This is a genomic window from Thiocapsa imhoffii (genome assembly GCF_016583985.1).
Taxonomy (GTDB): Bacteria; Pseudomonadota; Gammaproteobacteria; order Chromatiales; family Chromatiaceae; genus Thiocapsa; species Thiocapsa imhoffii.
Genome location: NZ_NRSD01000010.1, coordinates 54984 through 111289, shown reverse-complemented (window position 1 = coordinate 111289; position 56306 = coordinate 54984). Strand labels below are relative to the sequence as shown.

Below are 56306 nucleotides of genomic sequence, written 5' to 3'. Positions count from 1 at the left end.
GATACTGATTCCGCATCCCGCTACTGGACCCGACCATGATCGAGGCTGAAAGCCTTCCTCAATCGCCATGGCATCAGCGACGGTAAGGCCGCGCGGATGATGTTTCTCTCCGACAGCCGACCGGTCTGGCGGGTGAGCGGGCGGCAGCTCAGCGGGTCAAGCGTGCGTGAGGAGCGGATCTGCACGTGACGTGAACACACTGTCGAATCCCGGCATATCGGCTAGATCGTCACACACATTGACCGCCCCACCACAAGCTTGCACCGCCGACACCCCGTGCCCGAGCTGGGCAGACTGCACGCCATCATCACGGATCGACTCGAGGCGTCGCTGTCCCATGAAGGCCAACCCAACCCAAGCACAGACCCTCGTCATTCTGGCCAATTCCTGCAAGCACAACGGTCGTTGTCTGGCTGGCAAGCGGCTGACCAACGGCCACGTCGGGGGCTGGGTTCGTCCCGTCAGCGCCCAACCCACCGGCGCGCTCACGCTCACGGACCAGACGCTCACCGACGGCACCACACCCGCCCTGCTCGACCTGGTGAAGGTCCCGCTGCGCCACCCGGCCCCGTGCGACTTCCAGTCGGAGAATCACCTCATCCACCCCCAGCGCGACTGGACCCGGGTGGGTCGGCTGAACGCGGCGGGGCTGTCCCACCTGGTCGACCCGGACGCGACCCTGTGGATCAACGGCTTCTCGTCGTTCCGCGGGTGCAACGACCGCGTGCCCCAAAATCGTCTGGCGGACCTGGACCACTCGCTGATCTTGATCGGCCCGGTGAGCGTCGCACTGCATGTGGCCTCGGGTCAGCTGCGCGCCCGCTTCATCCACCAGGACGTCACCTACGATCTGGCCGTGACCGACCCCGACCTCAAGGCCGCCTGTGCCGGGCGCCCGGATGGCGTGGCCGCGTCGCACCCCGACAGCTTCGTGTGCGTGAGCCTGGCCTATTGCCCGGATGAGCTTCACGACGCGGAGTCTAAACCATGACCCTCTATACCATTGGCTTCACCCAAAAGAACGCCGAGCGCTTCTTCGGCCTGCTCATGGACCACGGCGTCCAGCGCGTGCTGGACGTGCGCCTCAACAACCGCTCGCAGTTAGCGGGCTTCGCCAAGCGCGACGATCTGCGCTTCTTCCTCCAGGCCCTCGGCGGCATCGGCTATCAGGAGGTGCCGCAGCTCGCCCCCACGGCGCACCTGCTCGATGACTACAAGAAACAGGGTGGCGATTGGGGCGTCTATGAACGTCAGTTCCGTGCGCTGCTCAACGAGCGGCAGGTCAGCACGACCCTTGACCCCGCGCTGTTCGACGGGGCTTGTCTGCTGTGCAGCGAAGCCAGTCCGCGCCACTGTCACCGGCGCCTGGTGGCCGAGCATCTCCAGGCACACTGGGAAGGGATCAGGATCCAGCATCTGGAATGACCTCGAGGAGACTGGCGAGACGGCGAAGTGATCACCGTCTCGCCACGACATCGCAGCGCCGCACGACGTTACGGACCACTCAGGTGCGCTGAATGGTGATCTGCTCGGGTTTGAGTGGCAGGAACACCGTGACCCGCTCGCCGTCCTTGGCGGTGACGATCTGATATCGCTCAGCCGCACGCGCACCGAGCACCGTCTCCAGCTTGCCGTTGATCCGCGACTTGTGCGGCTCGAAGTATTTGGCGCAGCGGATGGTGATGGCCTTGCGCTCGGTGATCGCCTTCTCGATGCGCTCATAGGCGCCGCTCATGGTGTTGAGCACTTGACCGGCCAGGGCCAGGAACTCCTCGGCCAGAGCTTGGGCGGACCAGTCAGTGGCCCGCTCGCCACGGACGGCACGCTCCGCGAGCCACAGCAGGATCAGAAACTCCGTCTCGCTCAGTCCCAGCCCTTCATCATCAGCCCACGCCTCACGGCGGGTCACGTCCAACACCAACCCCGGCGCTTGCAGCCCGCGATTGGCCGTGGCCACCACGCGGGTGAAGCTCGCCTGGCCGGTGCGCAGTCGTTCGGGCAGACCGTCGCGCAGCATCACGAACGGGATATCCGCCAGATCCACGCGCGCGTTGCGGGCATCGACCGTGATCTCCTTCTCACCCCGGCGACTGTGGATCGGATGCTCGTAGGGGGTCGGATAGTAGAAGTCGCGGTTGGTCTCGAAGGGGTCGGAAACCAGCACATGCGAGAGCCGATCCTGGGGACGCCCATAGAGCGAGAGCGCATAGCCGAGGTAGTAACCCATGGTCTTGCGCCCCCCGGCGATCGAGACATGAAGCTCGCTGGCGGGGTCCGCGGTCAACTGTCGCAGGGTCTCGGTGATGACATCCGCCGCCAGAGTGTTATCGCCCTGGGTGCGGATGTCGTCGAGCGGCCGGCCCTCGGCATCCCGCAGCACATGGATGTGCTCAGGGGTGAAGGCAATCGACGGCAGGGCATAGTCCTCGCACAGCCGATGGAACCAGCGCTCGCCGGCCAACAGGTTCAGTCGGGCATTGTTCGCCCCAGTGGCGGTGGTGATCAGGTGGATTTCGTGCGGAATCCAGGTATCCGCGCCCCGGCAAGCCAAGGCATAGAGCGTCTCGGTGACGATCTGCGGGGTTAGACCGGTGACGGCCAGGAGGATACGACGGGGGGTGGGTGAGAGCATGCGTGATGTCCTTGAGGGAGGTCCAGTCGGGAGCGGAGGCATGGTGCGCGGAAACGCGCCGACTCACCGGGTCTGCAAGCTTGCAGGCCGGGTTCGGCGGGACGCTGAACCCATTCAGCCTCGGCCCGCAAGCCACTCGAGCACCCATTCGCGTAAATGAGCCAGCTCATCGGGACCGATCAAGCGGACGCCCGCTTGCCTGGACCGTTCGATCAACACATCCGTGGGCTTGCGGGCGGAGAGCAACCAGGTCGCACCAAACAATCCCCGTGCATCCTGACTCAAACTATCGATCTTGTAGACGATCTCGTTCTCGTTGGTGGAACTGATCCGCGGCGTCTTGCATTCGATGAACAATAGCTGATTGATGTGGCAAGCCAGGACATCGAATTCGTTGATGGTCTTGCGCGTGTCGGCCCAGACGCCCTCGACACCAAGCCGCGTATCAAAGGCACCGGCATCCTTGACGGTGTGCCAGGCGTATTCCTCCAGCCAGCCACCACGCACGAAGCGCGCGGCCTCGACACTGGCGAAGGTGACCTCCGGCGAGCCATCCTGCCAGGTGATCAGCCCCGCGTTCACCAGCTCGCCCAGCGCCTGAGCCCAGATCCCGAAGGGAACGGTCTCGAAGGCTTGGTCTGGCGCGACCAGCCGGTCTTCGTAGGTGCCCGGAATGTTGTCCAGCGCCCGGTCGACCAGGCGGTTCATCGCGCCCACGAAATTTTGCAGATAGGGATCGGCGATATGCTTGCCGAAAAACTTGCAGGTGGCCTTACGCTGACTCACGGCCTCACGCCAGCTGTCCTCATCGGACGCCGCTCGACGGAACCGAAACCCCTGGGCCGCCAAATACAAAGGCACATCGAGCACGTTGCCCATCGGTGTCGGTTCAGGCAGCGACGCCTGCGCGTTGGGCAGATACTCGATACGCCGATGGGCCGTGTCGGTGTAGAGGATATGACTGGCAATCCCGCGAAACGCTTCGACGAATCCGAACGACATCAGCTTGGTGCCGCCAGTGGCATTGAGGACAATGTCAGCGTCCGCCTGCTCCTCAATGAGCTGATCGGCCAGCGTATCGGCATACGCCTTGATCTCGCGCAAACCGGAATCGGGTGCGTCCAAGCACAGCTTCACCCCGATGCCCTTCTCCTTGAGCAGCTTTTCAAGACGCCGTTCGAGACGACGCGCGGCCATCTCAGGGGTAACCATCAGAAGCACCCGATCCGGCCGCTCCATGAGGATGGGGATCAGATTGGCAAGGATCTGAGCCGAAACCAGCGCAATGTGTATCTTCATGGTGGTCATCTTGCTGCGGCACCCAATGGCTCTTCGGCAATCGCAATGATCACGATGCCCCTGGCCTCCGATTGCCGTCGTTGCAAACTTGCGCCGGCACGCAGCGCGCGCGACTGCCTGGGAGGCATCGCACAGGATCAACCCACAGACGCCAGCGGCCAATGATCGAGGTCATTCGAGGGGAGAATCCACGAGCACGACACCGGGAGCGAGCGCCTGTCATGCGGACGTGATCCAGGCGTTGTGCGCCGTGGCGCCAGATGAACCGCTCGAGCGGGTACCCGTTGTCGCAACTCGAGGCACCCTTGGTCTGGCCGACGCTGCTCGCCGGTCGCCACCGTCATGGACCCGATCAGGTCGACAGTCGCTGAATGCGATATTCCTCGACGCGCGCCCCGCAAGCCCGCATCTGCTCGGCGGAGAGTTCCACCCCACGCCAGGCGGCCGGCAGATCGAGTGAGAGGTTCAGATAACGCGCCCCGCGCGCGCAAACCTCGGCCGCGAGGTTCACCGGCAACGAGCCGATGAGGATGTCCCCGGGTTCGATGATCGCCGGATCAAGGTGATCGATCACCGCATCGACGGTGAGGCCTTCCTCCGCAGCCCAGTCGCGGGCACCGGGATGGCGGGAAACAAAGTAGGTCGTCATGGTCGTCAGAGCTCCTTCAATTCGGTAGGACGAGGCATCGATCGGCCCTTGGTCGAGGCCGCGCCCAGATGGCTAGGCACCAATCCCCGAGCGGCACGCCACCGACACCTGGTGCAGTGTGCCGGAAGACAACACCCCACAGCACCCCTCAGCGCCGTCACAAGCTTGCCATCGCCGACGCAATGCCCCCTGTACGGTTTAATCACCGGGTCGCTGACACGGTCATTGCTTGGAAGATCAACCCGGGAGACACCTCAATGAATGCAAAAGCCCTGCTGACCGCCGTGACCGCCACGCTCGGCTCCACCGGAGCCGGAACCCTCACCATCGCCACGATCCCCACGGCGGTGACCACCACCGTCCCGGCCGGCGGTCTGGCCGGCTTGCTCGGCTTCACCACCACCACGACCACGATCGTGGCCGCACCCGTGGTGGTGCCGGTGGCGTCGGTGGTGGCCGTGGGCGCCTTGTTGACCTACGGCGCGATCCTCGCGATCAAGCAAGCGTGGGCCGACTCACCACCCTCACACCCGCCGACCAGAGCTTATCCGCTGACCGGCGGGGTGGTGAGCGTCCGTCGGTGATCGCGCACCACGGATCACTCAGCGTCGCCCTCCGCCAGCCAAGCGGGGACCGTCTGCGTCAAGGTGCGAAGTGGAACGGGTGCGCCGAGGAGTGGGCGGTTGCTGCGCAGCAACGCCGCGGAACGTCCAGGCGTGGTGCCGATGCTGATGGTCAGAGCGGACGTGCACGCCCCCAACGCCGCGTAGTAATCGATTGTCCAGTCCGCTTTCAGGATGACCGCGAAACCCTGGCGCTCCATCTCCGCGACATAGGCGTCGACCGACGCCACGCGCGCGCCGTCGCACTCGAATGCCGTGTCCATGCGCCCTGAACCGTCGGGATCGATGCGGTGGTGCTGCAGAATGGCCATCGCATGATGGTCGTAGCTGTTGCGCGCCAACTTATGCACGTACTCGAAGGCCGTAAATGCCGGCGATCCATCGCCGAGCCTGAATGCGGGTCAGATCCTGATGCCTTCGCGACGGACGATCGGAGAGTTGGTGAATGATCCGGTCATGCAGGACCGGATCGAGGCTGTGCATGGAAATATTGAAGCGAATGCGACCGGGATCATCCTGCAACACGTCCAGGAACTCTTGTCGCAAGGCCAGCCCGTTGCTGACGACCTTGATATCCGGTCGGTAATCGATCCGCCGCATATAATTCAGGTAAGACACCATCTGCTTCCATTTCAGCAGTGGTTCACCGCCCGTGAAGGTGACATCGTTGTAGCCGAGCGCCTTCAGTTGATCGAGCACACGGAAGACCTGCTGCTCGTGAGCATCCTGGCGAACGCGCGCCATCTCCAGACCTTCTTCGTGACAGAAGAAGCACCTGTAGTTGCATTTCTCGGTCATGGAGAACCGCACCGCGCGGCGTGTCGGGATGGTTTTGGTGAAGCAGCCCGGAGCGCCCTCATGGTAGCTTAGGCGCATCAGACGGTCGCGTTGTGGAGGGGATAAACCCTTTGCCTGCAACGCGATGGCGCGGATCGGTCGCGGCCCCTGGCTCAAATCGTATTCCAAGGCGACGAGCTCCGGCAGTGGGTCTTCCCCCTCAACGAGGAATAAACAAACCTCGGCTACCGTGACCGACCAATCAATCGTCAGCTGCATCACCACCTCTCAACACGCATCCCCCCAGGCGAAAACCGAGTCCCATGCACTCTGGCGAATGGCCTGACTGCTCCAGCCGCATGCTCCACCGTGCGCGTACGGCCATGACAGTCCGTTATGCACGGGAATGAAGACGCCGTCGGCACTGGTCTTGATCGGCTCGGCGAGGGCGCCGCCACACTCTGACCATCAGTTTGCGACCCAGGGCGTGACGATACACCGCTGACCGCGCGTGCAGGATAGCGCTCGCCTGGTCGATCACCGCGAGGAATGCGGTGTGACATCCCTGTCTCCCTGGCCCTCCGGCCCCCACCGCGAGCCATCATCATGAGGTCATGGCCCCCGCTTGCCTGGCTTCACAAGCTTGCGAGAGCCCGCTGTGAAATCGCTGGGTGCGCCGATTGGCATCAAGGATCTCAACGGTATCGCCATCGAGGACACGCACGACCTGGCCCGAGAGGCGATCGGCGTTGGCGAGAGACAAGAACAGCAGGGAGAGGAGAGCAAAAACGAGGATCGAGCGAAGCAGCGAAACCGGCACGAGGCACCCCGGACAACGAATATGGGTGCCTTTTAGGGTAGACGGTCAGGCGGGTGAGCGTGCGGAGGATCAGTGGGGCATGCGTGCGCCAGGAGCGAATTTGCACGTGATGTGAACACCTCGCCGAATCCGGCATGTCGGCTAGACAATCACGCAAACAAATTGTGACCGGTGGCCCGCATCAGCGAGGCTTTCGTGGCCCGACTCATGTCCCAGCTGCCCAGCACCTGCTGCCGGATCTCCTCCGCCAGCGCGCTCCCTCCGGGTTCCCGGACCAGCAACGTTGGCTGTCCTCTGCTGCGCAGGTACTCAGCCGCCTCCACCGCCTGCGTACTTTTGCCACTGCCGTCGATTCCCTCGAGGACGATCAGTTTTCCGGTCCGCATCATCGCCCCCCCCTGACTCTCGGCGTGGCTTTCGGCGTGAACCCCATCATTTCCACCTCCTTCTGCGACCACCCGTTCTCCTGCATGGAGTGGTAAAGCTGCGAGCGAATCAGCGGCAGGTTCGGCTTGTAACCCGGGCGCATTTTCTTGGGGAGATCCTTCCTGACATTCTCCACCACGATCTCGGTCAGCTGATCGCCGTACCCCCGGTAGATCACCCGCGTCGCCCAGTCTTTCATGTTCCCAGTGAACGGGATCTCAGCCGGAACGAACGCATCGTGTTGCTTACGCATCTTCTCTTCCTCTCGCAAAAGCCCCAAGACCTACAAGCGGGTCTCAGTGCAAATGTTCCAGCTGATCGATCGCCAGCGCCGTATAAGCGGCCAAGCGGTCATCGTGTGTCATCAAGGTCTCCATGCGGCAGATTCTCCAACCGTTTCCTCATCTGTCGGACTCCTGCAAGCTTGCAAGCCGATACCCCCCAACCCAAAGGCCGTGCCCTGACCAACATGCGTCCACTGGCCAAACCAGAGCGCCGGCCACAGATCCGCAAGCGCGGGCCGACTCACCGCCCTCTCACCCACCGACCAGAGCTTATCCGCTGAGTGGCTTCCGGGTGGGTGAGTTGCTCCCCGAGCAAATCCCGCACTGCGTCCAGCCGGTCGTCATCGGGATAGAGCGCCTTGAGCTTTTGGGTGATCAGTAACTCCAGGAACTGGACCCGAGCGCTACCAAACTGCGCCGCATCGCTCAGAATCCGTTCCAGAATCGAGGACACGCATCACCTTGCTCGAGAGGCATGGCTGGGCGCGGTCGCCCAGCGCCCGGAAGCGTTCAATCAATGGGATGATACTTATCACGCATCCCGCCACTGGACCCGACCATGATCACGGTCGAATATATCGTCAAAGACCGCCGTGGGAGTCGAACGCTTGCGCACTGCTGACAAGAAGGCCGCCGATGCCGATGACCGGATTCTGGAAAACGCCGAGCATCTGGCACGCCATGCCCGCACGGTGGAACTGATCCTCAAGGGCAAGCCGGTGGAGTGGAACGCTGCCCCGGCCCCTGCGGAGGAGCCAGCCGCGCCCCTGACGGTGGTGCGGACCTGAGACCTAGCCCGGAGTCGTCGCATGTGCGGTCGTTATGTCCAGTTCACCACGCCCGAGGTCCTGGCGCAGGTCTTCACGGCCACCGTTGAGATCAGCGAACACCATCCTCGCTACAACGCCGCGCCACTGCAGTGGTTACCGGTCATCCGCCAACGCCCGAGCGGCGAGCGGGTCATCCATGCGCTGCGCTGGGGTCTGCTCCCGAGTTGGGCGAAAGACGAGACGATCGCCAGCCGTCTGATCAACGCTCGCGCCGAGACCCTGGCCGAGAAACCCTCGTTCCGCACGGCCTACCGCAAGCGTCGCTGTATCGTTCCGGCCGACGGGTTTTACGAATGGGCGAAGCGTCCCGAGGGGAAGCAGCCGTTCTACATCCATGCCTCCGACGGCATCCTTCTGGCCTTTGCTGGTCTCTGGGAACGCTGGACACGAACCGAAGACGACGAGATCATCGACAGCTTCACCATCGTCACCACCGCGGCCAACGGACGGGTTCGGCCGCTCCATGAACGAATGCCGGTGATTCTCGCCCCCGAAGCGGTGGCCCGCTGGCTCGATCCGGCGGGTACGCCCGAGACCACGAGCAACCTGCTCGGCCCCTGTCCGGACGAGCGGCTCGCGCTCCACCCAGTCACGCGGGCGGTCGGAAACGTGCGCAACGAGGGGCCGGAGCTGATTGCGGCGATCGCCGAAGCGGGCTTGCCCATCGGGTGATGCGGAACATGCCCGACACCCGCACGGCCGGCCACCCCAAGCGGGAGCAACGACTCATTTGCAAGACGACGGCTGGCCCGCGGAAACAGGAACAGCAATATGGAAAGCAGCATCTGGGTTTGGCTTATCCTCGGCGCGTTCCTCGCGCTCGCGATCCTCAAAGCCTTTGCCGAGCGCCAGGCTTACGCGGTCGCCAAGGCGGCCTATCGAGACGCCCTCGAGGCCCTGGCCGCCGACCCCACCAACACCACCCTGCGCCAAGCGGCCCTCCAGCGAGGCCGTGACCTTGCCGCCGCCGTCCAGCAGGACAACGACCGGCACACGAAACCGCGCCGGCCCCCACTCGACGAGATGGCCATCCGCAACGACCTCGACGCCATCTACACGGGTGTTTCAAGCACCCCTGTCAGCCTCGCCAACGAACTCACCGCGCTCGCCACACTGCACCGCGAGGGCATCCTCTCCGACGCGGAACTTGCGCGACTCAAGCAACGGCTCACCGGCGCACCTTCCGGGGTCCAGGACCTGATCCAGCTGCTGCGCGGCTTGAAGGCGCTGGAGCGCGAAGGCGTGCTCAGCGAGGGTGAGTTCAACCTGAAGAAATGGGATCTGCTCGCAAAGCGGTTGCCGCTGGAGCGCTAAGGGATCGCCCAAAGCACCTTGGCTAAGAGACGGTCCAGAGTGCAATCAGTGCCCTGTGCGTTGTCCCCCCGAGAAGCGCCATCGCGACCAGGATTCACCCGTCCGCTTCGGCATCAACGCAAAACGGCGCCCGTTGGCGCCGTCTTCATCCCACTGGGACAGGTCTCTGATTCGAACAGTTTCCCAAAAATTTGGGAAACACGGATTTCGCTGTCTTAATCCCCTTTAGAACGGGTCTCTGATTCGAACCTTCGGCTCGCGAAAGTTCGCGTTTTGTGTTCGGCTGTCACGGCTCTCACGAGATTGAGCTTACACCCCTGTTTGGAACGGTTCAAGACTAGCAGAATCAACGGCCTGGGACAGCCAAACGCCGTGCTGCCCGTGCCACGCCTCACAGCGGCCAAGCGGGTCTGAGATCAAAACGAATGCACGACATGGGCGACCACGCCCCAGACCACCAGGTCCATCTCGCCGCGGAGCTCCAGCGGCGCAAAGTCGGAGTGTTCCGGCACCAGCCAGACCCGACCACCGGCGATCTTCAGCCGCTTCAGGGTCAGCTCACCATCAACCGCGGCCACCACGATCGACCCCGACTTCGCATTGAGCGCACGGTCCACGATGACCAGATCACCGTCATGGATACCGGCGCCGATCATGGAATCGCCCTTCACCCGCAGGAAGAAGGTCGCTGCTGGATGGCGGATCAACTGCTCGTTCAGATCGATGGTCCCTTCGAGCTCATCATCCGCTGGTGAGGGAAAGCCGGCCGGGATGCGCGACTGGAAGAGCGGGAGCGGGCAGGGCGGTGGATCGCGCGTGCAGGCGTGCATGATCATCGGCATGCCGGACGCACCGGATCAAACCGCGCTGGGCTTACGGCACGGACGACAACATCGGATCGAGACATGAGGGATGACCTGAGCTGTATAAAAGTATAGTTATGATAGCGCATGCGCAGGTTATCGGACCAAGCCGAGACGTCCGGGCTTTAGGGGTCGCGATGCAGGTGACCTTGACGATAGGTGATCCGACCCGCGACCTCCTTGATCAGTGAACTTCGGGGCATCGGCACCAGTGCCACATCCGGCCCCAGAAACCGGGAGAGACAACCGTGGGTGTCGAGGTTCTCCTTGGCGCGCTGTGCGGCAAGCTCGATCACCACGAAGCCGCCTGGGTATATCCGCACTGCGTGACCTGATGCGCGTGTTGTCGGCCGCGGCGGCGGTGCAGCCGGACCCGCAACGCGCCATCTTCCTGGTCAAGAACGAACCCATTCCCGCGTTCCGTCACAAGACCCTGTTGCAACTGGTACAGGAAGGCCGGACCGCGGATGCGATCGGCTACCTGGAGTCCATCGGCACCGGGTTCGTCGGTTGATCCTCTGCGATCTGCCCCCCGGCAGCACGTTATTCCGGGCGCTTAGCCCGCAGTGGGCCAGCCGGCCAACCAGCGGCGCAGGCGCTGCAACCCGAGGCGGGCGCTTCAACCGAGAAGGCGTCGAGGCGCTGTACCTGTCGTTGGATGAGGTGACCGCCGTCCTTCAGGGCGGCGAGGATGTCAATGCGCGGCGGTCGACGCCGATGGACCCTCTCCCGAACTCCAGGCGTTGAAGAGCGAGTTGCGGATCGATCGGCTCTTGCTCGACCTCGATCCCCTCATCAAAGGGACCCTTAAGGGTGCTGAACGGGTCCGGGATCTGGTCCAGGATCGACGCTGCTTCTCCTCTGGGCAGCAAGGCGACTCGACACGCTTCGATCTGGTTCATCTGATCGCGACCGCGCTGCACTGGATGACGAAAGGAGCTCAGCGGGAGCTGGTAACGACGCTCGACCTGCCCGATGAGTTGATGGTGGAGGGCCATCCCGGTCATATTCATCAGGTGCTCATGAACCTGGTGCAAAACGCCTTGGATGCCATGCAGACGACCCCGGAGCCACCCCGATTGTCGGTCAAGGCTGGTCGCAACGGCGGGGTCGCCTGGCTGACTATCCGCGACAACGGACCGGGGATCGCGAAGGCGGCGACCCCGGAGCGTCTGCGCAGGAATGCCGTAGCGGACCAAATCTTGGTTCCGCCGACCATCCGCCCCGCCAAGTTGCAAGGAGGGACGATCCGAACAGACGGGGAGGAAGTGAAGAGACGGGTAGGGGGAGGGCGTTGATCCCCAAAACGACACACGGGGCCAGTTGGCCCCGTGTGCTGGTGCGCGTGCGCTCAGCGGCGCACGGCTGAGCGATCAGGATCCGCCGAGGATGGCGTAGGGCACCAGGGGTACCAGACAGATGGCCACGGCGGTCCAGAAGGCCCAACGGTTCCGTTTCTGCAAGACTTCATCGCTCATGGGAACACCTCATTCGGTCATTGGTTGAAGGAGTCAGAGCTGCTGACGAGTCGGATCTGCAGCCTGCAACCGCCCCTTTCAACGAATCCTACAAACACCACGTGGGAAATACTCAGTAAAATACTTGGTCTTTTTTCCTGATCCGCACGGCAGGCGCCATGAGGCCCAGCACGACACCGGCTCTTGTGGGTCATCGCCCAACCCGCTCGGAGGTCACGAATGCGGCAGGGCATGGTTTCGACGGGGTCACCGCGCCGCGTCCGGGGGAAGACTTGACGGAGGTCAAGCAGGTTGGCGTCGGCGCGGAACTCTGGGTGTTATGCTCAAAGGCATTGTGAACAGGATGTCGATGGCCGAACCCGCCGGGTGTGGGGTGTCGATCGCGGAGCCGAACACGATTTTAGGACCGAAATGGAGAGGCGATGAGGAAACCGGATCGTACAAGACTCCTGGAAGCGCGGCTGCTGGTTGGCTACCTCGGTGAGCGTGCGCAGTGCAATTGGTGGGAAACGGCTTTCCACGAACCCAGCAGTCGGCCGTTCCTCGGGCCGGTCTTCATCAAGACGGCTGGTCTCGCGCGCTACCATGGGGTCTGCGAGGCCGCGCGTCGTCTGCATGACGAGCATCTAAACGTCGACGGTTTCCATCTGTTCCGCTTGCCCGAAGAGATCGAGCAGGATCTCCATGGCCTGATGCAGGGCGACGTTGGCGAAACCATCAGCGCGTGTTTGACGCAGAGCCGCGAGGCGGCATTGGACGCCTTGAGCCGTCTTGCCATCGCCGGGCGCCCGGCGAGTGACGGACCGACCAGGGTTGGGACCATCGCGGAGCTTGCATCCGAACGGACCTTAGGACTGATTGCGGAGGTCTATCGGTCGGCCTTCAGCCAAGGCATCCGCGCCTATCCTTACTTGACCCCTTGAACGGATCGGATGAGGTGGTCGAACAGCGCCGTTACACGACCCAGCTGGCCGCGGGTGGTGGGGTCATCGAAGAGACGAAGTCACTGCTCGAACTCTGGTCGCCGGGCATGCGTTCAGGCGAGCTGTACAGCATCGCGCTAGCGTCCGGCCGCTTTCCGACGATGAGCGCCAGACGGTTGCGCAATCTCGTCGCTGAGTGCTTCGCCCCGCGTTACCTCATCGCCGAGGGTGCGCCGGCGAGGCAGCTGAAGGCACTCGCCAGCACCTGGCCGAATGTTGACCTATCGCAGCTCTTTCTGATCTACAGCAGCCGGGCCAACCTGATCCTCGCGGATTTCATCCGTGAGCTCTATTGGCCCAGTTACGAAAGTGGCGCAACGACCTTGAGCAATCCACACGCTCGCGTCTTTGTCGAACGCGCGATCGACGACGGCAAGACCATCAAGCGCTGGTCGGACAAGACGGTGGAGCGGATCGCCGGCTACCTCACCGCATGCTGCGCCGATTTCGGCCTGCTCGAAGCTGGACGGCGCTCCACCCGCCGGTTCCTGCCCTATCGCATCACACCACCCGTTGCGGCCTACCTCGCATACGATCTGCACCTGGCCGGTGTCGGCGACAACGCCCTGCTCTCGCATCCGGATTGGGCGCTTTTCGGGCTGACCCGCGAGGAGGTCCTCGACCGGCTCAAGCGGCTCGCCCGTCACGGGCTGATGATCGTCCAGTCAGCGGGCGAGGTGGTGCGGATCAGTTGGACGCATCCCACGCTGGAGACCCTTTGCGATGTCCTCACTGAAGGCTGACTTCGACGAGCTGCGCGAGCGGATCCGCCATGGCCGGGAGATCGGGCATGGTGGCTTCGAGCCGATCTACTACCTGGTCTTTCCGCCCACACAGATCCTCGCGGTGAAGCGCCAAACACCGGCCTGGGTCGCCAAGTTGCAACAGGATGGATGGCAGGTGTACCGCTACTCGCTCGCCGAGGCGATCTGGACCTTGCTGAAGGCCGACCCCTTGTGGGGGCTCTGCCTGGCGCAGGATCAGCTCGCCCCGCTCGACTGGGCGCGCACTTCGGAGTCGATCGCCGACATCCTGACCCGCGAGGACGGTCTGTTGCAGCATCTAGAGAGCATGCTCGACCGGCTGGACGGTCAACCGAATGCCCTCCTGTTGGTCACGGATCTGGAAGCCTTGCATCAGTACCTGCGCATCGGTGCCATCGAAAGCAAACTCCAGGGGCGGCTGAGTGTGCCCATGATCTTCCTTTACCCTGGGATCCGTACAGGCAAGACGAGCCTGAAGTTCCTTGGCTTCTACCCGCCAGATGGGAATTACCGTTCCGTCCATGTCGGCGGATGAACGCAGAGCAGACCCCTATGGAACACCACGCGACCATCCGCAGCCTGTTCGACCCTGCGAGGGCCATCGACCGCACCATCGAGAAGGTCATCACCTACGACGTCTCGCAGGCGGCACGGCTGAAGACTGAGATCTCGGAATACATCGTCACCGAGAGCATCGAGACCCAGCTCCTCAAGCTGCTCGAAGCCATCTCCGCGGCGATCGATGGAGGCGATGTCGAGAACGCCGAGGTGCTGATCGAGATCGCGGTCTGGCTCTCCGGGTTTTATGGCTCGGGCAAGAGCTCTTTCAGACCGACTATCTGGCCGAGGCATTCCACCATCAGTTCAAGCACAGCAATCGGTACGAGGAGGTCGGCAAGCGCATCCGTCTGGGTCAGGCGATCGAGGGACGCGACGAGAAAGGCATCAAAAAGACCGTCTGTGCCTTCTTGAAGATCCTGCATCCGAATGGGGCCCCGACCGACGGCGAATTCGAGGACTATGTCGCCTACGCGATCGAGTGCCGCCGGCGCGTCAAGGAACAGATGAACAAACGCAAGCCGGACGACGAGTTCGCGCTCATCAACCTGTCCTACTTCAACGCGGACGGTGGGGAAATCGTCGTCTTCTGCCCGGAATCCAAGGATGCACTCGCGACCCAGCAGCCTGCGCGCCGGCGTCTGGGCGGCCTCGGCGCGAAGGCCGGGGCCACACAGGATCTGCCGACCCCGCTTGACCCACCGGGCGTGAAACCGACGCCGATCGCACCCGAGGCGCCCTCCGCGCAATCATCGGAGCCAGCGGCGACCGTTGGCCCCAAGGAACAGCATTACACCATCACCTACGGCGCGATCGGCTACAGTTACGAGTCGATCCTGGGACCCTATCTGGAGGGCGCCAAGGCGGTCGTCATCGAAGATCCCTACATCCGTCTTCCGCACCAGATCACCAATGTCGTGCGCGTTTGCGAGACCCTCCTCAAGCCCGGCACGGTCAAGCAGATCCTGCTGATCACCGGCTACGACCATGAGACCCAACTCGCGGACATCACCGACAAGCTGGAAGACCTCAAGCAAAGCCTGCTTGAACTGGACGTGGTGCTTGAGGTCAAGCTCAACCCCAACCTGCACGACCGCGAGATCCGCATCGACAACGGCTGGACCATCAAGATCGGGCGCGGACTGGATTTCTATCAGAAACCCGAAAGCTGGTATGGCGTCGGCGCGACCGATCTGAGCCTGCGCAAGTGTCTCGAGACCAAGGTGGATATCTTTCGCGTCTGAAGCGGCAGAGAGCGCCGGACCACTAGAGGACGTGTCCGCAGCCCGTGAGTCGCACCGTTTTCACCAACATCACCCTGAGGAACCACAATGCCTTCACTGTTCGACCCGATCCAGATGGGCGATCTCGCCCTGCCGAACCGCATCGTCATGGCGCCGCTGACGCGCAACCGAGCCGTCGGTCTGAAGCCAAACGAGTTGACGGTCACCTACTACCGGCAGCGTGCAACCGCCGGTCTGATCATCACCGAGGCGACCCAAATCAGCCCCATGGGCCAGGGTTATCTGGATACTCCCGGCATCTACAGCGCCGAGCAGGTGGCCGCCTGGCGCCAGGTCACGGATGCGGTGCACGCCGCGGGTGGGCTGATCTTCATGCAACTCTGGCACGTCGGACGCATCTCCCATACCTCCCTGTTGCCCGAGGGCGAGGTCCCCGTCTCGTCGACGAACCGCCGGCCCAATGCCATGACGTTTGCGCCCGAGGGATTCGTCGAGGTCTCTCAACCGCGCGCGCTGCGCGATGAGGAAATCCCCGGGCTGATCCAAGACTACCGGTGCGCCGCCAACCACGCACGCGCCGCCGGGTTCGACGGGGTCGAGGTCCACGCCGCCAACAACTATCTGCTCGAACAGTTCCTGCGCGACAGCGTCAACGACCGCGCAGGCCCCTATGGCGGCAGCATCGCCAACCGCGTGCGTCTCGTCGTCGATGTCATGACGGCCGTGGCCGACGAGATCGGCGCCGGGCGCACCGGTATCCGCATCAGCCCGATGACCACGTTCAACGACACCCCGCGCGACAGCGATCCACAAGCGCTTTTCAACCATCTCGTCGATCAACTGGCCCCGCTCGGACTGGCCTATGTGCACGTCATTCAAGGTGAAACCGGCGGACCCCGCGAACCCGAGGACGCCGAGCGCCCGTTCGACTACGGTGCCCTGCAAGATCGCTGCCAGGGCTGTTGGATGATCAATAACGGCTACGGCAAGGACGACGCGGAACAGGTCCTCACGCAGGGTCGGGCCGACCTCGTGGCCTTCGGTCGCCCCTTTATCAGCAACCCCGATCTGGTCCGCCGATTGCGCGAGAATGCACCGCTCAATGCGCTGCAGGAAGACACGTTGTACGGGGGCGGTGCGGAGGGTTATACCGACTACCCTGCGTTGAGCGATCTCTAGGCTGATCCTGGAAGCCTACACCCCCGCGCAGCTGCACGATTGCGCCGACAGGGCCTGCATGTCCTCGAAGGTATCGGCGATGCCGGATGGAACCCTACAGTGTCGAGATCGAGGCACGCCGCAAGGCGGCTTGTCAGTCCGCTGCTGGCGAATGTGTTCCTGCACGATGCGCTTCAACCCCGGTCAGGAGTCGCGACAGCATCCGCGCCCGCTCGGCACAGGACAGATAGAGGTTCGCCACCAAACCCTGTCGCTGGATCGCGTTTGGGTGGAAGGCATGGAAGGTGAGCGTGTCCTCCTCGTAGCCAAAGCTGCCGAATCCATAGCCCATCGGCGCCCTGCCCAGGGCGCGGGCGTTGAGCTCGAGCGCTAGACGCCACCCCGCCTCGGGCGCGGTCAGGGTGACGGGGAAGCGTTGCCGCAGCGCCAGACCCTGGCCGTACCAGGGATGGGGCTGGTCCGTTGCCACCTCGCAGAGCGAGACACTGTCGGCTCCATGGGGGAACTCCACGGTGAACCCCCGGGCATCCCCGAAGCCCTTCAGGGCGGGGGAGCGGTTCAGGTCGGTCTCGGCGAGACGTGCCAGCTCCTCGCCCGCCCAACGCGAGGGTGCCTGGCCCTCGGCATCGATCACCACCAGGGCCTCGGCGACGCGCGCGTCCGCCTCCGCGCGGAATCCACGCACCGGATGGGGCGTGTGGGCGGGAACCGCGCTCAGCGCCTCGGCCATAGCCGTCGCACCCCACCAGGCATCGCGCAGTTGCAGCACGGCGGCCATGCCAATCAGGCGCTGCATCCACGGCTCGATGTCGTCGTACACCCGCACCAGCGAGCAGAGATCCAACGTCCGGCGGTCCGGATCGTAGACCGGTCCGGCCATCCCGGCGGTGCGCAGTGCCACCGCTTGGAGCACCTCCAGCGCCTCGGCGTCGAGGTCCAGGTCGCCCAGCAGTGCGGTGCGCACCTGCACCAGATCTGCCATCACGCCGTCGGGACCGATCTCCTGACCGATGACCTCCAGCGTCTGCGCCTGCTGGTGCGGCCACCAACGGTAGCCGTTCGGGGTCTCCTCGAGCCAGTCCGCGTCGATCTGCAACAGTGTCGTGCGCAGCCACTGTAGGATTCTCTGTCCGGTGCTCATGCCGGTGCTCCCTCCGCATACTGAGGCAGGCAGACTAACCCCGCGCCCTCACGCTTGGCCAGCGCGCGACCCCAGCAACGCGAGGGTCGCTCCAACCTCAGCTCGGTCCAGATCAGATCGAGGCGCACGGGCACGGGTGCGTCAGCGACTGGGATCGCCGCGCTTAATAACGGCCAGTGAGCTTCATAATGAGCTTGTGCAGACCGTGGACGGACACACCCGGATCGAGATACATCACTGCGCAGCTCCCAGTGCGCAGGTTGATCCCATGCGTCTCGGCTACCGCCAGCGCCTCCGGGGTCTCATGTCTCTGATGGACCCAGACATCACGAATCCCGAGCGCGGCGGCGGCGCTGACCCAGTCGTGGACCTCGGCCTTGGGCGTCTCAATGATCAGGCCCTCGACCGGCCCAGGCAACGCCGCGAGATCAGGATAGGCAGGATCACCGTCGATGCGATCGGTGCTCGGATCGATGGCATGGACCGTCTTGCCCAGCGCCTTGAGGCGGCGGTAGCTGAGGAGCGGGAAGGGCTTAACCTGGGAGCGGCCAACCACCGCAAAGCGGTCGAGGGCGAAGAAGGTTTCATGGTTCGATAACATGATGCGCGGCGTGCCTGGTGAAGAAAGATCCTAATCATCCACGCGGATGATCGTCGACTGCCGCGCATCATGACGCTGGAACAGGGGCGCGTCGAGTCTGGTCCCTCCGCTAGGGTGCCGGGAAACCGCTCGGGCGCTTATCGCCGTGCAGATCGAAGGGGAGGGGTCTCTCAGGTCGAATGGTCATCGATGCCGCAATCCGCCGGAAGTCTTGACGGCGGTTAAGCGGGTTGGCGTGGGATCGGCGTCGGGGCGTGACTCAGAGTGCCATGCTCAGGTGTGTCGGTTGGATGCATAAAAATCTGATTATTATAAGAAAGACGTGAGAACGCTGCCGCTGACGAAGCCCTCGATTTCCCACTCAACGTGTACAAAGCCCCCTCGTCCCGCATATTCGGCGGAACTCCCAAGCGCTTCCTCGGTCCTCGTGAATGGGTTGCATGTCTCAACCCGCTCGCCGCAACAAGAGGTGCCGGTCTTCAGGCGTTTGGTCCCCAAGGCCACCTTGAGATCAGCAATGACGCGGTCAATGCGCGCCACGTTGGTAACAAAGAGGGCATTCTCGACCCGCTCCATCTTCTCCCCCAGCGTTTGGCTCAAGTGCTTTCAGCCGGCCCCGTCGTCCTCGGCCAGGCTGTCACCCAGCACACTCGATGGTGTGATGACCTTCCAGGGTCAGCCTCCGATTCCGTGCTTGCCGTCAGACAATTGACTGCCTGAACAGGTCGGCAGAATCAAGCGTCAGCGTTTCACGTTACGCCAATGCCGAGAAAACCACGCTCCCTAGATCATCCTTGCGGGGGAAATCGAGATGACGATGGACCAGGCCTTGATCTTCAGTATCCTGACAATGGATCAAGCCTTGATCTTGAGTATCTTGGTGGGAACGATTGGCTTGTTCCTATGGGGCCGATTGCGACATGACGTGGTTGCGCTCATCGCTCTGATGGCATGTGTATTCGCTGGTCTAATCGATGGCAACCAGGCCTTCAAAGGCTTTTCACAGCCAGCGGTGATTACGGTTGCGGCGGTGCTGATTCTCAGCTACGGACTGCAAACCACCGGTGCCGTGGAGTCAATGGCGCAGAAAGTCCTGCCCCAGCGAGACAGCACCTTGGCCAGCATTGGCGCCTTGACTTTGATTGGTGCGTTCCTCTCGGCGTTTATGAATAACGTCGGCGCCATGGCGTTGCTGATGCCAATTGCCATGCAGATCGCGGTGCGCCAGGGCATACCCCCCGGCAAGGCACTGATGCCATTGGCTTTCGGCACCATTCTCGGCGGTATGACAACCCTGATCGGGACCCCGCCCAATTTGATTGTTGCCGACTTCCGCGAAGATCAGACTGGGTTTGGCTTCAGCATGTTCGAGTTCACTCCAGTGGGGCTGCCGGTGGCGGTGGTTGGGATCATCTTCGCCGTACTCGCCGGGCGCTGGCTGGTGCCCAACCGGAACAAACAGGGCGCCGACAGCTTCGATACCGGTACCTACCTAATCGAAGTGAGCATTGAAGAGAATGCCAAGGCCGTCGGCAAAACCCTGCGAGAAGTCGAGCAACTGCTGGATGACAGTGATGCCCAGATTGTCGGCATGGCACGCAATGATGACCGAGTGACCCCGCCTGACCCGGTCAGAATCCTCAGGGCTGGAGACATTCTGGTGGTCGAAGCAGATCCGGAAGCGCTGGGCGGCGCTTTGACCCGTCTCGGACTGAGGTTGGCGGAAACCGTGCCGCCGCTGCCCTCCCCGAGCAACAACGAAGAAGGTGAACACGCCCGAGCAGATGAACAGCGCAAGCAGTCAGTCAGCCTGGCAGAGCCGCTATCCAGCGCAATAGCTGAATCCAATCAGAGTAAGCGCCGCACTGATCAAGAGCCTGTCAAGATCAAGGATCAGACCGAGCAGGATAAGCAGGAAGAAACAGGGGAGCGTGAACAGCCGAAGAACAACAGCCTCGACGATGAGATCGTCATCCAGGAACTTGTGGTCCAGCCCGGTTCGCTGCTGCAGGGCCGGAGCGCCGCTGATTTACACATCCGCATGCGATTTCGGATTAACCTGTTGGCGATTTCCCGGGAGGGTCATCGGTCAACCAAGCGGCTGCGCTCGACTCATCTGAACGCAGGTGACGTCTTGCTGCTGCAAGGTACATCAGAGGCGATCGGCAATTTCGTATCCGCATACCGCTGCATTCCCCTGGCGCAGCGTGCGATTTTGATTCCGGACAAGCGCAAGGCGGTCACCGCGGTCGCGATCATGGTGGGCTCGGTTGTGCTTGCCTCCACCGGAATATTACCCGCCGCGTTGGCCTTCACGCTTGGGGTTCTTGGCTACATGCTGACGCGTGTGATCCCGCTGCGCCGAATCTACGAGGCCGTGGACTGGCCGATCATCGTACTGCTGGGAGCATTGAAGCCGTTGGCAGTGGCTATGGCCGATACCGGGGCTGCCGATCTACTGGCCAGAACACTGCTAGATGATGTCGCGCGGAATAATGCGGTGATCGGACTGGCACTGGTTCTGATCATCACCATGACGCTATCTGATTTCATGAACAACGCCGCCACGGCAACCGTCATGTGCCCGATCGCGTTAAGTATCGCCAGCCAATTGGGGGTTAACCCGGACAGCTTTTTGATGGCGGTTGCCATCGGCGCCTCCTGCGCCTTTCTGACGCCCATCGGCCATCAGAACAATACGCTGATCCTGGGACCCGGCGGATTCCGCTTCGGCGATTACTGGCGGCTTGGTTTACCGCTGGAATTGCTGGTCGTCGCCGTCAGCGTTCCGTTGCTGCTCGTGGTATGGCCGCTCTAAGCGGCCTCATCACCTCGCTGGGCGAATGCTCATTGCCCCACGAACAGCGTGCGCTGGCTGGTGTCCACATCCCAGTCGATGGGGCCAGCCAGCCTATCAACCACCGCGGGGACTGTCACCGGGGACCGTCAGCGCACCCGCTGCCCGGCTTGCAAGCCGCTCCACTCAACGCGGTCCCAACTCCGACCACCTCCGCCACCGGCACCGACCGCCCCCACACCGACTGTGCCCAGGCCCGTACCGTCTTAGCCTCGATCTCCCCGGCCTCGAGGAGTCGCTGCCAGCGCGTCGCACCACGCCCCGCCAGCCGACCCCACCACTCCAGCACCACCTGACGCACGCCGACCCCAACGGGCCAGGATGCTGGAAACCAGCCGAGCGCCAAGGTCCGGCAGCCCAAGCGATCCACCGCATCCGCCACCACCGCCACGCCCACGACCTCGAATCCCGGCAGATGGGTCACGTAGTAGGTCTCGGTGTCGATGAACAGACTGCCCGGCTCGGCCCAATCAATCTCGAACAGCCGGCGCGGCCACAGGGTCAGCGCATCCGGTTCAGGGTCGAGTTCCGCCGCTTCACCCGCGTCCGCCCACGTATCACGACGCTCCGGCAGCGTCGCCAACAGCCGTTCCGCGACCGCCACCCGCAATGCCCGCTCATCCGGGGTCAGCGCCGGTTCACCGGCCAAGGCCAAGCGCCCCTGCACGGCGTCATTCGGGCTTGCCCAGACCAGCGATCGTAAGGGCGCGGGGCGCTCCCACTCCAACCAGTCGCACAACACCGCGAGGGTCTGATCGCCATACCACTGTCGCAATATCTCCAGGGTCACGTCCGTCGGGGTCGAGGCATCACGGTCGTTCATCAGGCATCTCCATGTGTCCTGGTCGAGGATTCCAGAGCATACCGACCGCACTGGCTCACAGAGTGAGCCTGTGGACGTGCGTGGACGAAAAAAGGAAGACGAAAGAGGGGGGCGATCCGAACAGACGGGGGAGAAGTGAAGGGAAGGGTAGTGGGGGGACGGTGATCCCTAAAACGACACACGGGGCCAGTCAGCCCCGTGTGGTGGTGCGTGTGCGCTCAGCGGCGCACGTCTGAGCGATCAGGACCCACCGAGGATGGCGTAGGGCACGAGTGGCACCAGACAGATGGCCACGGCGGTCCAGAAGGCCCAACGGTTCCGTTTCTGCAAGACTTCATCGCTCATGGGAACGCCTCATTCGGTCATTGGTTGAAGGAGTCAGAGCAACTGACGAATTGGAACTGAAGCCTGCAACCACCCCTTTCAACGAATCCTACAAACACCACGTGGGAAATACTCAGTAAAATACTTGGTCTTTTCCTGAAAAGCACAGCCCGTGCCAAGAGGCCCGGCACAACACTGGATCTTGGGGTCGGTCGCCCGACCCGATCGGAGGACACGACTGCGGCAGGGCATGGGTTCAACAGGGTCACACGTACTGATCCGGACGAACTCTTGACCGAGGTCAAGCGGGTTGGTGTGGGGTCGGCGTCGGAGCATGACGCTGGTGCTATGCTCAGAGGCATCGTGAACAGGATGGCGATGACCAAGCCCGCAGGATCGGGTTGTTGAGCGTGACGCGGTCAACATGGCTTGGAGCGCAGGTGGCGCGCGTGTCGCCTAATCAGTAGCACCGGGCGTAGCGCCTGGCAGGCCACCGGTACCCGGCAGACCGACGCGACCTGACATGAACAACCGATCGCCTATGTCGCGCAGTATGACGCAGCGGGATCGACTCCCATCGCGGACGCCGATCCCTCAGTGACAAGACGCAGGGACGACACCACGGATGACTCTGAAAGAAGCCGAGATCGAGCAAAAACTGATCGACAAGCTCCTGGCGCTGAAATACACCGATCGCCCCGACATCCGCGACAAGACCACGCTCGAGCAGAACTTCCGCCAGAAGTTCAAAGCCCTCAATCGCGTTCCGCTCACCGATTCCGAGTTCGCCCGCCTGCGCGATGAGATCATCAGCGCCAATGTCTTTCAGGCCGCCAAGCGCTTGCGCGAATACGGCTACCTCCAGCGCGAGGACGGAACCCCGCTGCATTTCATGCTGGTCAACCTCAAGGACTGGTGCAAGAACGACTTCGAGTTCATCTACCAACTGCGCATCAACACCGACAACAGCCACCATCGCTACGACGTGATCCTGCCGCTGGCGCAGATCGAGCTAAAAACCCTCATCGTGACGATGAATCAGGCACAACTGATCGAGAAATTTCAGGCACGACCACCAGACAAGCAAGTTGAGGTTTATCATTTCGTTGATCATCTACACGAGATGAATGCTACTGTGAATGATCCAAACAGCGTCGATAACGAATGGATAGCCGCTGAATTTAGCGATATGAGTCTGCATCAGGCGTTGCGCGGTATGGAAGATGAACAGCCGCCTTACACCGTCGATGATCTCAAGGAGCGCTCTCAATGAACGAGCCGACGAGAGGATTGGTGCCGAGGTTGCGGTTTCATGAATTTCGGGAGGCGGGGGAGTGGGAGCTGCGTCAACTCTCAGATATGCTATCACAGCATTACAAGAAAAGCGATGGCGCAGAAACAGTATTTTCCGTATCCGTAGATAAAGGTCTCGTGAATCAAATAGAATATCTAGGCCGAAAAATTTCGGCATCTTCGACCGATCACTACAACCAGGTTTTGCCAGATGATGTTATATACAAAAAAAGCCCTAAGGGCGAATTTTCTTTCGCGGTTTTAAAGCAAAGAAAACTTGCTTTCCTTGTAATCGTTTCGCCACTGTATGGCGTTTTCTCACCAGAAACTATCGGGCTTTGAACGATGCTCGATGCATTATTTGAATCACCAGAAAACACTCAGCTTTATCTTGAACCACTGATACAGAAAGGTGCTAAGAATACAATCAAAATTAAGAACGCCAAGTTCCTTTCTGGTACTTTTCCGCTTCCCACATATGAAGACGAACAACAAAAGATCGCCGCCTGCCTCTCCTCCCTCGACGCGCTGATCGCCGTTCAGGCGGACAAGCTTGCCGCCCCCAAGCCCCATGAAAAAGGGCTGATGCAGCAGCCCTTCCCCAGCCCGGAGGCGGTTACCGCATGACCCAAGAACAGCTCAACCAACTCGGCAAAACCCTCTGGAGCATCGACGACGACCTGCACGGCGCAATGAACGCCGAAGACCCCCTCGACTACATGCTGTCGTTCCTGTTCCTGCGCGACCTCTCCGACAACTACGAGGCCGCCGTGCAAAAGGAGCTCGGGCCGAACTACCTCACAGTGTCCAGCGAAGACTGCCGCGCACCGCTGTCCGTCTGGTACGCTGACAACGTCGCCGATGTGCCGGAATTGGAGAAACAGATACGCTGCAAGGTTCATGACGTCATCCACCCCGATTATCTCTGGAGCAGCATCTACGAGCGCGCACGCACCCAGGACGCCGAGCTGCGGCAAACCCTGGAATGCGGCTTTCAGTACATCGAGAACGAATCCTTCGCCAGCAGCTGCCAGAGTCTTTTTTCCGAGATCAACCTCAGCTTCGAAAAGCACGGACCCACACCCGCCGAGCGCAACAAAACGCTCTGCATCATCATCGCCAAGATTGCCGAGGGCATCGCGCAATTCTCCACCGCCAGGGACATGCTTGGTAACACCTACAAATACCTGATCGGACAATTTGCCGCAGGCGCGGGCAAGAAGAACGTGGAGTTCTACACCCCGCAAACCCTCTCGACCATTCTCTCCCGCATTGTCACGCTCGACAGCCAAGAACCGGTCACCGGGCAGAAGACACGACTGCGCTGCGTGCTGGATTTCGCCTGCGGTTCGGCCTCACTGCTGCTGAACGTGCGCCAACAGATCGGGCTGCGCGGCATTGGCATGTTCGACGGTCAAGAAAAGAGCATCACCACCTACAACCTCGCGCGCATGAACATGCTGCTGCACGGATTGAAGGACAGCGAGTTCGAGATCTACCACGGCGACACCCTCACCAACGACTGGGCCACGACTCAACGAGATGAACCCGGCCAAGAAGCTCAAATGCGTCGCCGTCGTGGCCAATCCGCCCTTCAGCTATTGGTGGGAGCCGAGCGAGGGACTGGGCGAGGACTTCCGCTTCAAGAACCATGGACTCGCGCCCAAGTCCGCCGCCAACTCCGCCTTTCTACTGCACGAGTTCCTCTAACTCAGCGGCGAAGGCACCATGGCCATCTGCCCCACGGCGTGCTCTTCCGTAGCTGCGTCGAGAGCCGCATACGCACCAAACTGCTCAAAGACGGCCACATCGACACCGTCATCGGCCTTCCGTCCAATCTCTTCTTCTCGATCGGTATTCCGGTTTGCATCCTGGTGCTGAAGAAATACAAAAAACCCGATGACGTGCGCTTCATCAACGCCGCCAAGCATTTTGAGAAACGGAAGCGGCAGAGAGTCCTCAAGCTCGAGCACATCGACAAGATCGTCGAGACCTACCAATTCTGAACAGAAGAGAGCTGCTATGCTATGCCGCGTTACGATGGCGGAGATCGAGAAGAACGACTACAACCTGAACATCTCCCACTAAGTCAGCACCGAAGCACAGGAAGAGGACATTGACCTCGCCGCCGTGAAGGTACGAGTGGCCAAGATCGACCAGTATATTGACGACATGGCGGCGCAGCACAACGCCTATCTAAAAGAGTTGGGTTTGCCGTCGGTATAACTAACCGATCGATTACCAGGCAGAAATGATGTCAGGGCCAAATGCGACAATACAGAGCTGCCATGACGTCTAGGGTCGAGATTGCCAACGCTGATGTGCTGATGTCGGTACCAGAACTGCAGATCTATTCTATAATGAATGTAAGTAAGCGGTTGTCAGGAAAAAGAAAAAATTTTTCGATAAAACCTGCGTCAGCTATTTTGAATGGGTAATGCCAATCATTTGCGAGCTGTTCTATCTGAATTGGGTGATGCAGGTCACGTACTAGAAGATTTCGAAAATAACTCAAGCAGCGATTGTTATGTCATCTGTATGTTGATGTTAATGGAGTAAGATATGAAAGAATACGATAGACTCAATGATGCCATCAGTAACATTATTGAAGAAACACGTCAGGCAAGTGTTAAAGATAACCTCAAAGTATTTGCCGAAAGTGGCCGCCTCGACAAATTCGAAGAACAATTCGAAGATTTCAAGCAGGATGTCCAACGTGCAGCGGAAGACTGCGATCGTGCAATTACAAGCCCAATCTATGTCGGAGTAGTTGGCCACTATTCTCACGGCAAATCCAGTCTATTAAATGCGATGTTGTTCCCTCAAACACACAAAGAGCTGTTACCTACTGGAGAAAGCATTGTAACAGCAATGTGTACGCTTGTTGGGTTTAAAAATGATCGCCAGGGTCATGAATTTCGAGAAATTAAACACGATGGTATTGAAATACGTATATCACCCGAGGAATACCGAAGCAAGGTTTCTGGTAAAAAGAGCGGGACACTCCAGAATGTGCATCATTTCAGCATTAGGCTCAATACCTCCGAGCTCAATCCGGGAGTTTTTCAATCGATGGCAGAAAAAAATATTGAGTTGCTTGACACTCCCGGTCTCGGTGGTCCTTATTGGAAAGATGAGCATGCACTTCAAAGCTGGATTAAAGAATTCATGCTGCTGATTGTTTCAGTAAAATCGGATGCGATTAATAAGCGAGTTGCAGATACAGTAAACCCTTTTCTTAAGCATTGCACAAGACCGATAATTCCTGTCGTTACGTTTTGGGATCTCTGGCATCAATCGGAAGCTTACAAAGGCATTAATTCAGAAGAGGATGCGCGCGAAGCGGCTAAGTCTAATTTGATACGATATTTTCCGGCCATGTCTGATGCAGTCGAGGACGGGAGAGTTATATTCGTTTCAGCAAAGAACTATCGAGATAAAATTAGCGTTTCTGAATCACCCAACTCGCCAAAAGAATTTTTTACTGAAGAATGGAATATCGATAGCGTTAGGAGTAGTCTTACAAACTATGTGGCTAATAAGGTTAGTATCCTACGATCAATACGCAATGAGCAATCAGACCTTGATATACACCGTAAGAGGAATGTCATCGATAGCTGCAGGAGCTTATGTTCCACATACGTTGGTCTTAATGCAGCCTTAAGAGCGGAGCTTGAGGCATCTAGGCCTAGAGCTGCCTACGAAGAAGATCTTGATGAGGCGTTCGAAAAATTAAGAGACGAAATAAATCGGGAATATGAACGCATTCTTGATCGCATAGCCCAAAAAGTAGAGGATCGTGTTGGAACCATATCTGTCAATGGGAACTTAAGTCAACAACTGAATGAGATTTCGAAAGATATCAAAGCTGATGCGGAGAATATTATTAAAGACAGCTTGCCAGAACGACTCAGCCGAACACTTGATCGCGGTGTGATACGCACGATCTCGCGATATCTTGATAATGATGGGCTACTTACAAAGGCAAAAAGCAAGCGGCTACAAGTAAAAATTAAAGAGATATGTCATGATCTTGTTGATGACTTAAGCAAGCCAAAGATGCAGAATCCGTTCGTTGCTCCTCAAGGAGTAACTGATTGGGCAAAAAATATGAGCTCAGCACTTTTTGATGGAATGAAAACCTTATTTACTGCAAATCTTCCGCTCGGCTTGATGATACTTGGAGCTATTTTTGTTCTTCCACCAATGATAGGTACATTAAATGGTATTCCGTTTGTAGGGGAAAAACTCGCTGGGGCTGTCATCTTTATACAGGTTCTTGTTTTTGCTGCCGGCGCGTTAACTTTGATAGCAGTGAGTTGGGGGAATATGAAGCGCGCAAGAGAGAAAACTGCAATAGAAGTAAAAGAAAAAGCACGCAAGCAAAATCGTCGCAGCGACATTCATGATCGGATTATCCCAGACATCCTGACAAGACAAAAAGATTTCGAAGATCAAATTCGAGATACTTTAGCAGAAGCAATCGATCCACTTATTCGATCCGGGGATGACATGTCAGAAGAAATAGATCGGCTATTTTCTGATATAGGCACACAGGTAAGAATAATTGAGAAAGAGTGCAGCGCTCTAGCGAGAGGTGTCCGATAATGAGGCAGCTAAAGGGACTTCCGGCACATTACAATAGCGCAGCAGCTGTTTTAACAAAGACTTTACCGAGGCCAACGCTGAGTGATGATTCACTCATGAAATTACTTCATGCTTTGGAATCACTCGAAAAAGGGACTCTAGCTCAGGCTCTAGAGCCCTTGCGAAAATTTATATTCTCCGTTGAAAGTCTACTAGCGAGCGAATATGGGCAACTTGTCAGTCGTGCTGACACTAGCCTAAGAGATTTGTGGCTACCAATTTTGCTTCTTGGAAATGAATGGTCTAAATGTGCGGAATCATTGATAGGAATACCTATTAGTTCTTGGGGGCAAGTCGACTGTGTTTCCTCAATCATACTGACACCCGTCACACAACGCGAATACCCGAGTTTGCGAATAAGGCTTCACAATGAAATTGAGGGCATAAAACGTGACGACTACAAAGTATTTGAGAATACGATAAAGATCCCGTTTGCTCTTCGTACAACTTACAAAACTAGTGACGCAAGAATTGGCTTTATCGACCAGAAAAGTCGAGTTATTGATGCAGGAAGCGAAGACGCAGAGCAAATGCTGCATGGAAGTCTTCCAACATGGCTCTCATTGTTACTTAAATGGGATGCAGTCGACCAGATTGCATTAAATTATAAGTATGAGCCTGGGGAAGATATTTGCAAATATATCACCTCGATTGTTGCCGTCCCTGCATGCCCTGGAAGTGTCCGTTCTTCGGCAAAAGAGGCTGAAAAATTTTTGAATAATTGCTTTAGCTCGCTTGGTGTGGCTGACTTACGCGCAAGTATTCCATCGTCTGTATTAGTGATTCAAACTAACACTGGCGAGGAATGGTATCAGCTACTTGAAATATTGGTAGATAGAATTGCTGAATTTCTTGAAAAAGAGTGTGGATTTCTTTTAGATGAGCAGAGCCATATTTCAACTGAAAATGACTCCATGACTTATCAAGAGGTGGTCAAAAGACGCATCATATTTCCTGCAAATTCTGATCTACGACCTGGCGAGTTCGGTAGGCTTTCTCAATTTTTTGAGTTTAGCAATGATGAAGAGAAGGGTCGAGTTAAAGATTCCTTTGCATGGTTACAAGATAGTGATCTGCCAGAGTTACTTAAGCAACGGATAGGGAGCATCAACTATCTATTATGCGTTTCAGAGTCACTTAAAGACCGATGTCAAAGGCTTATAAACCCGGAGGGCGTCAATGATTTGGTAGATGGCTTGAACAAGAGTGAAAATCAGAAAGAACTTGAGGAAAATCAAGAGGTATTAACAGCAAAAAAAGAGCCATGGTCTTTAAATAAGCAAAAACCTCGCGATATACTCGACATTTTGAGCGATAAACTCTTTGACTTGCTTGGTCAGGATAGCCTTGATGTCCTCGAAACAGACATTGAAAAAATTCCACCCTACGGCGCCAATTTAGACCAACGGACTGCATCTAAGACGAGTGATTCGTTAAGCATGATGACAATGCTTGCATCTTTTGTTTTTCGGGCAATGCTTGAGGTTTTTTATCGGAACCTCGATCTTGGGCAAAGTGTGATTCAGCTTTTTTCTGAACATGGAATTTATTCACCTAATGAAACGGGTTTTCATAGCATATCCGATGGTGGTGATGATGACGGGATATTTGGAGCTTTAGCATTCTTGCTCCGTATCGCAGTTCATAATGAAGATTATGAGGCAAGAAAAACAGCTCTAGCTGGAGCGTTGTATGTCTTTGATGTAAATGGTGTCTTGCCAGAAAAAGGGCCAGATGGAATATGCGATGACGAATATTGTTTGGCTAGTACAATTCTAGCTCTTGAAGAGCATGGACTAAATGCACCAGAATCAATGGGAAACTGGGCATTTGATTACAATGCTAATGTTGATAATTTACTAAGTTCGGAGAAACAGAAGAAAATTCACAGTGTACTTGAGAAATATTTATTATTTTTGAATACAAAAGAATAGAGTTGTTACGGGCTCTCCCGGATCTCAGGGGGTCATGTTATCATATAAATCAGTTACTTGATGGCGGTGCTCCGCTAAAATGTCATTCGAGCGCTTTTTATGATGACTTTCGATCAGGACACGATTCAGGACCTTTTAAATCTTCCTGACATCGCGATTGACCGGGTGGTTTTAGGTGAACGCAAGATGTTGAGGATTGACGTTCGTAGTACCTTTGGTTCCGAGGAAGGAACGCAATGTCACCGTTGTGGCAAGTCGATTGATCATGCTTATGGTTTGGGCAATGAGTTCGAACTTCGACATTTGCCGCTAATCGAATACTGAGTGCTGTTAATTTTACGCCCGAAGCGCGATCAATTTCGCTCCTGTGAGGGACACCCAACGACAAGTCAAACCCCTCATGGTATACACCATGCACCTCAGTCACGAAAGCTTACGAACAACAGATGCTTATGGAACTGATCAACAGCACACTTGAAGATGTGAGCCGGAAACAGGCCATTGGCGTTGATGTGTTACAAAGCATCCTTGATCGTCAGATGAGTGCCACCATCGATTGGAATCCAATTCAAAATCTCGAAGTGGTCGGGATCGATGAGATTGTACTGAAGAAAGGACATCGCGATGTTGTTGTTGTGGTCAGTGCCTACATCAACAGCATACTGCAGGTCATCGGACTGCTCAGCGAGCGCACCAAAGCCGCAGTCAAGGGAATTTTTTAACAGTATTCCCAAGCGGTTACGACGTACCGTCAAGGTCATCTGCACGGATCTCTATGCCGGTTTCATCGGGGCTGCGAAAGCCGTTTTCGGCAAACGTTTGCTCATTTGTGCAGATCGTTTTCATATTGCTCGTCTGTATCGAGAGAGTTTTGAAAACTTACGAAAACGGGAATGGAAGCGGTTACAGCGGACGCTCACGAAATCGACATTGGATCAGTTCAAAAACGTGCATTGGCTCTTGCGCCATCGCCGCGCGGATCTCACCGACGATGAGCGTCGTATCCTCAATCGTTTTTTTGTTCATTCACCCCAAATCAAAAACGCTCACGGTGCGTGCGAAGCGCTCACAATGATTGATGAAAGCCCTCTCTCAACAGGACAAGGAAAACGTCAAATTCGTCGCTGGATGCGACAGGTCTCGAATCGCGGTATCAGGTGTTTCGATCGCTTTCTTGGGACGCTTAGAACTCATTTCGCTGAGATCACTCATTATTTTGTCAACCGTCAGACGAGCGGGTTTGTAGAAGGTCTCAACAATCAATTGAAAGTCCTCAAATAACGCTGTTACGGCATCACCAACCTCGCCCATCTGTATCAAAGAGCGTGCTTGGATCTCAACGGATACGCTCGCTTCGGCGCGGAGCCAATATGAATCAATGCGTTAGAGTTTTCGTGTTCAGCGACTTTTCGTAGTTGATGTGTACGTCAAATCTAGGGGTAAAAATGGTTTTTAAATCGTTTTTACATTCCCCTGAAATCCGGGAGAGCCTTGTTACGAATGTCTAGATGTTGAAATCTATGAATTTTTTTAGTTCCAAAGACCACCAGCAATGCTGAAAAAGTGATCTATTCTTGAGGATGACTGGTTCTGAATCCGGTGGGTAAGGCAGTTAAATGATTCCATTCCAGCGATCGCATGCTCGACGAGGACACGGATACTTGAGTGATGACGATTCGCTCTTTGTTGAATCTTGGTCAAGCGCGGATGTCGATTCAGTTTTGACCACTCTGGCCTTTTATGTGGTAATCGAATGTCGGCTCCATGTCCATCATCAGTTGTTGCGCCAAGAAAGCCGAAGTGATCGAGAAGATGATGCCGCCAAATGCCCGCACGGTGGTTGATGTGCACCGGGTGACGGGGAGCTCGGAGCCTACACTGTTTGCCTGGCTGCGCGAGTACTAGAATCGGGGGCATGTGGTGTCGGCGGATCCGGCGAACCCGGAATCCTGGAGTGGTCGGGACAAGCTTGCAGTGGTGATCGAGACCGCCGCACTGAATGAGCAGGCGCGATCGGAGCGGGGCCGGCGCAAGGGTCTGTATCCCGAGCAGATCGAGCGCTGGAAGGAGGCCGCCATGGCCGGCAGCGCCGATCCCAAAAAGCTGACCCGGGACGAGCGCGCGGCTTGGCAGCATGAGCAGACGCAGCGCGTGCGCGACCTGGAGTACGCGCTGCGCCGCAAGGAGAACGCACTGGACGAGGCGGCGGCCTTGCTGGTGTTGAAAAAACAGCCCAGGCGATCGGGGGGGACGACGAAGACGCATGAGCACGCCCGCGACCCGTACCTTGGTTCAGGTCCTGATCGACGAGGCGGTGGCGGCCGAGGCCCGCGCCCGGGTCGCGCGCTTCGTCCACTGGGACAAGAAGGAACATCGCCACAGCATGATCCGTTTCGTCACCCCCCGGCCAGTTTCATCGTGTGGAAGACATCGCGATCCTAGCGCACCGGCAGCGGGTCGACGTAGAGGCCCAACGGATGCATCCGAACCGCTGGTCGCGGCATACGCGCAACTGGACGCCGATAGATCATGTCTGGCTCAACCCACCCAAGCAATATGCCAAAAAACCAGGCTCGACACTCGCTCAGGCCGCATGAAAAACCGGACAACTTTGTTGACAAATATCGCAACCGCGTTGGCCACAATCAGCTCCCCGGTGTTAACCCATACCGTCAGTGTTCGACTGGCCGGTGACGATGAGATCTTTCTCTACATCACCCCAGGTGCTGTGTGAATCGACACTTCGGATACTCTGAACATCCCCAGAAGCGCTCGCCGCTCCTTGACCCATTCTTCACAGTGCGTAGTACCAGTGGGTTCCCGCACGTCGGGCAACGTCGCTTCGCATGCGGATTGGCGCGCGTCTTGAGGTGAGCGACATGCGACCTGTGAGTCTGACGGGTCGGCGCTAGCCGCCGATCTGCAAGCCGCTGCGCAAGATCCTCGACCGCGTCCGCGCTCAACACGGGCTCGTGAAAGGATCGGATGTAGCGCACAAAGCCTTCGCCTGTGGTGACGTTCGCCGGCATCGGCGTCTTGAAGGTGCTCGCGCCGACGAAGACCACCACTGAGTGGATCATCGCGTCCGGCATCTCGAGCGCTGCCGCAAGGGCTTTGACATGCTTGTAGTTCTGGCGCAGCGGATTCTGAAACTTGCTGGTGTGTCGATAGATCTTCTGCGTCCACTGGGCCTGCCGCTCACCGCCGAAGATCCAACCGCGCAGGTTCTTCGTCTCGATCACGAAAAGACCGTAAGGCGATACTAGGACATGATCGATCTGAGTGGTTCCGTCCGGAGTCGGTAGCGTGAGGTCATGCAGGGCGCGATAGGTCTTGCGATCCAGCCGCCACCGGATCGCGACTCGGACTAGGGCCTCGCCAATAGCCCCCTTGATCCAGGGCGATCGCAATAGACCCGCGAGGATAACCAGCGGGATCAGCCACCATAGGGCGTTCCAGAATGGCGCAAGGATGAGGGTGAGTTCCATGATGTTACTTCGCTTGTGATCTTCCTATATGACCAAATGACATGCTCGCATATCACACGCCGTATTAGCCATCACAGCCGTGTCGGGTTCACTGCTCAAAAAGATGACGCTACATGAACTCTGGTCATTTCGGTAGGTTCAACAGATCTCTGAATTGTGCGTCAGAGTGTGTCGTGAACTTCAGTCAGACAGAGGCGCAGCGAACCGAACAGGCTGTTCCAGAACGAGAAGAAGGTCTGATCATTCCTGGGCAAGAGACCAGATGGACTAGGGCCACCTCCCGATCCAGCGTCATTCCGTTGCCCCCCGCTGCCGCTCGTAGAGCTGAGCGAGCCGGTGAGGGGAGTCACCGAGTAGAAAGCGTGCGAGCAGCACTCCATTGGCGAGTTGCTGCCTAACGATACCGTTTGCCTCATAGCGCCGCGCCGAGGTCACGATCGCACTGGGCAGTTTGCGAATCCGGCTGCGACGACGCAGCCGCCGAGCCAGTTCGACATCCTCGAACAGCGGCCACGCGGGAAAGCCACCCAGTTCGTGAAAAAGCGAGCGGCGGATGACGATTGTCTGATCACCAAAGGTTGTGAATAGGGACTCGAACCGGGAGGCGAAGGCGTAGAGACGCAATAGCCAGTGCTCGCGGTCAAAGCGCAGCCGGAAGCAGACCGCCCCGATTGCGGGATCGGACATCGCCGTGGCGAGTAGGGTGGGTGCGTCGTGCGGGAGCAGGGTGTCATCGTGCAGAAACATCAGCCACGCCCCATGTGCCGCGAAGCCGCCGCGGTTGCACTGAGTACCGCGACCACGCGGTGCTCTCAGCCGCCGCGCGTGGGCGTGAAGCCCCGGTACTGGGAGAACCGGGCTGGCGTCCGCTGGCTCAACAAACAGGATCTCACCGGCGCCCAGTCGTGCGGCCATGCCCTGCACTCGGCCAGCGAGCGCCGCATCCAGCCGCCGTGTTGGCACGATCAGACTTAAGGATGTGAGCGCGACAGCTTGCACGCAATGACTCGATGGCAAATTGACCTGGTCATGAGATCGCGACCCGTGGGCGTGCTTGCAAGCGTTTGGGCAATCGGTCGGTTCAGGATCTGCGGCCGTCAAGCCAATGGTGGCGTCGATCAAGCGGATCCATAGTCTTCGCCCCAATCGCTTCCAATTTGGCGTGTCGCCTTACCATCCTGGTGGCTGCTGGTAGCACCCGCCGGGTGATTGCCGGCAACGTGCGTTTCTGTGAGGCCCACGACCGCTGACGTTTTGTGTGATCCGGTCACTCGGCTGTGCGCGATCTGACCGCCCCGCCCGGCATGCCGGCCATGAGGGGGCGAGGTGCCTCCCTATCTACATCACAACTTCCTGCTGCTTTTCTGGAGCTTTTCATGCTTTTCGACCCCATTCGCATCCGTTCCCTGCAAGTGAACAACCGCGTTGTCATTTAGAAAAGATTTCGGGCTCTCCCGGATTTCAGGGGAATGTGAAATCAATTTAAAAACAATTATTTAACACTATATTTTAGGCTCTCCCGGATTTCAGGGGAATGTGAAACCAATTTAAAAACAATTATTTAACGCTATATTTTGCGTACACATCAACTACGAAAAGTCGCTGAACACGAAAACTCTAACTCATTGATTCATATTGACTCCACGCCGAAGCGAGCGTATCCGTTGAGATCCAAGCACACTCTTTGATACAGATGGGCGAGGTTGGTGATACCGTAACAGCGTCATTTGAGGACTTTCAATTGATTGTTGAGACCTTCTACAAACCCGCTCGTCTGACGGTTGACAAAATAATGAGTGATCTCAGCGAAATGAGTTCTAAGCGTCCCAAGAAAGCGATCGAAACACCTGATACCGCGATTCGAGAGTTGTCGCATCCAGCGACGAATTTGACGTTTTCCTTGTCCTGTTGAGAGAGGGCTTTCATCAATCATTGTGAGCGCTTCGCACGCATCGTGAGCGTCTTTGATTTGGTGCGCTCGCTGAGCAGGCCGATGAAATAGGCACTGACCACAACAACAACATCGCGATGTCCTGTCTTCAGTGCAATCTCATCGATCCCGACCACTTCGAGATTTTGAATTGGATTCCAATCGATGGCGGCGCTCATTTGAAGATCAAGGATGCCTTGTCACGCATCAACGCCAATGGCCTGTTTCCGGCTCACATCTTCAAGCGTGCTGTTGATCAGTTCCATAAGCATCTGTTGCTCGTAAGCTTTCGTGACTGAGGTGCATGGTGTATACCATGAGGGGTTTGACTTGTCGTTGGGTGTCCCTCACAGGAGCGAAATTGATCGCGCTTCGGGCGTAAAATTAACAGCACTCGGTATTCGATTAGCGGCAAATGTCGAAGTTCGAACTCATTGCCCAAACCATAAGCATGATCAATCGGCTTGCCACAACGGTGACATTGCGTTCCTTCCTGGGAACCAAAGGTACTATGAACGTCAATCCTCAACATCTTGCGTTCACCTAAAACCACCCGGTCAATCGCGATGTCAGGAAGATTTAAAAGGTCCCGAATCGTGTCCTGATCGAAAGTCATCATCAAAAGCGCTCGCATGACATTTTAGCGGAGCACCGCCATCAAGTAACTGATTTATAAGTTAACGTGACCCCGTGAGATCCGGGAGAGCCAGATTTCAGGAATCATGTCTCGTTAGTTATATCACTCCATCTTCTTGTTATCTCTGCTTTGTAGTCTTCGTTGTTTTTTCCAAGTGTTTTTAATGCTCTTTCGTACCATTTCCATGCGGATTTATTATCATCGGCCTCATGATAGGAAATTGCGGCCATCATTGCTGTATCCGTTTTAATCATGTCCTCCGAGATTGCGTTATATGCCTTCTCGTAATAATTCGCAGCCGAATCATAATCTTTTAGATAAAAAGATGCATTGCCTGCAGCAAAAAGCAAATGATAATTTTTCTTGCTAACGTTTTTCAAGCCATCTTTTGCTACTTTTAATGATTTTTTATGTTCATCGAGATCATTTAGGGACATGATGTATAAAATATAAGGCTGTAGAGCCGTCGGCTCTTTAGCGACAGCAGTCTCTAAGTCTTTTATGGCTTTTTCGTATTGGCCCTCACTTAGTAAATTAAGAGCACTAAGATAATTTAAAAAAGAACCATTCTTAGCGTGCGGCCATACTGAATCCCAACATAATTTCTGTATTTCTTCATCTTGTTTGTTATAAGAAAGAATGGCTATGTTGATAGCATCAAACAAGGAATTCTTGTCTTTTTGTTTGCTTTCGCAAACATTTGATGCTTTATTTATAAGCTCGGAAGATAGTCGGTTTGTTTCATTTTCAAATTCTTCTTTTCCAATTTTTTCCTTTGCGAAATTCTCTTCAACTTCCTTTAATTCTTTTACGATATTTCGGACATCTTTACTACCTTTTTTTTCGATTAGTGGAACCTTAATATACTCATATCTACGGTAGGGTTCTTTGAGGATTGCATCCGCAGCCACAGAAATCGAAATGTCTGTTATTACACCGGTTGCTGCTCCTGTCAAAGCAGCTATAACAAAAGCGCCACCCGCCATACCGAAACCTCCTGAAGCGAGCGTGCCTCCACCTAATATTGCAAGCCCCGCCGCTGCTGCTCCGCTACCATAGCCAGCGGCCATCCCAACTGCACTGCCAACTGTTGTAATCCATCCGCCAGCGGCTCCGAGCATGGCGCCACCTGCACCTGCTGTTGCTACCGTAAACGCAACTGCACCAGCTACAGCTACAGCGGCACCTATGCTTATTGCGGCAATACCCCACGATGTTGACCACCATGGATCTGGGTAGAGTTCTTTAAAAGTTGCATCAATCTCGGGTGAGGGAAAAACAGGAAATGTAGCCAAACAGCCTAATAAAAAAAATGAGTACAAAAGAGTGCTCTTTGACTTAGGGCTCTTTGCATTAAGGCTCATCTTCTTCTCCTGACTTTAACAATTTAAGCTTTATTCTGTGCATGCTCCAAGAATTAATCCTTGTTCCCTTTAGCATGTTTTATGTAGACGAATCCGCTTTTCCAAGTTCAGAAATAAACTTATCAAAGTTATCCGCAACGAAACCCATCTCGGGTTTTTCTGGATCGTAATCATCATAACCCTCCTGATCATGATCCCAAAAATAAACTTTACCCTTGTTTTCCCCATTTATCTTTAAGACTACTAAATTTCCTTGATCATCATAGGCAACGGGTAGAAGCCCTTCTGGCAATCTTTCAGTATAAGTTTTTACATAATCGACTAGATTTGAATGTTCTCCATCATAAATGGATAAAAAATAATTGACATGACCTATCTGTATTCGGTCGTGACCGAAATCTATCATGAAAGCTCCTTTTTCTGGATAACCTCCATTGGTTCTTAACAGAAATTTCTTGTAATCAGATGGCAGCTTTAAATTGATCTCTTCCTCTGCATTAATTATTTTTGATTCTGTAAGCTTTTCTTTTGGTTCTAGAATAATGCTTGACATCCCACACCCCCTTTTCGAAGTTTTTCAGCGCCACCGGAGTGTCTGACTACATTGTGCAGATCTGTTGGAACTAGAATCATTGTTAAACAATCTTCTACATGATGCCAAGTATACCCTTCCGGCGTTTTCTTGTAGCCCATTGCTCTATTTGATTTGATCACATCATCGTAGTGACTTCCTGTCAAACCCTCTACTTTGGTCTTAGCTTTCGCATATGGACTAAAGTCAGGATACCCTTCATCTGTAAACTTTACGCCATTTGGATATTTTTTTGAAATATTTGGATGCTTTTCAGCATCAACATGATAAATTTTTCCAGCATACTTTTGGTTATGCGGGATTCTTGCTTTAATTAGGAGATCATCAGCACTACCACCCGTTCTGATGATTTTAATCAAGTCATCTTCTTTTATTTCATTCTTCAAAAGTGCGCGATTTATCTTTAATTTTTCGGTGCCTTTAATGATTTTTTTGTTTTCAGCGACGTCTAATAGTAATTTTATTCTTTCTTCTTTTGTGTATTTAGATAGTGGCACTACGAAATCATCGATATTTTTTCCCATTTCTTTTAGTAGGTGCTGATTGTTTTTGTATATTTTTCCAGATTTGTTTATTTGATTGATGAGCTTAGCAACAATGCGTGCCGAATCATCTAGAGTTGATGTGAAAGCAGCCGATTGGCTAGACAGCAAAGCAATGATGATCAGAAGACCAATTTTTGTAAAAAATGTGCGTAGTATCATCTTTCGTACACTATCTTTAGAGTTGTTACGAACGTCTAGATGTTAAAGTTTATGATTTGGTAGTTACAAAGACCACCTGCAAAGCCAAAAAATTGATCTATGAGTGCAGATGACTGGTTCTGAATCCGGTGCTTGAGACAATGAAATGATTTGGTTCCAGTGATCGCATGCTCGACAAGGACACGGATACTGGAGTGATGACGATTCGCTCTTTGTCGAATTTTGGTTAAGCGCGGATGTGGATGCAGCTTTGATCGCTTTGGCCTGTTATGAGGTAAACGAATGTCGGCTCCACGTCCAAAATCAGTTGTTGCGCCAAGAAAGCCAAGGTTAGCCCTCAGGGTCATGCCCTCAAACCAAGAAATATGTGGAGGTAGGCATTTTTTTATGATCGTATCGTCATGTACTAGGTCACCAAAAAGGGACTCATGTCAAGTATTTTCAGGTCATGACTGGTGAGCGTTAAAACTTTGACGGTATGTCTTTTTTTAACCGCTGTATCGTTTCTTTTAGTGGTCGTCATCCGACGGTCGGTCGCAGGCGAACTCTGTTCCATCAACGATAATATTGTCATATTTTTCAATAATATTTTTGATCTCGTTGCGTGACTGAACCGTTTGCTTCGGTGTAATGTTCAGGGACCCAAGAGCGTGGTTGAGCACGTCGGAGTACAACACAACGTTATCGTGTGCACGGCCTGCGCTGAGTTTAAAATGAAAGCCAAAAACATCGAACGTGGGATAGGTTGTCAAGATCGTAGAGGACGAAAAAGAGACGCTTTTCGTGGGTATCGAGAACAAACGAAGGGCCTCTTTTTGGTAAGTATTTGATTTGCTTGTTACGGAGTTTTTCCTGCAACATTTAGTCATAAGCATCAGCGAAGACAGTAGCGAGGGCATCAAATTTCTCTCGGGACATGCCAATAGTTTCTTTGATGGTTCGATCGAATTTGATTTCAGTTAATTGAACAAAGACTGTCATCGTTTAATTTCTTCAATAGTAGTTCCCACTAAATTCTATGATCAATGCGATAGAGCTTTAGGCTCAAGGCACAACTCTTTTATACTATATTTTTTATTGCAAAAGCTAGAAATACACGATAAATCTCTTAACTGCCTTCATCCAATCTATTTCATACTTTCCGTTTCTGCTTAACCAGCCATATCACAGCGACTCTAACCCCAGAGCCACCGCCCGAAACCCCTCAAACCGCTCCACCAATGCCTCCCGATTCGGCCGACCCTCGGCATGCCGTGACCACCGAATCCGCTGCCCGTGATACCCCTTGGGCGCCTGCTCTAGGGTCGGCCCATCGTGCTGCTTGAGCACCGCGGGGCCACCTGGTACAGCCTCCGGGTCGATGCCCAGGATGGCAACGGTCGTAGGCACTGTGATGCAGGGTCGAGAGACAGAGCCCGTTGCTGACCTCAGGGCGTCCGCGGTCATCGCGATCCGGAATGATGTACGCCGCTTCCAGTAAGCGCGCGATCGGCAACCCTGCGATCGCGCATTGGCGGTCATTGGCCTCAAGCACCAGTTCGCGAAATTCGCCCTGCTGCAAGCGCACCTTGGCCTCTACGGTGGTGTAGCGCCGTTCAAGAGGCTGCTGTGGAACGCGGATCTGTGCACGCTCATCCAGTTCATGCGCGCTGCCGACCGCCACCCTGCAACGCAAGACGTGCGTATCCCAGGCCGCTACGTAGCAGGGAAAGAGGATGTCGTAGACGCCCGAAACCAGGGCGTAGAAATAGATCAGCGGGGACTGTTCCTCGAAGGACTCGCGCAGAGCGACATTGTCCCGACTGTTCGGGTCATCATCCTGGAACGCATCTATGAAGTCGCCATCGTCACCGAGCGCATCATCGTAGCGCGCGGTGCGCCCGCGTTTGGGCTTGGTGGTCTTGATGCTCAGCACGCCGCGACGCATCTGCGCCGGGCGATGAATCCCGCGCGGAGTGCTGCCGAGATGGATGTTCTCACCCTCACAGGTGAACCCGTGTTGGATCGCCACCCACGGCACCGCGCCGCCCTGTGCGCGGAGCAGTTGACGGCACCACGCGAAGGCGGCCATGCGGATCGCGGTATCCTGATCGCTCACGCCATTCCTACTCCTTGCGTGCGTTCCCGGGTGGGAACACACCTCCATGCGTCCAAGCGTACACCAGATCGCGATGACTGACGAGACTGGATCCGGTGAAGTGCAAACACAGCAGTCCGTCAGGGATGGCTTCATGGTGACAACCGCACCACGCTTCGCCAGCCCCGCACTGACTATGATGATCCAGGCCGGGATGACCACGTGGCTCCTCCAGCCCCGATCCCACCCCTCGAAGCGGCCCCGGATCCGTGCAAAGTTTTTCTGTGCCTCTGGATTCATAATGCCCAAAAGCCACGCTGGCGATCGCATCATGGTGGTCCCGTTTTGGTGGTTATGACAGGTATGAGTCTCTTCAATCCTGCGGGAAATACCGCTTCGACCCAGTCTCCCACACGCAATAGATCCCACGATGCGGCTCGATACAAAGCTGTCCGGAATCGCACGGGCACTCGCACACATGCGGCTTGGTTGGACGCGACCGATTGCTTGATAGCCAGTCCCAAGGCGCGACCGGCTGCAGGTCCTAGCACAGCCCGATACGCTCAGTCCCGAGGCTTTGGACTAGCGTTTCTCAGCGCAGCGCTGTCCATGAAGCAGTCCCCAGTCCCCAGTGATGTGTGTGCAGAGATTTGTCACGGACATGGAAATTTCCTACTCTTGGAAAGGATAACTCACCTTTGTTTCGGGTCGATGTGCAAAGGTGCGGCCTCCAACAAGTCTGGGACTGCTGGACAAAACCTTTACACCCAGGGGCCAGCTTAGTGGCCAGTGATCCAGTGACGTACTTCTTTGTTCTGTCGGAGTAAAACGTGGTGGTTCGCAACGCGGCGATCTGGATGGGACGCGGATTGGAGACGATTCAAAAGACCCCCGATGAGGGTACTGGACTGCATCCGCATGCCGAGACGTTTCTCAGTTCCTTCTACTCCCAGGGTTTTCTTCACGCTCCACGCGAGAGTTACTCCAACACCATCAACCTAGCGTTCTCCCCTAACACTCCGATCACCTGGGCCGCAAAGTTCGATTGCATCGCGCTGCCCCAGACTTGGAAGCGTCAGTACAGGAGCAGTTCATCAACGCTGTTTACCCCGCAGGCGCTACCCGCGCAGGACCAGACCGCAGAACAACACCGCACGCAGGCCAACACGGCGACCAGGATCGAGAACAAGGCTGCAACGTACTGCTGCTGTTATTCGCAAGTGTATTGAAAAGGAAAATGGAAACATGACAATTCTGACTTGCATGACACACGATGCCGAAATAGCCGCCGTCACTCACGCACGGCTTGATGAAATGCGCAATCTACTCCGCAAGATAGAAGAGGATCAAACTCTCGTACTGCTCAATCAATTCGATAACCGCTATTATAAAAAAGATTTAGGCCGAGACTTTCGCGTTGTCTTTTCAAAGCATACCCGCGGAGACTACTGTCTGCTCTGTGCGTTCGCCTTTCTGAGCCGCGGTGACCAAAAATATGATGAACTCTGGCAGGGCATCAGGTTCGGCTGTGCCGATGATCGCTATCATCGAATCGACGATCAGGAAAGCGAGACGTTTGCTGAACGGATCCGCGTCTTCGAACATAACCCTGAACCACCGCGTCCTCCGAATCCTAGCCCGGAAGAATCAATCTGGCTGACCCAGGAAGGAACACCCGCAACCGAGGTCATGGTGCTTGAAACTGAGAGTTGGATCCAGGCTCAAGGGCAACAACAATTCAAACGGAGTGGAAACGCAATTCATCGAGTCTTTCAGCAAAAAATCTATGAGCAGGTTGAATGTTTCCACCGTCAAGGTTCCCAACCACAGGGTGATCTTCTCATCCCATATCTCGAACCTGGCTACGTCGATCTAGATGACGAAGAGATCCGCATCCACTTTCAATACTTCCCTTCACATCATGTTCTTGTCTTGCTCGATCTCACTACAAAAAATGTCAACACGCCAACACCACTGATTGAAGGACATGATCGTTCAGAAGACCATCAACATTCTACGGATGTCGATCGCGAAACACTCATTCGAAATACACGTCGGGCATATCCTCTAGACGTATTCTTGCTGGATTCAGAGGAGTATTTTCAGATTCAGGATCAGAAAGAGGGAAACCTTTCTTTATCCCCCGAAGAGAGTGACGTCCTCGCGCTGATCTATTATCAGTCACAAAGCCGCTTTCCGCTTTTCATAAATGGCCGTGCCGGCAGTGGTAAATCGACTTTGCTACACTATCTCATCAAAGACTATCTTTACCTTTGCTTTGCTCACTGGAGCCCGAACCCAGGTTATACACCTCTGTATCTGACCTACAGCGAGAATCTACTCAAGACGGCCCGAAGCCACGTTGTCAAGCTACTAGAAGCAAACGCAGGAATTTTGCTCAAGCGTGACGAGCAATGGCATGACAACTATATTGCTCATAAAGACGAAGTTTTCGATCAGACGTTCAAGCTTTTTCGTGAGTTCTTGGTAAGCCTGCTCCCCCTTGAGGTTCGTGCCGGATTTTCGAGGGAACAACGGATCGGTTACGCGCAATTCAAACGTCTTTGGGAGCAGCGTGCGCCATGGAAAGAAAAAAAGAAATTTGGCGTCGACCTCGTGTGGCACATTCTGCGAACCTACATCAAAGGTATGGCCCATGCGGAGCAGGATTATCTGAATCCCGAGGCATACAAAGCGTTACCTCGTCGCTATAAAAGCGTAACCGATACGGATTATACAGAAGTGTTCAACCATGTTTGGCAACGCTGGTATCGCCCATACTGCGAAGAAAATGGCTATTGGGACGATCAAGATCTTGCCGTCAAAGTCTTGACCGAGGGCACCTTCCCTCGTTGTTATCCAGCAATCTTCTGTGATGAAGCCCAGGACTTTACAGCACTTGAGTTGAAGATATTGTATCACCTCTCACTCTTTTCGGATCGCACGGTTCCAGCCTATTCGATTGGACATGTCCCCTTTGTGTTTGCCGGGGATCCATTACAGACACTGAACCCCACTGGCTTCCGTTGGGAAGCAGTGAAATCCAGCTTCCATGATTATCTTCTGAAGCCGCTAGAACATCGCGTGCGCAGCACCTCTGGATTTAATTACCAAGAACTAGCTGCAAATTATCGCTCATCCAAACAGGTCGTTGACTTTTGCAACTACATCCAGTTATTAAGGTTGTGTCTCTTTGGTGAGAACTATAACGTTAGGCCACAGGAGGCTTGGTTTCCAAGCCCTACAGCAACCAGGCCTTTTTTACTGTCTGTCAATCACCCGCAAGCCAAGCGACTTCTCAGCTACAGCGCGCTGGTCATCATTCCCAATTGTCATGAGGACGAGGAAACTGAACTGGTCGCGAATGATCCTCTACTGAACACCACAGTCGAGCGGGATGAAGAAGGCATACCGAGTACAGTGCTCAGTCCAACCATGGCCAAGGGACTCGAATATGATGAGATTGTGATCTTGTATCGTTTCGGTGCGACCTGTCCCCCTTCTTTGGCTGCACGCCTACGAGGTGAAGGCGGAGCTGATCCAGGGCCAAGTATCACGATCGAATGGGAATATTTCCTCAACCGGCTCTACGTTGCTGCCAGTCGCGCCCGCCGCCGTCTCGTGATCCTTGATGATCCAACAACTTTCCAGACTTTCTGGGGAATTATGCAAAATATGGATGCTGAGCAGCTTGCTCAACATCTTCAGGCCAATATCAACCCCTCGGACTGGGGAGGTGATCGTATCCTGCTGGTCCAGGAAGGTCACTCGGAGGAAGTGGAGGCACTCTTCAATGATCGTGCAACCTCAGATGATCATGCCGAAATTCATGCGCTTGCCGAAAAATGGTATCGCGAGGGTATGGACGCGGAGGACTCCCGACTGCTGCGGCGAGCACGTACACTGTTCCAACGTTTAAGTGATCAATCAAGGGCCACCGAGTGCCACGCTCACGCATTACAATTGGAAGGACAATATGCGGATGCCGCGAAGCGATTCCTCGAGATTGACGATCAAGAGCGCGCATTGCAGTGTCTTTGGGCCATTCCTGACTTTGAGCTGGTCACTCAAACACAATGGCGTGGAGATTGGTGCAGCGATTTAAGAGTAGTCTTAGCCAAGTGCCTGACAGTGTGTGATCAAGGAGCCGTTTGGAATGGTGACCCAAAAGAGACAGCACGTGCGATCAAGCGCCTGAATGCAAAAATGGCGGAAGATCAGGTGATGGAGGGCAACGGCTGGCGGCATGCTGCCACCGCCTTGCTTAACTGGTCAAAGCACCACTCTTCTGCGAATCCTACTTTGGTCGATTGGACAGTCATCCACAGTGTCGCGCGCAAATTTGACTATCCTAACGAGCAGCTCGCGACCATTGCCTATGGTCTGAAGCGTTTCGATGAAGCTCGCCGCCTCTGGGAGGACGCGGACAAGACTTCACACGATGCTTATCACCGCAGTTTGTATGCTACCAGCACTTGGCCGGACACGCTAAAGCCTCTGAAGGCAGTCAGTGATTATGATCAGATCGTTCAGGACTGGCAGCAACAAGGACAGGGGCTCGATACACTGAGAAACAATGAATCTCTCGGTGCTATTCTGATCGAAGCACTTATTGAGACAGGCCTCTTTCAACCCGCTGTCGAGATGCTTTCGCGCGAGCGATTGGTGACCAGCGGACCCTTGCTGGTGACTCTGACCCAGAGGCTCTGGCGACACATCAATCACATTCTGGAAGCGTCGAACGACCTGGCTACCAGCGCTCTTAGACTGCATCTTGTCGCCCTTGTCGAAACCGGCGAATGGCAGGCACTCGGACCCATCTTAGAACGCATCGATAGTTGGCGGGATCGGCTCGATTTAGACCAACGTGCTTCCATAGAACGCGCCCTCGTCGAGTGCATTGCATTCAATGACGCTATTGCGGAGGCTCCTGGCGAAGCCCGTGACCCTCTGTCCGTGCTGCTGCGCAAGCGACTCTATCGAGACAATCGACGCTGGACGACCGTGGTCGAGATGAACCTCAGTCTGCCTATTGTCGGGGCTGCCATCGAACGTGCGAATCGGCTCAATGATGCCCTCGATTACTACACCTGGGCCGTGCGACTCCCTGGACTTCGGCCGGAGGAACGTACCTATTTTGATGAAAGGGTCGCAGCTTGTTTGTCGAAGCGTATTCGCTGGAGTCTCGATCAAGGCAAACATACTAGCGATGATGAGCGAAAGCTTAGCGATCTACGCCGACAACTTGGTGACCGTTTCATCGAACTTGATCCTGACCCGAGTCGCTATCCGGGAACTGGTGTGTTGCCGAGCATGTTCGCCTCAAGGCTTCTGGAAACTGAGTTGCCGATGTCGAAGGATGAGACGAAAGCCGATCAGCGACTTCGAGCATGTGATCCACACCAAAACGAGCAGGAATGGCGGATGGCTCTGGGCGTCTTTGTCAAGGCTCTCGCCGAACATGACAAGTGGAATACTCTAACTCAGGACCTCACCCACGAGGACACTTTCCGTAAGCGTTTTCCTAGCCTGACGGCTGCGCAGACACAAACAGCATTGGAATTGATTGTGTGCCAGATCATTGAGCCGTTGGCTTGCTCGCGAGGTGTGACCGGCTCGGGCGCACGTGTCTTGCAGACACTTTCCGAGTTGATTGTTCCGCGTCTGCGTGACGATCAGAATCGGAACCAATGGAATGGCTGTGCCCATCTTGGCATCGATCGAGACATTGCCGGCGCTGCTATTGAGCGTTTAGGTCACGACGTGACAGCCATTCAGTTTTATGAATGGGCGCTGGAGCAAGAGGCGACTCGCCGAGGCCGTCGTATGATGGCTGAGCGCTTGATCGTCGCGCGCGAGCGGTATGCTGAATACCTCGCCAACAGCGAAAAACCTAGCCAGCGTGATCGTGCCCAAGAACAACGGCTGCGGGCACAACGGCTGCGTGAAGAGCATCAATTGGTTGGCAGCGAATTACCTGAGTATCCTGATTTGGCGTAAGCGCCTATTCCAAGATCTTCTCTCGCACGCGGCCGGGGCGGCTTACGCTGTGCACCATCGAGGAACCGGCGGGAGTTTCAGAGGCTCGAGTTGTTCAGGCGGCCTCCCGTTGCTCCTCGTGGGTTTCCGGTGGGGTGTCCGGCACCGGAAACTCGTCTTCGTAGCGTGCTCCACCGAGCAGTTCGGCCACGTTCTCGGGAGCACGGATGCGCCGCCAGATCTTGGCGGCCTCTTCGGTCATCTTGAAGGCCAGAACGAGGACGGTGGTGCGGGCGACGCCGTTCTTGGTTCGGCCGGTGCGGTGGCGAAGGTCGACTCGATCGGGTTGGTGGTGCGTCGGTGTACCCAGTGTTTGGCAGGGAAGGCGAAGACGGCGAGCAGGGCCTCGCGATCGTTCTCAAGCTTCGCGGTGTCTTTGGGGTATTTGGCCCCATAGCGTCTGAAGGCTTGCATGGCCTGCTTGCGGGTTGCCGCCATCCAGATCGCCTGCAGATCCGCCTTCGCTCTGCCGTGCAACGACTTGGTTTAGGCGTTGAGCACGTTGCCCAACTTGTGGAACCAGCAGCGCTGATGAGCGGTGTCCGGGTAAACCTGATCGAGCGCACCCCAGAGCCCCGTCGCCGACGGCTAGGCGCGAATCAGCCTGCAGACCACGCGCCTTCAGGTCGCGCAGCCTATCGAGTCAGGATTCGGTGGGCTTGCGCAGCGTTGTCTGGATGCCGTCGATCCACCAATCGGCGCATCGGCTGTCCGCCAGCGAACCGCTGGCCAGGTCCCGGTCCGCCTCGCTCCACTGCGCCTCCAGTCGGCTCAAGAGCGTGGGCAAATGGCCGTTTCGCACCACCGCGCCGCGCCCGTCCAGCAGCAACAACACTCTGGCAAACTCTTCAAGCAAGTGCCCCACCTCCGCTTCGATCGTCCGCTGCAGGATGTCCCGCGTGCCCCGGCGGATCAGCTCCTCTAACGGCAGGCACAGCTCGCCCAGCGGCTCCACCCGGTCACCACTTGCACATCGGGTCCCCGTCCTCGTCTCGTTGCTCATGGCGTCCTCGTCGTTGCTGCCTTGGGTCTCGACAACCACATGGTCAGCAACGGTGCGCCGCCTGCTCAAGCTCCATCCAGTCCCCGTTCATCCACCAGTTTCGATCATAGCTCCTTCTGGGCTTGCGAGGTGACGCGCTTTGCGCCACGCTGAATCGCTTAATGATTTGCTGCCGACGCCTCGCATTCCGCGAGGTCGCGACTGGGTCGAGGAGACGATATCCATGAACGTGCAGATTAACAGCAGTGGCGGCCTGAGAACGTCGGCCGAAGACCGAGCCACGGTGCTCGCCGTGCTCAATGACCACCTGGGTCGATTCGACGACTTCGTGCGTCGTATTGAGGTGCATCTGCATCCGTGCGACCCCAGAGGTGGCACCGGCCGCGAGATCGAATGCGGCCTTGAGGCGCGCTTCGCCGGCAAGCGCCCGCTCAAGGTTCATCATGCCGACCGTAGCGTGGAGCAAGCCGTGACCCGCGCCACCCGTAAGATGCTGACGCAGCTCGATCGCCGCATCGGCCGCAAGTACAGCGTCACGAGAAAGGGCCACGTACGCAATGTCGGCGAGGCATAGGGAGTTCCACCCGCAGGGGCGAGTGGCGGCTGTCCAGGCTGCCCAGCCCACCCGCCTGCTCCCAGACGGCATTCCCCAGCCGCCTGGACAGCTCGGTCGTGACCGCCGAGGCGAAACCCTCCTGTACCGCCAACTAGGAGCGGCTGGTGATGGTGCTCGGCGCCGGGAACCGGAACACCCTCGTCCTTGAGACGGCTCGCCCCCGGCACTGCTGCTCGTCGGACGGACATGATTGTTCCACCAGCCCCGCTGGCTCCCAGCTGGCTGATGCGTGGTCACCACATGCAGCGAAGATCACGACATCCCCTTATCCCGACCACTTGACTCAGGATCAATTTATCAGTATATTAGCATTATCTTAATTTATGGCAGAGCACAGACTCATGAAATCCACTCTCTTGATCCTGATCGCGACCCTGATCACATCACCCGTAGTCCTGTCCGACACCAAGCCGCTGACACTCGATCACAGTGCCGCGCACGACCAGAGTGTGACCACCGAGGCGGGTCAGAATTGGTTCGCGCAACAGCGTCGGATTGCCGCGGAACTGCAAGCCGAGCACCTGCTGGCGACCCTGCACCAAGGCGGCTTGTCTCGCAGCGAATTGGCAGAAGTTGCCACGGCTCTGGCGGACCCGAACGTGACCGATCTGTTGGCGACCAGCGCCTATCACGAGGCGGTGTTCCAAGGGCAGGTTGTGATCCTCCCCAACTGATCACTGATGGATTGTCAGCAGACCAACCATGCGGCCTTCGGGTCGCATGGTTTTTTTTGTCCGGATTCCACGCCCATTCGGCCACCCCTGGGCAGGGCGCTCAAACCGATTCATTGACTGGGTTGTTCAACCATGATGATCTTGTCCGGGCGAGTTCGTGTCTGGGTGAGTCGACGATCTACGCGATCGACTCAGGCAACCTCGACCAGGCCAAGAATCCCAGCACCGCTCGAAAGCCCACAATGCGTCGCGATTGGTGGTGCGATGCGCGATCCTGTTCGCTCTCACCAAGGAGTTTTCTCGATGAAGATCCTCGCCACAACGACCCTCTTCTCCGCCGTCTCCGCTCTCGTCCTGATCATGGCCTCTGATTCGATCGCTGCGGACGATTCTACCCTCTGGTCCGCGCTGGCAGAGGGCGGTAAGGTTGTGATGATTCGGCACACCCAGTCCGAGGACGCGCCTCCAGAGGTCTCGATGCACCTCTCGGCCGAGCGCGACTGCACGCGGGAGCAGAATCTGAGCGAGGAAGGTCGCCAGCACGCGCGCGCTCTGGGTGTGCTCTTCCAAGAACAGGGGATCGAGGTGGACGCAGTGATGAGCAGCGAATTCTGCCGTGCGCGCGAAACCGCGGAACTGGCGTTCGGTGAATACGACGCCTGGTTGCCACTGAACCTGCTCGAGGCGCTTCCGGCTGACGAGTCCGAGTGGCTGATGGAGGATGTTCGGGAGACGATTGGTGATTTCGACGGCGAGGGGGTGCTGGTGCTGGTCAGCCATCGCAGCAACATCAACACCATCAGCTTTCAGCAGACAGAGCCCGGAAACATCGTGGTCATGGAGCCAAACGCGCTGGGCGGCTTCAGCGTCCTGGGCCTGATCACACAGCAGTAGATGACTCGCTTGATTCGCTCAAGTGATCCACCAGCGACTGAAATGATGTCGGGTCAATGGCAGGGTGTCGAACTGTGCGGACCGGAATGACACACGGGGCTCAGTGGCCCCGTGTGCTGGTGCCTGTGTGCTCAGCAGCACACGGCTAAACGATCAGGATCCGCCAAGAATGGCGTAGGGGACGAGGGGCACCAGACAGATAGCCACGGCGGTCCAGAAAGCCCAACGGTTCCGTTTCTGCAAGACTTCGTCACTCATGGGGAGTACCTCATTCAGTCATTGGGTTGGGGAGTCACAGCCACTCACAGGGCGGAATTGCAGCCCCCAACACCCCCTTTCAACGAATCCTACAAATACGGCGTGGGAATAACCTAGTATTTTGCTCGGTCTTGGAATGGATCCTCCGCCTATCGCGGGTCGCGTGACGACCTCCGCAACGGAGACACGACTCGGCTGCACATCAGGAATCGTGATGCGACTCTTCCAGGATCACGTCGAACAGCTCCAGCACTGGGTGGCCGGCATAGGTTCCCGGTGGCGCCTTCGCTTGCGCATGGGCCTTATGGAAGGCCTCTGACTCGCGCCAGGTATCGAAGGCGGCGCGTGAGGCCCACGTTGTGTGGGAGGCGTAGAGACTGGTCTCGCCGTCATCCGGCCCCTTGAGGAGTCGAAAGGTCACGAAGCCCGGCACCTGCGCGAGCTGGGATTGGCGCTCCCGCCAGAGGCGCTCGAAATCAGACTCGAACCCGTGGTTGATGCGAAACCGATTCATCGCAATGAACATCAGTCGGAACCTCGATGCTATAGATGGTGGATGGCAGGGGGGCGAGAGAAGGCGCATGGCCTACCCGGAGCACTCTAGCGCCGCCGGATGGTCTATGCCAGATCCGCGCGATCAGCCGGAGCCGGAGTCGGAACCGCGGCCCAGTTCCTGGGTCGAGAACCATGAGACCCGGTCTCATCGCGCATGTCATGGTCTTTGGAGAGACCCGGGGAGGGTTGTTTGCATGCACCAGGTCAACCGGATCATCGATGCCCCTGCCGCCGCGGTCTGGCGGGTCCTGATCGATACGCGTGAATGGCCACTGTGGGGTCCCAGCGTGCGCGCGGTTGAGTCACCCTCGCCGTTGATCGGCCCTGGCCTGCGCGGTCGGATCCAAACCCCGGTCGGTCTCTGGCTGCCCTTCGAAATTACCCGCTGGGAGCCCGAGCACGCCTGGGCCTGGCGGATCGCCGGCCTGGACGCGACGGGGCACCGGGTCGCGGCGCTGGACCCGGGACGCTGTTGCGTCACCTTTGACATCCCGCGCTGGGCGCCCTTCTATCGCTTAGTGTGCGATGTGGCCCTGCGGCGCATAGAGGATCGGGCGCGCCCCTGAGTCTGCTGGTCAAACCCGCAGGGCAGGGGTCGCGGCGAACCGACAACGGATTCTGAAATCAGGCAGGCCTCCATGAACGACCTCATCGCCCACGCCCGGCGCTTTGCCACCGAGGCCCATCAACGCATCGATCAGCGTCGAAAATACACCAATCAGCCGTATCAGGAGCATCTGAAAGCGGTTGCCGAACTGGTGGCGAGCGTCACCGATGACCCCAATCTGATTGCGGCGGCCTGGCTGCACGACACCGTGGAGGATACCCCGGCGACCTTCGGTGACATTGAGCGTGAATTTGGCCGTACCATTCGCGAATTGGTCGCGCATCTGACCGACGTCAGCAAGCCGACGGATGGTAATCGGGCGGTCCGCAAGGCCATCGATCGCCACCACACCGCCGCCGCGACCGCCGCGGCCAAGACCATCAAGCTTGCTGACCTGATCGACAATTGCCGCGACATCTGCCGCCATGATGCCAAGTTCGGGCGCGTCTACCTGGCCGAGGCGGCGGCACTGCTGGAGGTGCTTGAGGCGGGTGATGCGCGGCTCTATCGTCTGGCGCGTAAGACCGTCGCCCAATGCGCCCGGCGTCTTGGCCTGCCCGCTCCGCCACAGACGCTGATGGCTGATCTGGAGTGGCGCCCGCGCAGCAGCATGGATCTGGCACAGCGCCGAGCCTTGCGGGTGTTCACCGAGGCCTTCAATGCGCGCGAGATTGCGCAACCCTTGCGGTCGTTCGATCTCGAACGGATCGACGCGGTGCTGGCCTCCACCGAGGACCAGATCGACCTAGACGTGGTCGGGCTGCGGCGTGATGGGATCTGTATCGGGTATCTGTGCCCTCATACGCCAAGGGACCGGCAGGATGAAGACCTGCTGCGCCCCTTCGCGCCGGCGCAAGTGCTGCAGGGTGATGCGCCGCTCTCTGAGGTGATCCACGTCCTGACTCGCTACGATTTCTGTTTCGTTACCGCGATGGGCGATGTCGCCGGCGTCATCGTCCGCGAGGACATGCAGCAGCCCGTGGTGCGGATGTGGCTCTTCGGCATCATTACGCTATTGGAACTCGAACTGTTGGAGCGGATTCGCACCCTCTGGCCGGATGGCGGCTGGACGCAGCGACTCTCCGCCGGGCGGTTGGAGAAGGCCCAGGCGTTGTTGGTGGAACGCCGTCGGATTGGCCGCCATGTGGATCTGGCCGACTGCCTGCAGCTCTCCGACAAGGCGCAGATCGTCATGGAAGACGAGCAACAGCGTTTTGCCTTCGGCCTGCGCACCAAGGGCGCGGCCAAGCGCGTCATTAAGGATCTGGAGTCACTGCGCAACAATCTGGCCCATGCCCAGGACATCGTCAGTCACGACTGGCCGCAGATCGTGCGGCTCGCCCAGCGCATCCAGGAGATGTCGGACCGTCACGGGGCCGTTTAGACGCCTGATGGTGGGCCATGTTGAATCCTGACCTGAATCCCCATTGTCAACCAAGCTACGAATCTGATGGCCGTATTGCGGCAAATGGCATTCCCGTTGCCGCGTCCCTGGGGCGTCGCCCTGAGCGCCGCCCTGCCGGATCGGGCCGAGTCTACCGCCCACGGCCTGGCACGGTTCTGGTCGGATTCTGAAACCGGATCACTTGCGAGCCTGCAACCCATTCACGGATCCACCTCTGCATCGGACCGCGACAAGATTGTGGCTAGGACCATTTGATGACTCATCCTCCAGTCGTGCCCCCCAAGATCCTTTCCGATGTTCGCGCCAATCTCGCCCAACGCGAAGTGGTCGAGACCGCCGCGCTACCCTGGGAGGCCAGCCCCAGCGGCACCGTGTGGCGCAAGCCTTTGTACCGACAGGGCGGCGAATCCGGCCCGGTCACCAGTCTGGTGCGCTATGCCCCTGGTGGGGCCTTCCCCGAGCATGCCCATCCCGAGGGCGAGGAAATCCTGGTCCTCGACGGGGTCTTCTCCGACGAGCACGGCGACTACCCGGCCGGCACCTTCCTGATGAACCCGCATGGCAGTCGGCATTCCCCGCGCTCCGGCCCTGGATGCACACTGTTCGTGCGGCTGCGTCAGTATCCGGGCGTGGATCGCCCGCGGCTGGTCGAGGACACGCACGCCAGGGACGGCTGGCGCCCCGGCTTGGTCGAGGGCCTGAGTGTGCGCCCCCTCTACGCGCAGCCCGGTTATCCGGAGAGCATCGCCCTGGTGCGTTGGGCGCCGGGAACCCGGTTCCAGACCCACACCCACTGGGGCGGCGAGGAGATTTTGGTCCTTGAGGGCGAGTTTGCCGACGAACAGGGACGCTATCCGGAAGGAACCTGGATCCGCAGTCCGCATCTGAGCCGGCACACCCCGTTTTCGGATACCGGCTGTTTGATCTATGTGCGCGTTGGCGGCTTGTGAATGCAGGACTCGTCACCTGCACCACTCACTCCCGAGCCGGTTTCAAGTACGCGGCATCCAGATCGATCGCCAATGTTTCCGGGACGCTCGGCTGTGACCACCTGGGCGTCAACGGTGTTCGATACCCCTGACGTCGAGTCGGCGATCCGAACCGAGCCGCGAGCCGCGCGCCGGGATCACCCCGCCCGCACCTCCGCCAACTCCGCCCAACGTGTCGTCGAGACCCCAGAGCCGCGCTCCGAGCGCCGTGGCCAACGGGATCCCGTGAGTTGTCCCGCGAAGCGCAGCGTCTCACGCCCGTACTTGCGGTTGACCGCATCCAGCACCGCCATGCGTTGATGGCTGCGCACCTCATCCCCCACGCCCTCGAACAGATCCGCTGGTGCCTGCTCCGCCGGGATCACATCCGGCAACAGCACCCCGGCCTTGCGGTAGGCAGCGCCGGTGCGAAACAGTCGGTCGACCCCGCGGGTCGCGGCCCGCACCAGCACCCCACTGTCCTGCGTCGGCACCGGGAAACCACAGGTCACGGCATTGGCATCGTACGCCCGCGCCGTATCGAAGGGGTTGGTCTGCACGAACACCGTCAGCGCCGGGGCGGCGAGCCCCTGCGCCCGCAGCTTCTCCCCGGCCCGACTGGCGAAGGCCGTCACCGCCGCGCGCAGCTCCGCCGGGTCGCTCACCCGCGCCCTAAAGCTGCGCGAGACCATGATCTGACGCCGCGGGGGCGCCACCTCCTCGAGCGCCAGACAGGCTTGCCCGCGCAGCTCCCGGGCGATGCGCTCCACCACCACGCCGAAGGCGGCGCGCAACCGCTGCGGGTGCGCCTCACGCAACGCCAGCGCATCGGCGATGCCGTACTCGCGCAGCCGGCTCCCCAAACGGCTGGCGATGCCCCAGAGATCTTCCACCGCAACGGACCCCAGCAGGGCGTCGCGATCCGGCAATCCCGACCAGTCGAGCACCGGACCGAGCGGACCATGGCCCTTCTTGGCCAGCCGATTGGCGAGCTTGGCCAAGGTCTTGGTCGGGGCCATCCCAACCGCGACCGGAATGCCGGTCCAGCGCCGCACCCTGGCGACGATCTCCAGCCCCAGGACGGTGGGATCAGCCGACATCCCGGTCAGATCCAGAAAGCACTCGTCGATGGAGTAGACCTCGATCCGCGGGACGAACCCCGCCAGCACCTGCATCACCCGCCGCGACAGATCCCCGTAGAGGGCATAGTTCGAGGAGAAGACGGCGGCATCGGCCCGGCGCAAGACCTCGGCGTACCTGAAGTAGGGCGCCCCCATCGGGATGCCGAGTGCCTTCGCCTCGTTGCTGCGCGCCACCACGCAACCGTCGTTGTTGGAGAGCACCACCACCGGGCGGCCCTCCAAGCTCGGCCGGAAGAGCCGCTCGCAGGAGGCGTAGAAGTTGTTGCAGTCGACCAGGGCGAACATCACGGGTGTCCCTGGGCGGATCCAATCTCAAAACGAATGCACCACATGGGCCACCACGCCCCAGACCACCAGGTCCATCTCGCCGCGGAGCTCCAACGGCGCATAGTCGGAGTGTTCCGGCACCAGCCAGACCCGACCACCGGCGATCTTCAGCCGCTTCAGGGTCAGCTCACCATCAACCGCGGCCACCACGATCGATCCCGACTTCGCATTGAGCGCACGGTCCACGATCACTAGATCACCGTCATGGATGCCGGCGCCGATCATGGAATCGCCCTTCACCCGCAGGAAGAAGGTCGCTGCCGGATGGCGGATCAACTGCTCGTTCAGATCGATGGTCCCTTCGAGCTCATCATCCGCTGGTGAGGGAAAGCCGGCCGGGATGCGCGACTGGAAGAGCGGGAGCGGGCAGGGCGGTGGACTGACTGTGCCAGGGCGCAGCGCCACCAGCGGGTCCGAAGCGGCCCGCTCGGGCGCGCGAGCGGAAACCAGACCGATGCCAGCATCGAAGGTCGCGAATCGGGACATGGGCGGAGGGATGATGGCTGTTGATATGAACAGTCATCATAGCGCACCTCGGCTCGCGTCGCATCGCTCCTAGCGTGTGCGATTCGGTCAACGGTGGTCTGTGCAGCATGCGATCAGTATGCTGTACTCAGGTCTAGACAGATCCTGGCGATGATCAGGATGGCGGGCGGTTGGATCTGAATGCCGCATGCGATTTG

63 protein-coding genes and 1 pseudogene are annotated in these 56306 nt (G+C 57.4%); 35 read left to right on the top strand and 29 right to left on the bottom strand.

Features of this window, described 5'->3' with window-relative positions:
• The first annotated feature begins 337 nt into the window (after positions 1-337).
• Together CKO25_RS11265 and CKO25_RS11260 are read left to right on the top strand one after the other, a co-directional pair.
• Entirely contained in the window at positions 338-991 is a 654-nt protein-coding gene (locus CKO25_RS11265) for a dual OB domain-containing protein (RefSeq protein WP_200388025.1), read from the top strand.
• Complete coding sequence (locus CKO25_RS11260; protein ID WP_200388024.1) at positions 988-1425, top strand: DUF488 domain-containing protein; 438 nt, start codon at positions 988-990, stop codon at positions 1423-1425. The genes CKO25_RS11265 and CKO25_RS11260 overlap by 4 nt, the downstream gene beginning before the upstream one ends.
• 79 nt (positions 1426-1504) lie before the next feature.
• Here CKO25_RS11260 and csm6 read toward each other — a convergent pair whose 3' ends face one another.
• From csm6 to csx16, 3 genes are all read right to left on the bottom strand, one after another.
• Positions 1505-2632 (bottom strand): CRISPR-associated ring nuclease Csm6, encoded by a 1128-nt coding sequence (csm6, locus tag CKO25_RS11255; protein ID WP_200388023.1) that lies wholly within the window; start codon positions 2630-2632, stop codon positions 1505-1507.
• A 114-nt stretch (positions 2633-2746) separates the two neighbouring features.
• On the bottom strand, positions 2747-3931 hold the full coding sequence (locus CKO25_RS11250; protein WP_200388022.1) for a Card1-like endonuclease domain-containing protein: 1185 nt from the start codon (positions 3929-3931) through the stop codon (positions 2747-2749).
• Positions 3932-4283: 352 nt separating this feature from the next.
• Positions 4284-4580 (bottom strand): CRISPR-associated protein Csx16, encoded by a 297-nt coding sequence (gene csx16 / locus CKO25_RS11245; protein WP_200388021.1) that lies wholly within the window; start codon positions 4578-4580, stop codon positions 4284-4286.
• Between the two features lie 257 nt (positions 4581-4837).
• Here csx16 and CKO25_RS11240 point away from each other — a divergent pair, with 257 nt between their 5' ends.
• Entirely contained in the window at positions 4838-5164 is a 327-nt protein-coding gene (locus CKO25_RS11240) for a hypothetical protein (RefSeq protein WP_200388020.1), read from the top strand.
• A gap of 14 nt (positions 5165-5178) precedes the next feature.
• Here CKO25_RS11240 and CKO25_RS11235 read toward each other — a convergent pair whose 3' ends face one another.
• On the bottom strand, positions 5179-5553 hold the full coding sequence (locus tag CKO25_RS11235; RefSeq protein WP_200388019.1) for a hypothetical protein: 375 nt from the start codon (positions 5551-5553) through the stop codon (positions 5179-5181).
• On the bottom strand, positions 5546-6259 hold the full coding sequence (locus CKO25_RS11230) for a radical SAM protein (protein ID WP_200388018.1): 714 nt from the start codon (positions 6257-6259) through the stop codon (positions 5546-5548). Before CKO25_RS11230 ends, CKO25_RS11235 begins: the two co-directional genes overlap by 8 nt.
• 379 nt (positions 6260-6638) lie before the next feature.
• On the opposite strand from CKO25_RS11230, the gene CKO25_RS11225 reads away from it, so the two are divergent.
• A complete protein-coding gene (locus tag CKO25_RS11225) occupies positions 6639-6836 on the top strand; it encodes a hypothetical protein (protein ID WP_200388017.1) in 198 nt (65 codons plus the stop codon).
• A gap of 113 nt (positions 6837-6949) precedes the next feature.
• Here the strand turns inward: CKO25_RS11225 and CKO25_RS11220 are convergent, their stop codons facing one another.
• From CKO25_RS11220 to CKO25_RS11205, 4 genes are all read right to left on the bottom strand, one after another.
• Positions 6950-7189, bottom strand: coding sequence for a dTMP kinase (locus CKO25_RS11220; RefSeq protein ID WP_200388016.1), 240 nt, complete (start codon positions 7187-7189; stop codon positions 6950-6952).
• Complete coding sequence (locus CKO25_RS11215; RefSeq protein WP_200388015.1) at positions 7186-7479, bottom strand: hypothetical protein; 294 nt, start codon at positions 7477-7479, stop codon at positions 7186-7188. Before CKO25_RS11215 ends, CKO25_RS11220 begins: the two co-directional genes overlap by 4 nt.
• Before the next feature lie 111 nt (positions 7480-7590).
• On the bottom strand, positions 7591-7755 hold the full coding sequence (gene cas6, locus CKO25_RS21965; protein ID WP_200388014.1) for a CRISPR system precrRNA processing endoribonuclease RAMP protein Cas6: 165 nt from the start codon (positions 7753-7755) through the stop codon (positions 7591-7593).
• Positions 7752-7964 carry a hypothetical protein gene (locus tag CKO25_RS11205; protein ID WP_200388013.1) on the bottom strand — a complete coding sequence of 71 codons (213 nt, stop codon included), beginning with the start codon at positions 7962-7964 and terminating at the stop codon, positions 7752-7754. The genes cas6 and CKO25_RS11205 overlap by 4 nt, the downstream gene beginning before the upstream one ends.
• 154 nt (positions 7965-8118) lie before the next feature.
• On the opposite strand from CKO25_RS11205, the gene CKO25_RS11200 reads away from it, so the two are divergent.
• From CKO25_RS11200 to CKO25_RS11190, 3 genes are all read left to right on the top strand, one after another.
• Entirely contained in the window at positions 8119-8298 is a 180-nt protein-coding gene (locus CKO25_RS11200; protein WP_242467562.1) for a hypothetical protein, read from the top strand.
• Positions 8299-8319: 21 nt separating this feature from the next.
• Positions 8320-9012 (top strand): SOS response-associated peptidase, encoded by a 693-nt coding sequence (locus CKO25_RS11195; RefSeq protein ID WP_200388012.1) that lies wholly within the window; start codon positions 8320-8322, stop codon positions 9010-9012.
• A 99-nt stretch (positions 9013-9111) separates the two neighbouring features.
• A complete protein-coding gene (locus CKO25_RS11190) occupies positions 9112-9654 on the top strand; it encodes a hypothetical protein (protein ID WP_200388011.1) in 543 nt (180 codons plus the stop codon).
• A 416-nt stretch (positions 9655-10070) separates the two neighbouring features.
• Here the strand turns inward: CKO25_RS11190 and CKO25_RS11185 are convergent, their stop codons facing one another.
• Positions 10071-10496 (bottom strand): LexA family protein, encoded by a 426-nt coding sequence (locus CKO25_RS11185; RefSeq protein ID WP_242467561.1) that lies wholly within the window; start codon positions 10494-10496, stop codon positions 10071-10073.
• A 146-nt stretch (positions 10497-10642) separates the two neighbouring features.
• Positions 10643-10840 carry a hypothetical protein gene (locus CKO25_RS11180; protein WP_200388059.1) on the bottom strand — a complete coding sequence of 66 codons (198 nt, stop codon included), beginning with the start codon at positions 10838-10840 and terminating at the stop codon, positions 10643-10645.
• Positions 10841-10851: 11 nt separating this feature from the next.
• On the opposite strand from CKO25_RS11180, the gene CKO25_RS11175 reads away from it, so the two are divergent.
• From CKO25_RS11175 to CKO25_RS11140, 8 genes are all read left to right on the top strand, one after another.
• Positions 10852-11031: a hypothetical protein gene (locus tag CKO25_RS11175; RefSeq protein WP_242467560.1), complete on the top strand. Its 180-nt coding sequence runs from the start codon at positions 10852-10854 to the stop codon at positions 11029-11031.
• Entirely contained in the window at positions 11028-11264 is a 237-nt protein-coding gene (locus tag CKO25_RS11170) for an RES domain-containing protein (protein ID WP_242467559.1), read from the top strand. The genes CKO25_RS11175 and CKO25_RS11170 overlap by 4 nt, the downstream gene beginning before the upstream one ends.
• On the top strand, positions 11261-11815 hold the full coding sequence (locus CKO25_RS11165) for an ATP-binding protein (RefSeq protein ID WP_200388010.1): 555 nt from the start codon (positions 11261-11263) through the stop codon (positions 11813-11815). Before CKO25_RS11170 ends, CKO25_RS11165 begins: the two co-directional genes overlap by 4 nt.
• Before the next feature lie 602 nt (positions 11816-12417).
• Positions 12418-12918 (top strand): BrxE family protein, encoded by a 501-nt coding sequence (locus CKO25_RS11160; RefSeq protein ID WP_200388009.1) that lies wholly within the window; start codon positions 12418-12420, stop codon positions 12916-12918.
• A gap of 14 nt (positions 12919-12932) precedes the next feature.
• Entirely contained in the window at positions 12933-13721 is a 789-nt protein-coding gene (locus tag CKO25_RS11155; protein WP_200388008.1) for a BrxA family protein, read from the top strand.
• A complete protein-coding gene (locus CKO25_RS11150; protein WP_200388007.1) occupies positions 13702-14277 on the top strand; it encodes a BREX protein BrxB domain-containing protein in 576 nt (191 codons plus the stop codon). The genes CKO25_RS11155 and CKO25_RS11150 overlap by 20 nt, the downstream gene beginning before the upstream one ends.
• A 139-nt stretch (positions 14278-14416) precedes the next feature.
• On the top strand, positions 14417-15544 hold the full coding sequence (locus CKO25_RS11145; RefSeq protein ID WP_338115111.1) for an MIT C-terminal domain-containing protein: 1128 nt from the start codon (positions 14417-14419) through the stop codon (positions 15542-15544).
• Between the two features lie 87 nt (positions 15545-15631).
• Complete coding sequence (locus tag CKO25_RS11140; RefSeq protein WP_200388006.1) at positions 15632-16723, top strand: alkene reductase; 1092 nt, start codon at positions 15632-15634, stop codon at positions 16721-16723.
• 133 nt (positions 16724-16856) lie between these two features.
• On the opposite strand, the gene CKO25_RS11135 is transcribed toward CKO25_RS11140, so the two are convergent.
• The 3 genes from CKO25_RS11135 to CKO25_RS11125 form a co-directional block, all read right to left on the bottom strand.
• Complete coding sequence (locus CKO25_RS11135; protein ID WP_200388005.1) at positions 16857-17864, bottom strand: hypothetical protein; 1008 nt, start codon at positions 17862-17864, stop codon at positions 16857-16859.
• 163 nt (positions 17865-18027) lie between these two features.
• The gene (locus CKO25_RS11130) at positions 18028-18465 is read right to left on the bottom strand and encodes a CoA-binding protein (RefSeq protein WP_200388004.1); all 438 of its coding nucleotides are present in this window, start codon (positions 18463-18465) and stop codon (positions 18028-18030) included.
• A 309-nt stretch (positions 18466-18774) separates the two neighbouring features.
• Complete coding sequence (locus tag CKO25_RS11125; RefSeq protein WP_200388003.1) at positions 18775-19065, bottom strand: hypothetical protein; 291 nt, start codon at positions 19063-19065, stop codon at positions 18775-18777.
• Positions 19066-19282: 217 nt separating this feature from the next.
• Here CKO25_RS11125 and CKO25_RS11120 point away from each other — a divergent pair, with 217 nt between their 5' ends.
• On the top strand, positions 19283-21283 hold the full coding sequence (locus CKO25_RS11120; protein ID WP_242467558.1) for an SLC13 family permease: 2001 nt from the start codon (positions 19283-19285) through the stop codon (positions 21281-21283).
• Between the two features lie 115 nt (positions 21284-21398).
• Here CKO25_RS11120 and CKO25_RS11115 read toward each other — a convergent pair whose 3' ends face one another.
• A complete protein-coding gene (locus CKO25_RS11115) occupies positions 21399-22145 on the bottom strand; it encodes a hypothetical protein (RefSeq protein ID WP_200388002.1) in 747 nt (248 codons plus the stop codon).
• Positions 22146-23094: 949 nt separating this feature from the next.
• On the opposite strand from CKO25_RS11115, the gene CKO25_RS11110 reads away from it, so the two are divergent.
• The 9 genes from CKO25_RS11110 to CKO25_RS11070 all read left to right on the top strand — a co-directional run bounded on the left by CKO25_RS11110 (position 23095) and on the right by CKO25_RS11070 (position 31624).
• Positions 23095-23742, top strand: a complete 648-nt coding sequence (locus CKO25_RS11110; RefSeq protein WP_200388001.1) for a type I restriction endonuclease — start codon at positions 23095-23097, stop codon at positions 23740-23742.
• Positions 23739-24104, top strand: a complete 366-nt coding sequence (locus CKO25_RS11105; protein ID WP_200388000.1) for a hypothetical protein — start codon at positions 23739-23741, stop codon at positions 24102-24104. The genes CKO25_RS11110 and CKO25_RS11105 overlap by 4 nt, the downstream gene beginning before the upstream one ends.
• Before the next feature lie 3 nt (positions 24105-24107).
• Positions 24108-24389: a restriction endonuclease subunit S gene (locus CKO25_RS11100; protein WP_200387999.1), complete on the top strand. Its 282-nt coding sequence runs from the start codon at positions 24108-24110 to the stop codon at positions 24387-24389.
• Positions 24386-25768: an N-6 DNA methylase gene (locus tag CKO25_RS22150; RefSeq protein ID WP_443080757.1), complete on the top strand. Its 1383-nt coding sequence runs from the start codon at positions 24386-24388 to the stop codon at positions 25766-25768. Before CKO25_RS11100 ends, CKO25_RS22150 begins: the two co-directional genes overlap by 4 nt.
• A gap of 556 nt (positions 25769-26324) precedes the next feature.
• A complete protein-coding gene (locus tag CKO25_RS11090; protein ID WP_200387998.1) occupies positions 26325-28370 on the top strand; it encodes a dynamin family protein in 2046 nt (681 codons plus the stop codon).
• A 95-nt stretch (positions 28371-28465) separates the two neighbouring features.
• Positions 28466-30343: a hypothetical protein gene (locus tag CKO25_RS11085; protein ID WP_200387997.1), complete on the top strand. Its 1878-nt coding sequence runs from the start codon at positions 28466-28468 to the stop codon at positions 30341-30343.
• Positions 30344-30442: 99 nt separating this feature from the next.
• Entirely contained in the window at positions 30443-30667 is a 225-nt protein-coding gene (locus CKO25_RS11080) for a hypothetical protein (protein ID WP_200387996.1), read from the top strand.
• A 122-nt stretch (positions 30668-30789) separates the two neighbouring features.
• Positions 30790-31065 (top strand): hypothetical protein, encoded by a 276-nt coding sequence (locus CKO25_RS11075; protein ID WP_200387995.1) that lies wholly within the window; start codon positions 30790-30792, stop codon positions 31063-31065.
• Positions 30968-31624, top strand: coding sequence for a transposase (locus tag CKO25_RS11070; protein ID WP_200387994.1), 657 nt, complete (start codon positions 30968-30970; stop codon positions 31622-31624). The genes CKO25_RS11075 and CKO25_RS11070 overlap by 98 nt, the downstream gene beginning before the upstream one ends.
• Positions 31625-31873: 249 nt before the next feature.
• Here CKO25_RS11070 and CKO25_RS21960 read toward each other — a convergent pair whose 3' ends face one another.
• The gene (locus CKO25_RS21960) at positions 31874-32098 is read right to left on the bottom strand and encodes a transposase family protein (protein ID WP_371829712.1); all 225 of its coding nucleotides are present in this window, start codon (positions 32096-32098) and stop codon (positions 31874-31876) included.
• Positions 32099-32107: 9 nt separating this feature from the next.
• Between CKO25_RS21960 and CKO25_RS21170 the strand changes: the two genes are divergently transcribed.
• Both CKO25_RS21170 and CKO25_RS11060 read left to right on the top strand, forming a co-directional pair.
• Positions 32108-32248 carry a hypothetical protein gene (locus CKO25_RS21170; protein WP_242467557.1) on the top strand — a complete coding sequence of 47 codons (141 nt, stop codon included), beginning with the start codon at positions 32108-32110 and terminating at the stop codon, positions 32246-32248.
• Positions 32249-32263: 15 nt separating this feature from the next.
• The gene (locus CKO25_RS11060) at positions 32264-32785 is read left to right on the top strand and encodes a hypothetical protein (protein ID WP_200387992.1); all 522 of its coding nucleotides are present in this window, start codon (positions 32264-32266) and stop codon (positions 32783-32785) included.
• Between the two features lie 272 nt (positions 32786-33057).
• On the opposite strand, the gene CKO25_RS11055 is transcribed toward CKO25_RS11060, so the two are convergent.
• The 9 genes from CKO25_RS11055 to CKO25_RS11015 form a co-directional block, all read right to left on the bottom strand.
• Positions 33058-33831 (bottom strand): nuclease-related domain-containing protein, encoded by a 774-nt coding sequence (locus tag CKO25_RS11055; protein ID WP_200387991.1) that lies wholly within the window; start codon positions 33829-33831, stop codon positions 33058-33060.
• Positions 33832-34122: 291 nt separating this feature from the next.
• Positions 34123-34830 carry a TIGR04283 family arsenosugar biosynthesis glycosyltransferase gene (locus CKO25_RS11050; RefSeq protein ID WP_338115109.1) on the bottom strand — a complete coding sequence of 236 codons (708 nt, stop codon included), beginning with the start codon at positions 34828-34830 and terminating at the stop codon, positions 34123-34125.
• A 724-nt stretch (positions 34831-35554) separates the two neighbouring features.
• Positions 35555-35764 (bottom strand): transposase, encoded by a 210-nt coding sequence (locus CKO25_RS21955; protein ID WP_371829711.1) that lies wholly within the window; start codon positions 35762-35764, stop codon positions 35555-35557.
• The gene (locus CKO25_RS11040) at positions 35761-35940 is read right to left on the bottom strand and encodes a hypothetical protein (protein WP_200387990.1); all 180 of its coding nucleotides are present in this window, start codon (positions 35938-35940) and stop codon (positions 35761-35763) included. Before CKO25_RS11040 ends, CKO25_RS21955 begins: the two co-directional genes overlap by 4 nt.
• Before the next feature lie 541 nt (positions 35941-36481).
• Positions 36482-37762, bottom strand: coding sequence for a tetratricopeptide repeat protein (locus CKO25_RS11035; protein ID WP_200387989.1), 1281 nt, complete (start codon positions 37760-37762; stop codon positions 36482-36484).
• A 79-nt stretch (positions 37763-37841) separates the two neighbouring features.
• The gene (locus CKO25_RS11030) at positions 37842-38315 is read right to left on the bottom strand and encodes an SMI1/KNR4 family protein (RefSeq protein ID WP_200387988.1); all 474 of its coding nucleotides are present in this window, start codon (positions 38313-38315) and stop codon (positions 37842-37844) included.
• The gene (locus CKO25_RS11025; protein WP_200387987.1) at positions 38297-39058 is read right to left on the bottom strand and encodes an HNH endonuclease; all 762 of its coding nucleotides are present in this window, start codon (positions 39056-39058) and stop codon (positions 38297-38299) included. Before CKO25_RS11025 ends, CKO25_RS11030 begins: the two co-directional genes overlap by 19 nt.
• Before the next feature lie 35 nt (positions 39059-39093).
• Positions 39094-39405, bottom strand: a complete 312-nt coding sequence (locus tag CKO25_RS21950) for a transposase family protein (RefSeq protein ID WP_200387986.1) — start codon at positions 39403-39405, stop codon at positions 39094-39096.
• An 857-nt stretch (positions 39406-40262) separates the two neighbouring features.
• Positions 40263-41156 carry an HNH endonuclease gene (locus tag CKO25_RS11015; protein ID WP_338115108.1) on the bottom strand — a complete coding sequence of 298 codons (894 nt, stop codon included), beginning with the start codon at positions 41154-41156 and terminating at the stop codon, positions 40263-40265.
• A gap of 809 nt (positions 41157-41965) precedes the next feature.
• Between CKO25_RS11015 and CKO25_RS11010 the strand changes: the two genes are divergently transcribed.
• Both CKO25_RS11010 and CKO25_RS11005 read left to right on the top strand, forming a co-directional pair.
• Positions 41966-42364, top strand: a complete 399-nt coding sequence (locus CKO25_RS11010) for a hypothetical protein (protein ID WP_200387985.1) — start codon at positions 41966-41968, stop codon at positions 42362-42364.
• 16 nt (positions 42365-42380) lie between these two features.
• Positions 42381-47135, top strand: a complete 4755-nt coding sequence (locus tag CKO25_RS11005; protein WP_200387984.1) for a helicase domain-containing protein — start codon at positions 42381-42383, stop codon at positions 47133-47135.
• Positions 47136-47229: 94 nt separating this feature from the next.
• On the opposite strand, the pseudogene CKO25_RS11000 reads toward CKO25_RS11005, so the two are convergent.
• Positions 47230-48177, bottom strand: a pseudogene (locus CKO25_RS11000) (transposase).
• 223 nt (positions 48178-48400) lie between these two features.
• On the opposite strand from CKO25_RS11000, the gene CKO25_RS10995 reads away from it, so the two are divergent.
• The 3 genes from CKO25_RS10995 to CKO25_RS10985 all read left to right on the top strand — a co-directional run bounded on the left by CKO25_RS10995 (position 48401) and on the right by CKO25_RS10985 (position 50361).
• Positions 48401-48751, top strand: coding sequence for a hypothetical protein (locus tag CKO25_RS10995; protein WP_200387983.1), 351 nt, complete (start codon positions 48401-48403; stop codon positions 48749-48751).
• Positions 48752-49134: 383 nt separating this feature from the next.
• Complete coding sequence (locus CKO25_RS10990) at positions 49135-49467, top strand: hypothetical protein (RefSeq protein WP_200387982.1); 333 nt, start codon at positions 49135-49137, stop codon at positions 49465-49467.
• A gap of 303 nt (positions 49468-49770) precedes the next feature.
• A complete protein-coding gene (locus tag CKO25_RS10985; RefSeq protein WP_200387981.1) occupies positions 49771-50361 on the top strand; it encodes a histidine phosphatase family protein in 591 nt (196 codons plus the stop codon).
• A 460-nt stretch (positions 50362-50821) separates the two neighbouring features.
• Here the strand turns inward: CKO25_RS10985 and CKO25_RS10980 are convergent, their stop codons facing one another.
• Positions 50822-51145 carry an antibiotic biosynthesis monooxygenase family protein gene (locus tag CKO25_RS10980; protein WP_200387980.1) on the bottom strand — a complete coding sequence of 108 codons (324 nt, stop codon included), beginning with the start codon at positions 51143-51145 and terminating at the stop codon, positions 50822-50824.
• Between the two features lie 223 nt (positions 51146-51368).
• Between CKO25_RS10980 and CKO25_RS10975 the strand changes: the two genes are divergently transcribed.
• From CKO25_RS10975 to CKO25_RS10965, 3 genes are all read left to right on the top strand, one after another.
• The gene (locus CKO25_RS10975) at positions 51369-51740 is read left to right on the top strand and encodes an SRPBCC family protein (RefSeq protein WP_200387979.1); all 372 of its coding nucleotides are present in this window, start codon (positions 51369-51371) and stop codon (positions 51738-51740) included.
• 72 nt (positions 51741-51812) lie between these two features.
• Positions 51813-53165, top strand: a complete 1353-nt coding sequence (locus CKO25_RS10970; protein WP_200387978.1) for an HD domain-containing protein — start codon at positions 51813-51815, stop codon at positions 53163-53165.
• Between the two features lie 275 nt (positions 53166-53440).
• Complete coding sequence (locus CKO25_RS10965; RefSeq protein ID WP_200387977.1) at positions 53441-54136, top strand: cupin domain-containing protein; 696 nt, start codon at positions 53441-53443, stop codon at positions 54134-54136.
• A 176-nt stretch (positions 54137-54312) separates the two neighbouring features.
• Here the strand turns inward: CKO25_RS10965 and CKO25_RS10960 are convergent, their stop codons facing one another.
• Positions 54313-55581, bottom strand: coding sequence for a Y-family DNA polymerase (locus tag CKO25_RS10960; protein ID WP_200387976.1), 1269 nt, complete (start codon positions 55579-55581; stop codon positions 54313-54315).
• 27 nt (positions 55582-55608) lie between these two features.
• Positions 55609-56109, bottom strand: a complete 501-nt coding sequence (locus CKO25_RS10955) for a LexA family protein (RefSeq protein WP_200387975.1) — start codon at positions 56107-56109, stop codon at positions 55609-55611.
• Positions 56110-56306 lie beyond the last annotated feature (197 nt).

Excerpts from the sequence above, each read along its gene's own strand:
- CKO25_RS11265 (WP_200388025.1), top strand. The coding sequence starts at position 338 with ATGAAGGCCAACCCAACCCAAGCACAGACCCTCGTCATTCTGGCCAAT.
- CKO25_RS11260 (WP_200388024.1), top strand. The coding sequence starts at position 988 with ATGACCCTCTATACCATTGGCTTCACCCAAAAGAACGCCGAGCGCTTC.
- csm6 (WP_200388023.1), bottom strand. The coding sequence starts at position 2,632 with ATGCTCTCACCCACCCCCCGTCGTATCCTCCTGGCCGTCACCGGTCTA.
- CKO25_RS11250 (WP_200388022.1), bottom strand. The coding sequence starts at position 3,931 with ATGAAGATACACATTGCGCTGGTTTCGGCTCAGATCCTTGCCAATCTG.
- csx16 (WP_200388021.1), bottom strand. The coding sequence starts at position 4,580 with ATGACGACCTACTTTGTTTCCCGCCATCCCGGTGCCCGCGACTGGGCT.
- CKO25_RS11240 (WP_200388020.1), top strand. The coding sequence starts at position 4,838 with ATGAATGCAAAAGCCCTGCTGACCGCCGTGACCGCCACGCTCGGCTCC.
- CKO25_RS11230 (WP_200388018.1), bottom strand. The coding sequence starts at position 6,259 with ATGCAGCTGACGATTGATTGGTCGGTCACGGTAGCCGAGGTTTGTTTA.
- CKO25_RS11220 (WP_200388016.1), bottom strand. The coding sequence starts at position 7,189 with ATGATGCGGACCGGAAAACTGATCGTCCTCGAGGGAATCGACGGCAGT.
- CKO25_RS11215 (WP_200388015.1), bottom strand. The coding sequence starts at position 7,479 with ATGCGTAAGCAACACGATGCGTTCGTTCCGGCTGAGATCCCGTTCACT.
- CKO25_RS11195 (WP_200388012.1), top strand. The coding sequence starts at position 8,320 with ATGTGCGGTCGTTATGTCCAGTTCACCACGCCCGAGGTCCTGGCGCAG.
- CKO25_RS11190 (WP_200388011.1), top strand. The coding sequence starts at position 9,112 with ATGGAAAGCAGCATCTGGGTTTGGCTTATCCTCGGCGCGTTCCTCGCG.
- CKO25_RS11185 (WP_242467561.1), bottom strand. The coding sequence starts at position 10,496 with ATGCCGATGATCATGCACGCCTGCACGCGCGATCCACCGCCCTGCCCG.
- CKO25_RS11175 (WP_242467560.1), top strand. The coding sequence starts at position 10,852 with ATGCGCGTGTTGTCGGCCGCGGCGGCGGTGCAGCCGGACCCGCAACGC.
- CKO25_RS11160 (WP_200388009.1), top strand. The coding sequence starts at position 12,418 with ATGAGGAAACCGGATCGTACAAGACTCCTGGAAGCGCGGCTGCTGGTT.
- CKO25_RS11150 (WP_200388007.1), top strand. The coding sequence starts at position 13,702 with ATGTCCTCACTGAAGGCTGACTTCGACGAGCTGCGCGAGCGGATCCGC.
- CKO25_RS11140 (WP_200388006.1), top strand. The coding sequence starts at position 15,632 with ATGCCTTCACTGTTCGACCCGATCCAGATGGGCGATCTCGCCCTGCCG.
- CKO25_RS11135 (WP_200388005.1), bottom strand. The coding sequence starts at position 17,864 with ATGAGCACCGGACAGAGAATCCTACAGTGGCTGCGCACGACACTGTTG.
- CKO25_RS11130 (WP_200388004.1), bottom strand. The coding sequence starts at position 18,465 with ATGTTATCGAACCATGAAACCTTCTTCGCCCTCGACCGCTTTGCGGTG.
- CKO25_RS11120 (WP_242467558.1), top strand. The coding sequence starts at position 19,283 with ATGGACCAGGCCTTGATCTTCAGTATCCTGACAATGGATCAAGCCTTG.
- CKO25_RS11115 (WP_200388002.1), bottom strand. The coding sequence starts at position 22,145 with ATGAACGACCGTGATGCCTCGACCCCGACGGACGTGACCCTGGAGATA.
- CKO25_RS11110 (WP_200388001.1), top strand. The coding sequence starts at position 23,095 with ATGACTCTGAAAGAAGCCGAGATCGAGCAAAAACTGATCGACAAGCTC.
- CKO25_RS11105 (WP_200388000.1), top strand. The coding sequence starts at position 23,739 with ATGAACGAGCCGACGAGAGGATTGGTGCCGAGGTTGCGGTTTCATGAA.
- CKO25_RS11100 (WP_200387999.1), top strand. The coding sequence starts at position 24,108 with ATGCTCGATGCATTATTTGAATCACCAGAAAACACTCAGCTTTATCTT.
- CKO25_RS22150 (WP_443080757.1), top strand. The coding sequence starts at position 24,386 with ATGACCCAAGAACAGCTCAACCAACTCGGCAAAACCCTCTGGAGCATC.
- CKO25_RS11090 (WP_200387998.1), top strand. The coding sequence starts at position 26,325 with ATGAAAGAATACGATAGACTCAATGATGCCATCAGTAACATTATTGAA.
- CKO25_RS11085 (WP_200387997.1), top strand. The coding sequence starts at position 28,466 with ATGAAATTACTTCATGCTTTGGAATCACTCGAAAAAGGGACTCTAGCT.
- CKO25_RS11080 (WP_200387996.1), top strand. The coding sequence starts at position 30,443 with ATGATGACTTTCGATCAGGACACGATTCAGGACCTTTTAAATCTTCCT.
- CKO25_RS11075 (WP_200387995.1), top strand. The coding sequence starts at position 30,790 with ATGCTTATGGAACTGATCAACAGCACACTTGAAGATGTGAGCCGGAAA.
- CKO25_RS11070 (WP_200387994.1), top strand. The coding sequence starts at position 30,968 with ATGTTGTTGTTGTGGTCAGTGCCTACATCAACAGCATACTGCAGGTCA.
- CKO25_RS21170 (WP_242467557.1), top strand. The coding sequence starts at position 32,108 with ATGTCCATCATCAGTTGTTGCGCCAAGAAAGCCGAAGTGATCGAGAAG.
- CKO25_RS11055 (WP_200387991.1), bottom strand. The coding sequence starts at position 33,831 with ATGGAACTCACCCTCATCCTTGCGCCATTCTGGAACGCCCTATGGTGG.
- CKO25_RS21955 (WP_371829711.1), bottom strand. The coding sequence starts at position 35,764 with ATGATTGATGAAAGCCCTCTCTCAACAGGACAAGGAAAACGTCAAATT.
- CKO25_RS11040 (WP_200387990.1), bottom strand. The coding sequence starts at position 35,940 with ATGAGCGCCGCCATCGATTGGAATCCAATTCAAAATCTCGAAGTGGTC.
- CKO25_RS11035 (WP_200387989.1), bottom strand. The coding sequence starts at position 37,762 with ATGAGCCTTAATGCAAAGAGCCCTAAGTCAAAGAGCACTCTTTTGTAC.
- CKO25_RS11030 (WP_200387988.1), bottom strand. The coding sequence starts at position 38,315 with ATGTCAAGCATTATTCTAGAACCAAAAGAAAAGCTTACAGAATCAAAA.
- CKO25_RS11025 (WP_200387987.1), bottom strand. The coding sequence starts at position 39,058 with ATGATACTACGCACATTTTTTACAAAAATTGGTCTTCTGATCATCATT.
- CKO25_RS21950 (WP_200387986.1), bottom strand. The coding sequence starts at position 39,405 with ATGACCCTGAGGGCTAACCTTGGCTTTCTTGGCGCAACAACTGATTTT.
- CKO25_RS11005 (WP_200387984.1), top strand. The coding sequence starts at position 42,381 with ATGACAATTCTGACTTGCATGACACACGATGCCGAAATAGCCGCCGTC.
- CKO25_RS10995 (WP_200387983.1), top strand. The coding sequence starts at position 48,401 with ATGAACGTGCAGATTAACAGCAGTGGCGGCCTGAGAACGTCGGCCGAA.
- CKO25_RS10990 (WP_200387982.1), top strand. The coding sequence starts at position 49,135 with ATGAAATCCACTCTCTTGATCCTGATCGCGACCCTGATCACATCACCC.
- CKO25_RS10985 (WP_200387981.1), top strand. The coding sequence starts at position 49,771 with ATGAAGATCCTCGCCACAACGACCCTCTTCTCCGCCGTCTCCGCTCTC.
- CKO25_RS10980 (WP_200387980.1), bottom strand. The coding sequence starts at position 51,145 with ATGTTCATTGCGATGAATCGGTTTCGCATCAACCACGGGTTCGAGTCT.
- CKO25_RS10975 (WP_200387979.1), top strand. The coding sequence starts at position 51,369 with ATGCACCAGGTCAACCGGATCATCGATGCCCCTGCCGCCGCGGTCTGG.
- CKO25_RS10970 (WP_200387978.1), top strand. The coding sequence starts at position 51,813 with ATGAACGACCTCATCGCCCACGCCCGGCGCTTTGCCACCGAGGCCCAT.
- CKO25_RS10965 (WP_200387977.1), top strand. The coding sequence starts at position 53,441 with ATGACTCATCCTCCAGTCGTGCCCCCCAAGATCCTTTCCGATGTTCGC.
- CKO25_RS10960 (WP_200387976.1), bottom strand. The coding sequence starts at position 55,581 with ATGTTCGCCCTGGTCGACTGCAACAACTTCTACGCCTCCTGCGAGCGG.
- CKO25_RS10955 (WP_200387975.1), bottom strand. The coding sequence starts at position 56,109 with ATGTCCCGATTCGCGACCTTCGATGCTGGCATCGGTCTGGTTTCCGCT.